The following is a 57,671-nucleotide window of genomic DNA, read 5'->3' on the forward strand; positions in this document are numbered from 1 at the left end:
GAACGTCTCCTTCGCCAATGTCAGGAACTGCTCGTTGTTGGACCGCAGCGCCCTGGCGCCGGCGGCTTCAAAGGCCTCGGCCAGTTTCTTCTCGGCCTCGATGAGCAGACGCCGCTGCTCCTCCAGTTGCTGCTCGCGATTTCGCAATCTCTCCTCGGCCAGCGCGGCCTGCTTCTCCGCCTGCTCGCGGGCGTGGTGGGCTTCCTCGGCGGCGGCGCGGTGCCGACCGGCTTCCGTCTCGCGCTGGCGGACCTGCTCCTCCAGCATCGCGGCGCGGGACCGGACGTGGATGATCTCCTCGCCCCCGGCACGCTGGCGCAGCAGGAAGACCACAGCGGCAACCGCCCCGCCCAATGCCGCACCGATGAGCACCCACAGGATCGGTTCCATGACGCCATGATACCGGACGCTGGTGAGCGCGTCGGCGTGCCGCGAGGCCGAGGGGCACGCCCCGTGCGCCAGCCCCTGACCAGGATCCGGTCATGCAGACGAACCGCGCGAACGCCGGCGGCGCTCAACGACGGGGAACCGTAGAATCCTTCACGCATGACTTCGACGCCCCATGCCGCCATGCCCGTCCGGATGCGGCCGCACCAGAAGGTGCTGCTCGTGGTCTTTCTGCTCGCGGCGGTCGGCATCTGGGTTCCGGGCGGCGACGTGGCCCGTCTCGTCGCCGATCAGGAACACGTGCTGCTGGGGCGATACTCGGTCGATCACTTCTCCCTGCTGTTCTTCATGACGCCCATCCTGCTCTTCGCGGCGTGGCTGCAGGTGCGGCGGCCATCGACCGACCGCACCCGCGCGTTCAAGGTCGCGGCGCTGATCTTCGCCGTGCTGCTGGGGCTGGCCTTCGTTGAAGTGGCCGGACGGCTCGCCGCCGACCCGCGCTACCAGCAGAAGTACGTGGTGGCCAGCGACGCCCTCGAGGGCGAAGATCGAACCGCCGCGCTCCCCGTGCGGCATCGTCCGCCCAACGTGCGCTACCGCGTTCACTACCACGATGTGCCGCCCACGAAGCGGTCGTACCCCGTCACGCCGCCCGGTTTCGCCACCGAGGAGATCGTGCTGACCAGCGACGCCAACGGCTTTCGGAATCAGCGCGTACCGGATACGTGCGAGATTCTCGCGGTGGGCGACTCGTTCGCCGAGGGCTCGCGCGTGGGCGACGATGAGTGCTGGCCCGCGCTGGTCGCCGCGGCGACGGGTCGGTCGGTCTACAACCTGGGCATGTCCGGCTCTTCGCCCGCGCAGTACCGGGCCAACTTCGAGCACGTCGGCCGGGCGCTGAAGCCGAAGGTGGTGCTGCTGATGCTCTACGAGGGCAACGACCTGCGGGGCGGCGACGAGGAAGGCGAGGAAGCCCCCGCCCGCGACCTGGGAAGGCAGGTCGGACGCGAGATCAAGAACTCGCCCATCGTCCGCGCCGTCAAGGCCACGTTCATCGGCGTGTTCGGCGGGCTGAACGCGGGCGGGTCGTTCGCCGGGCAGGAGACCGTGGACTGGATGCCGCTCGCCATTCCCGCGATGGACGGCTCGACGCATCACGTGGCCTTCAAGCCCAAGCGAATGCTCTACCTCGACAAAACCGAGGACGAAGTCCGCGCCATGGAGGACTGGATCACGGCTCAGGAGGCGATCCGCGCCGTCCACGCGGCGTGCCGGCAGGATGGAGCGCGGTTGATCGTGGTCTACGCCCCCAGCACGCCTCACGTGGTGCTGCCGATCGTGCGCGACCATCTCGACGTCGCAAGACTGCACGCCTTCGCCTCGCTGGAGGAGGATGACCTGCCCCCGCCCGAAGCGTTCTTCAAGCGATTCTTCGAGCGACTGGGCAACACCGAGCGCGTGGTGCAGTCGTTCTGTGCCGATGAGGGCATCGAGTTTCTCTCCACGACCGAGGCGCTTCGCGAAGCCACACGCCGGGGCCGACAGGTCTACTACACCTACGACCAGCACTGGACGCGACTGGGGCACGAAGTGGTGGGGAATCTGGTGTCGCGGCATCTCGCGGAGTGAACCGGATTCCGTTGAAAGTCAGCGACTGGTGAGCGACGAAGTGCGCCGCGTTGTGCGTCTCCGTTGCGACTCCTGGTGCGGATCACCCATCAACGAAAAGCCCGCGTCCGGGTGGACGCGGGCTCGTGATGGCGCGACGCAGATCAGCCGAGCGTGATCAGCCGAGGGAGATCTTGTCGGTGCCGAGGGCGCCGTGGTCGTCCATGCCGCCGCGCTTGGGCTTGAGCGGCTTGACGCGCGGCTTGGCGGGTGCGGCGCCGGGCTCCTCGCCCCGTTCTTCGCCGGTGTCGGTCCACTGGGCGCGCTTGAGCGAAAGACCAATCTTGCGCTCGTCGGTATCGACGCGGAGAATCTTGACGTCCACCACGTCGCCCGGCTTGACGATGTCCTGCGGGTTCTCGACCTTGTGGTCGGCCAGCTCGGAGATGTGCAGCAGACCCTCGAGATCGTTCTCCAACTCGACGAACACCCCGAAGTTGGTGATCTTGGTGATCTTGCCGCGCACGATCATGCCGGGGCGGTAGGCCTCGGGGATCGCGTGATGCCACGGATCCTCGGTAAGCTGCTTCAGCCCCAGGCCGATGCGCTGCTTCTCCTGGTCCACCTCGATGATGACGCAGCGGACCACGTCGCCCTTCTTGAAGACTTCGTTGGGATGGGCGATCTTCTTGGTCCACGACACGTCGGAGACGTGGAGCAGGCCGTCGATGCCCGGCTCGATCTCGATGAAGGCGCCGTAGTTGGCCAGGTTGCGCACCTTGCCCTCGATGATGGTGCCCACCGGGTACTTCTCGCTGACCAGATCCCAGGGGTTGACCTCGGTCTGCTTCATGCCCAGCGAGATCTCCTGCTTGTCCTTGTCGATGGCGAGCACCACCACGTCCACCTCGTCGCCGGCGTTGACCAGCTCGGAGGGGTGGTTGATGCGCCGCGTCCACGACATCTCGGAGATGTGGACCAGGCCCTCGACGCCGTCCTCGAGCTTCACGAAGGCGCCGTAGGACACCAGATTCACCACCGTGCCGCGCACGCGGCTGCCCACCGGGTAGCGCTGCTCGATCGCCTCCCACGGGCTGGTTTCGAGCTGCTTGAGGCCCAGGGCGATCTTCTCCTTCTCGAAGTCGATGTTGAGAATCTTGACCTGGATCGAATCGCCGATCTTGACCAGTTCGGAGGGATGATTGATGCGGCTCCACGACATGTCGGTGATGTGCAGAAGCCCGTCCAGACCGCCCAGATCGACGAAGGCGCCGAAGTCGGCGATGTTCGTCACTGTGCCGCGCACCGTGTCGCCTTCCTTCACCGTCTCCAGCAGCTTCTTCTTGGCGGCCTCGCGCTCCAGTTCCACCAGGCGGCGCCGGGAGATGACGATGTTGCGCCGCTCGATGTCGATCTTGAGCACGCTGGCCCGGATGGTCTTGCCGATGTACTCGCCGATGTCGGCCGGGCGGCGGATGTCCACCTGGCTGGCGGGCAGGAACACCGGCACGCCGATATCCACCAGCAGCCCGCCCTTGATCTTGCGCATCACGGTGCCTTCGACCGTGTCGCCCTCGGCCTTGCTCTCCAGCAGCCGCTCCCAGCCGCGGATGCGGTCGGCCTTCTGCTTGGAGATGGAGATGGCCCCGGTCTCGTCCTCGATGCGCTCCAGCAGCACCTCCACGGTGTCGCCGATCTCGATGTCGCCGGGGTTTTCAAACTCGGTCTTGGCGACCAGCCCCTCGGACTTGAGCCCCACGTCGATGACCACGTCATCGCCCGCGATGCCAACGATCCTGCCCTTGAGGATGCTGCCGGGAGACAGATCGCTGATCTGCTCCTGCAGCAGCGAATCCATGTTGCCGGCGGCCACGTCCTTGCCCAGACCCTCGCGCACCAGCGTTTCGACCTCCGCGTCATCCAGCCGGAGGCCTCCGATCAGGTTGTAATCGACCATGTTGTGATGAATCTCGTCCGACCCGAAGGTCGGGTGCCGTCGCGCTCGTGACGGCCGGGGGTTGGAGACACGACCGCCGCCGGATACGCACCGGCTGCTCGCGGCCTGATCGAGCGCACCCACACTCACGAAGGATGCGGGAGGGAAGTGTAGCCCGACAAGAGCCCAATGGAAACATCGGAGGCGCGTGCTCCATGATCGATGGGCGTGCTCCAACCTCGTGGCACTCAGGCGAAGTTGTCGCCTCGCTGTTCAACCTGCCCGTCCCCACCTTCTCTCCCACCACGTGACCACCCGAAGACACGCAGGCCGCTCCGACAACGCACCCTTGGACCGGCGAAGGAGCGCGGGTACAATGGCTCGACAACACCGCTTGGGGCTGTAGCTCAATTGGGAGAGCGCTTGCATGGCATGCAAGAGGTCGCCGGTTCGACCCCGGTCAGCTCCACTTCCGTAAACGACGCCGAGTCCGCCAGTTGCGGACACCCGCCGAAGGTCGGCGGTGCGGCCAGAACGCATTGACGCGCGGTGTACACCGCGCAGCGCGTTCAGGAGCCCCGCACCATGTCCGACCTCCCTCACCAAACACGACACTCGACACGATCCGATCAGGCGGTCTTGCCGCGCGGTCCCAAGGTGCCCGCGTATCGCCAGCGCGCTGGATACGACCAGGCGATCGTGACGCTCACGGATGCACTGACGAAGAAGCGCCGCGACTTCTGGCTCGGCCCGTACGGCAGCCCCGAAAGCCGCGAGTGCTATCACCGCGTGATCGCGGAATGGGAAGGGCGCGGCCGACGACTGCCGCCAAGGTCCATGCCGGGCGCGAGTGCTTCCGCCAATCCCGCCGGACACCGCCTCACGATCAACGAGCTCATCCTGGAGTACTGGGCGTGGGCGACGCCGTACTACTCGGCATCGGAGCTCGCGATCATCCGCTCGGGCCTGCGCATCCTGCGCGAGCACTTCGGATCGACCCCCGCCGAGGCGTTCGGACCCAATCGTCTGCGCGTGGTGCGCGAGGCCATGATCCGCGGCAAGCCCGAGGGTCCGCATCCGAGGGAGCCGTGGGTGCGCACGACCATCAACGGGCAGATACACCGGGTCTGCCGCCTCTTCAAGTGGGCGGCCTCGCACGAGATGCTCCCCGCCACCGTGTACCAGCAACTCAAGACGGTGCCGGCCCTGCGTCGCGGCCGCAGTCCCGCCCCGGAGCCCAGACCGGTCGGCCCGGTCTCCACAGACTTCATCGAACGAACCCGGCCATTCCTCAGCCGCCAGGTCGATGCATTGGTGCAACTGCAGCTCCTCACCGGAGCGCGCGGCGGCGAGTTGTTTACACTGCGTGCCATCGACATCCTGATCGATGACCGCTCCGGCATCTGGACCATCGAGCCCTCCGACCACAAGACCTCGCATCATGGCCACGCACGAACGATCTTCCTCGGCCCCCGGTCCCAGGACATCATCCGGCCCTTCCTGACCGGCCGGCCGCTGGATGCCTGCCTCTTCAGCCCGGCCGAGGCGGAAGCGGAGCGCCTGCAAGCACGGGCGGCGGCGCGGCGCACCCCGCTCTCCTGCGGCAACGTTCCGGGCTCCAATCGGGTGGCCACGCCACGCAAAGCGCCGGGCGAGCACTACACCGCGAGCAGTTACCGCCGCGCCATCCAGCGGGCCACTGAGCAGGCCTTTCCACCGCCCGAGCACCTGCGGCCGCGCATCCTTCCGAATGGGAGGATGGAGTCGCTGCGCACCTTGCGTGCCCGGCTTACGGCTGCGGAGAAGCTGGAACTGGCAGCGTGGCATCGCCACCACAACTGGCACCCCCACCAGTTGCGCCACACCGCCGCCACCATCATCCGGCGCGAGTTCGGTCTGGAGGCCGCCCGCATCGCGCTGGGCCACTCCAGCGCCCTGGTGACCGACGCGGTATACGCCGAGCGGGATCGCGAGCGCGTGGTCGAGGTCATGCGAAAGATCGGCTGACTCAGACTTGAAGCGGCGGCGCGTTGAAACAATCATGACGAACCGAGAGGGAGCCACATGGGTCTTTGGGGCCAAGGCAGGTGAAGCATGGATCGGCACCGTCTCCGGAAGATCGGCTTCCAATTCAGCGGCCTCTGCGAGCGATTCGACTCAGCGGCCGATCGTGCGACCAAGTCGAGTCAGTTGGCAAGGCACGTTGACGACTATCGCACCCAGGCAGGCCGATTGCTGATCGAGGCCATCGACCTCGGCGGGTTCCCGCGCGAACGTCGTGTGGAGAACCGCGGCTGGTGGGATCGCCGCCAGGCACGGTTTCCGGGATTGATCCCCGCTCTGTATGGCGAGTTCCCCCAGTGGGCGCTCAAGAATGTCACCGTCAACGGTGTCGAGTTCGTCAACCAACCTGATCCAGAGGCGAACGCTCGGATTCTCGCCGATGCAGTGAAGCCGCTTGAGGACTGGCAGTGTCTGAACAGTTGGTACTTCGCCGTGGGCTCTTGGTTGGCGGGGAAGTTCCCCGAGAGATTCCGACCCGGCGCGAACCAATGGGACTGGAACCAGGCCGTGGTCAACGCCAAGGGCCAACCGTTGGATCGTGATCTGAAGCCGCTCGTGGGTCGATGGTATCGAAACGGGAAGAGACTGCCCAAGAGCTTCGTCTGGTCGCCCAAGAAGACGGATGCCGCGTATCAATGGAAGCGCGATGGCATCATCGCCAACAAGACGGACTTCTACGACGAGAGCGACTGGCTCAACCTCAGGAGGATCCAGGCCGAGATCAGCTCCGACGCATGTCGCCTGCTCGCCGAGTTGATCGAAGCGACCGTTGTCGCCGCCGGCATTCCGCCGGGACTGATCGAAGCGGCTGCACAGCATTGGTCACTTGAAGGGGCGCTTTTGTGGTTGGCTGGACGCGACGACATGCGCCCCGCCAACAAAGCAGAGTTAGCAAACCATCCCTACGCGCACGCGACCGTGGACGGCGAAGTGTTCGCCGAAGCGATTCTGTGGGTTCACTCGCGGGCGACGTGGAACACGAGGCGCAACGGTGCGGAGCTGTACGACTACTTCGGGCAACTGGCACGGGGAATCGTGGTCGATGCGGAGATTCGAGAGCTCGTCGTTCCGCAATTGCGGGCGCTGGACACGATTGAGAACCGGCGGGCGCTTTGGACCGAGCTCATCACGCGTTTTCCTCGCGTGGTGGATGATGTTCACGTCGCCTGTTACCGCGACGCTGCCCATGAGGGACATAGGCTCGCCCAAGTTGGCCCCGTGACGCCAACCGACCTCATGACTCTCACCAAGGCCGCCGAGTTGGTCGCGCACCTCACTGGCAACACCTGCAGCGACGACACCATTCGTCGGCGAACCCGAGGGGCCGAGCCGTTGCTGATGGGATTTCAGACTGAGAACGGCATCAGAGTCAGCGAGGCCGAAGTGCGTGAGAAGGCCTGGCGGGTCAAGGTGGCCACGAATCGCAGGGGGATCCGGAAACGCAAACCCACCGCAGAGTAGCCGCAGCAATTGCAATGGTGACGCAGGCGGTGCGCCGTTCGTTGCCATCGCCAAGGACCGCGGCACGATGCGGTCATGAGCCAAGCAACTCAATCCAACGTGGCGCGAGCCGCCGCACCCGATGCACACCTGACGCTGGCCCAGGCCTCCCGAATCGCGCCGGGTCGACCCTCCACCAACTGCCTGTGGCGATGGTGCCGTCGAGGCGTCCTGGCCCGCAACGGCGAACGGGTGCGCCTTGAGCACATTCGAGCCGGCGGCAAGATCTTCACCACGGCGGCGTGGGTGGATGAGTTCGGCCGCCGGCTGGCGGATGCGGACGCCGAGTACTTCGCCGCCGACGAGCCATCACTCGATTCACGCGACACAGTGGCTCCCTCCGCTGAGCGAACTTGTCGGCGCGCCCACGACGGAGACGCGCACGCTGCCGTCGTGCGCGCCCTCGACGCCGCTGGGCTGTGACCTGGAAAGGAGTCGCGACGTGATGCCCTCTGACGAGGACATTTCGGTAGTCCGTTCCACCGTGCCGGAGGCACTGCGCAACCGCGCACAGTGGGTCTGCTGGCGATACATCACGCGCGGCGGCAAGCGGACGAAGTGTCCTGTGAACGCTCGGGACGGCGGCCGGGCCGACTCGACAGACCCGACCACATGGGCGACGTTCGATGAGGCGGTGGCGGCGTGGAAGTCGGGCGGCTACGCCGGCATCGGATTCGTTTTCGCGGAGGACGACCCCTACTGCGGCATCGACCTGGACGAGTGCATCGATGAGGCTGGGGCCATTGTCCCGTCAGCGCGAGAGATCATCGAGTCTTTGAATTCGTACACCGAGATATCGCCGAGCGGGCGCGGCGTGAAGGTCTTCATAGCGGGACGCAAGCCCCAAGGCGTCGGCTGCAAGTCGAAGGCCATCGCCGGGTTCAAGGAGACGGAAGTCTACGACCAGGAGCGGTTCTTTACCGCCACAGGGCAGCACCTGGCCGGTACGCCTGAGGGCGTCGAGGAGCGGCAGGACGCGCTCGATGTGCTGTGCGCTCGGCTGTGGCCCAAGAAGCGCAAACCGCACCTGAACGGTACCGTCGCAGCGGGCGGGTTCGACGGCGATGACGAAACCCTCATCGAGCGCGCCAGCGCCGCGAAGAACGGCGGCCGCTTCGCCAAGCTCTGGGCGGGCGACATGTCGTTGCACGCTGACGATCACAGCGCGGCTGACCAGGCGCTCTGCAACCTGCTGGCATTCTGGACCGTCAAGGACGCTGTGCGCATGGATCGCCTGTTCCGGCGGTCTGGGTTGTTCCGCGAGAAGTGGGACCAGAAACGTGGTGCCCGCACGTACGGGCAGATGACCATTGCGAAGGCCATCGAGAACTGCCCGGCGACGTACTCGCCGCGCCGCCGTACCGCACCGTCGTCATCGGCATCTGGCGATCCCTCGCAGTCGGAATGCGGCGAGGGCGATGGCCTGCTCGTCGCTCTCGGTCAGAAAGACCCAGTGACGGGCCGTCTCGTGCTTTCGCCTCGGCGCACGCTGCCGACTGCCGAGGCGTATGTGCGCGAGTTCAACCAGCACGCCGAGGGCCGGACGCTTCAAGGATACGGTGGCCTGCTCATGGAGTGGCGCGGGAATCGCTATTGCCAAGTCGAGGAGGAGTGGATCAAGCAGCGGCTCCTGCCGTGGCTGCACAAGGCACTGCGGTATGTGCTCAACAAGAGTACTGGCGAGATGGAGCTGTTGGACTTCGAATCCAACCCGACGACCGTCAAGCAGGCGCTCGACACCATTCGGTCGCTCGTTCACCTGCCTGCATCGACGGTAACGCCAACTTGGCTCGACGGCGGCAAGGATCGTCCGCCCGCGCTCGAACTGCTCCCGTGCAAGTCGATGAACTTGCACATTCCGACCGGGCGCATCCTCGCGCCGACACCGGCGTTGTTCACCACCAACTCGCTCGACTTCGACTACCACCCCGATCCCGAGTCGCCGGAGCGGTGGATCAAGTTCCTCGAGCAGTTGTTCGGGGATGACCTGGAATCCGTGGAGCTGCTCCAGGAATGGATCGGTTACTGCCTCACCGCCGACACGAGCCAGCAGAAGATGCTACTTCTCGTAGGGCCGAGGCGGTCGGGCAAGGGCACGATCGGGCGCGTCATCATTCGCCTCGTCGGCGCGGGCAACGTGGTGGGGCCGACCACGAGCAGCTTGGCCGGGCCTTTCGGCCTCCAGCCGCTGATTGACAAGTCGCTGGCGATCGTCAGCGACGCCCGATTCAAGGGCGACAACGTCGGTACCGTGGTCGAGCGTTTGCTGTGCGTTTCCGGCGAGGACACGCTGACCATCGACCGCAAGTTCTTGGGGGCAGTCAGCATGAAGCTGACAACCAGGTTCATGTTCCTCACGAACGAACTGCCCCGCCTCAACGACGCCAGCACGGCGCTGGCCGGGCGATTCCTCGTGCTCCGCCTGACGCAGAGCTTCTATGGGCAGGAAGATCCCACCCTCACCGACCAGCTACTGGTCGAGCTGCCCGGCATCCTCCAATGGGCCATCGAGGGGTGGAAGCGCCTGCGGGCGCGCGGCCGGTTCGTCCAGCCCAGGAGCGGGGAGGACGCCATCCGCGATATGGAAGACCTGGCCTCGCCGGTCGGCGCCTTCATTCGCGACCGCTGCGTCGTCGGCGTCGGGCATCGGGTTTGGGTGGACGACCTGTACAACGCCTGGAAAGCGTGGTGCGAGGCGGACGGGCGCAACGCCGTCAGTACGAAGCAGGCCTTCGGACGTGACCTCATGGCCGCCGCGCCGGGAGTGTCGCGCCGTCGCGGAACGGGGATGGTGGCGTTCTACGAGGGGATCGGCCTCCGAACGGAGGTGCCCGTATGAGCGCCGCTGCCCCGCACTGTCACGCACTGTCGCGTCAGTCGCCATCGCGGCGGACCCCACGCCGCGCGCGTGCGCCGGCGCGCCCGCATGCATGGGTATCAATCGGAACTGTCGCGTCAGTGCGCGGCAGTGCGCTCCAGTCATCCCCGCTTGCGGGCTCCTGCCCGTGGGCCACGACGTTGCCCCGTGTTGCGGGCGGACCGACGGCTCGGGTCGGTCGTCCGCCGTGCGGTCTCGCGGCCCACTGGCCAACGTCGGCGAACATGGGGGTGCCCCGTCTGGACTGCCGGTGTGCGTTCGATCGAGTGAGTACGCAGCCACCTCGTGGGCTCGGTCGGTATCTCGACAGCCACGGCACATCTGCCAACAAACGATTCACCACAGTGCCCACCGTGGGCCACGTCCCTCACCTGCCAAGACTGCACGGAGGCGAACGCCATGTCCAACGAACTCACAGTCCACCAACGCTCTATCACAGAGATCAAGCCGTACGAGCGGAACCCGCGCAAGAACGATGCGGCGGTGGACGCCGTCGCCCGTTCCATCAAGGAATTCGGTTTTCGCCAGCCCGTCGTGGTGGACGAGCATGGCGTCATCGTCGTCGGTCACACGCGCTTCAAGGCCGCGCAGCAGTTGGGGCTGGCCGAGGTGCCCGTCCACGTGGCCGTCGGACTCACCGAAGAGCAGGCGAAGGCGTATCGAATCGCGGATAACCAGACCGCCGCGCTCTCCACATTCGATCCCGACCTCTTGCCGCTGGAACTGCACGACCTTCAAGCGATGGGCGTCGACCTCGCGCTGACCGGCTTCAGCGAGGCCGAGATCGAACGGCTGCTGCACTCGGGCGCGAACCCGGGGCTGGTCGATCCCGATGACATTCCCGAGCCGCCCGCCGAGGCCGTCACCCAGCCGGGCGACATGTGGGTGCTGGGGAACCATCGCTTGTTGTGCGGTGACTCGTCAAAGCCAGAGGACCTCGATCGACTGCTGGACGGCCAGCCCATTCATCTGGCCCACGTCGACCCGCCATACAACGTGAACGTCGAGCCGCGCTCGAACAACGCCCGGGCGGCGGGCTCGACGGCGCTGCCGGCGGTCGCCAAGGCCAAGGCGCATCTGCAGGGATTCGATGACGCCCGGCAGGGCAAACCCAAGGCGACGCACAAGCAGATGCGCGCCAAGGACCGGCCGCTCCAGAACGACTTCATGTCCGCCGCCGACTTCGACGCCGTGCTGCTCGCCTGGTTCGGGAACATGGCCCGCGTACTGCTGCCGGGTCGGTGCTTCTACGTGTGGGGCGGCTACGCCAACTGGGCCAACTACTGCAGCGCGCTGGCCACGTGCGGCCTGTACTTCTCGCAGGGCATCACTTGGGTGAAGAGCCACCCCGTCCTCGGTCGCAAGGATTTCATGAATGACTGCGAGCACGCGTGGTATGGATGGCGCGAAGGCGCTGGCCACCGGTTCTTCGGGCCGAACAACATCTCGAACGTGTGGAACGTCAAGAAGGTCAACCCGCAGGCGATGGTGCATTTGACCGAGAAGCCCGTCGAACTCGCGGCCCGCGCCATCGTCTACTCATCGCAACCCGGTGAGAACGTGCTGGACCTCTTCGGCGGCTCGGGCTCGACCCTCATCGCGTGTGAACAACAGGGGCGGCGCGCGTTCCTCTTGGAACTCGACCCGCTCTACTGCGACGTGATCGTCCAGCGGTGGGAGCAGTTCACAGGACTGAAGGCCCAGCGGCAGTCTGCAAGGCCACAACCATGACATCACGAGCCAACGTCTTCATCGGCGATCGTGACTCCTGGCGGCGGCACCTCGGTCAGGCCGAGGAGCAGCCACTCCAGGGCCGCTGCTTCGTAGGTTTCCACAGGGATGTCGAGCGGCTCATTGTCCCGGTGTGCGTTCACATGTCGCACGAATTGGGGGCAGATCTCTGGGTTGGTCCTGACAACGTCCGCACCCCATCGCAGGATTGCCAGGTAGGTGTGAAGGTCGCACGCGCCCTTGGGGTACGTGGCACCGGCCCGACCAATGCTCGAAGCGATTCTCGCATGGGTTCTCTTGATCGGTCGCCTCAGCCACCCGTGGGCGAGTACCCATCTCCACATCACGGCGTCGTCCACCACGATGAAAAGCCGCGGGTTCCAGAAGTGCAGCACCTTGGAGATCGCTACGACCGAAGGCCCGTGCCGGTTGGGCTTGATGAGCCGCATCGAATCCAGAATACGGCTGCATGCGGGAACATCAGCGTCCTCCAGCGAACTGAGCCGTCGGCTCCGGTACGCCGTGTCCAGCGAACTCAGTTCATCAAACGTGCGGCGAGCATCCCACGGCCGGCCTGTAAATCCCCGAAAGACCTGCCAGTACCCGCGCAGCGCCTTGTGGAGCTTCGCATACTCATCGAATCGCTTCTGCTCGAAGGCGACCGCACCCTGCCGCCACCATCGTATGTGGTCGGGAATCTTCCAGCCCTTCACGTCGTGGTAGATGCGGCCGTGCTCCTTGAAGCCGCTTCTGATCGCCTCTTCGGTGAATCGCATCAACAGACCTTCCGGCGTCAAGGGTGCGGTCTTTGCATGGGCCGCGCCCAGGTGACCAGTTTGCGTTCACTGCATCGTCCGCATGTGCCCCTGTCCCGGGCGAAGTCTGTGGTCAGCCCGAGCGCGGTCGCGATCGGATTGACGGCCACACGGTTCTTGATGCCCGCAAGCAGCGCGATGCAGTCGTCGCACAGGGGTCGACCTGGCGAGGAACGCAAAGCAGCCACGACGCGTTCTGGATTCGATCCAGTCATGCCGCAAGCCATCGTACCGCAGCGCGTGGTAGGCCGAAAGGAGATCGAACCATGCACCGCCTGACCACCCGCATCCACCGCCTCGAACGCTGCCAGCCGCCCTCGCTGGCGACGGTGTCGCTGCCGCCGGAGTGCCACGCGCGGGTGGAGGCGCTGCTGGCGCTGTACGAGTCGCGCTGGCCCGACCTGGCGGCTATCGCCGACCCGGTGGTGCGGTTCGAGGAGGCGGCCCGGCGGCTGGATGACCCGGAGGAGGCGTGGTGATGCGGCACCGGCCCGATGATCATCCTGCCGGTCGTGGCGATGATCGTGCACCAGCGCGCGGTGATGATGCTCGGGTGATCATGCACGATCCTGCCGGGCGGCTGCGCGATCATCAACGGCTGCTCGTGGATGATCGTCCACTATCACCGCGTGATGATCCCCGCGCGCTGCTCACCGATCATCGACCATCACCGCGTGATGATCCCGCGCGCTCCTCGGATGCTCCTCGACGATCCTGCGGTGATGATCCTGCAGGAGCGCGCAGCGCGGCAGCAGGAGCACGAGGGTCTGGGGGCGCGGCTCATGGCGATGTTCAGCACCCCGCCAGTGTCGTTCCGTCCCCAAAGCGCCACTTGGCCCGTGGTCGCCTGCGGGTACGCCTGGCGGTCGCCGCGACGGTGGCGCAGGACGCCACGCTCCGGCCGCAGAAAACCCCACCTTCCGGGGCGGTCGGTGGGGTGAAAGGCGCCTTGGCGGCGAGGCGGTCAGAGAGGCGTCAGTGGCGGCGGCCCTTTCTCCCGCAGCGCATGCCACTCGGTCATGGCATCCAGGTGAATCGATTCGCTGGCCGCCACGCTCTTGCGCCGCAGCGTCTCGACCACGATGCCGCGCTCCCGCAGGAACGCCAGCGTGACGTTGATCTGCGTGAAGGGCAGGCCGGTGGCGGCCCGCAGCGTCTCGACGGTGAACGAGCCGCCGCCGAGGTCATCGATCGCGTGGACCACCGCCTCGTACACATCGAGGTCGCAGGTGTGGCGGTAGGGCGTGCCGCGCCGGGGCCGCACGTCGCGGACCATGATGCGTTCCAAGACCGCGAAGGTCTCGTCGAGGTCGTGCGGCATGGCTCACGCACCTCCTTCCGGTTGAGGCGCGGCCGCCCTTGCTCCCGCCCCCGTTCCGGCCCCCATTCCGGGGGTTCGGCGGCGCAGCCGCGCGGCCGAGCGGAAGGTGAGTTGGCGGCCGGTGCGCTCGTTGACCACATCGATGCGCTTCTGCCAACGCGTGCTGCCGGGCGTGTGCCAGGCGGGCGGCACCTCGCGGATGGCCAGCACCCTGACCGTGGTCATCTGGCCCGACACCTTGGCGATGTACCGCCCTCCGATTTCAACGTCGGTGATCTTCATGGGTCAGCCCTCCTTTCCCGGATTGGGGTTGTCGTCCTCGGGGTCGTACCGCAAGGTTGCGGTGCCGTCCTCGTGCAGCATGGGCTGCGCGCCTTCCCAGGGGCGCGGCTGTTCGTAGCAGCAGATATAGAGCGCGGCCGCCTCGCCGATGAGTTCCTGCCGATCGGGTCCAATCGACACGGCGTGGCCACACACCTGCTGCTCCGCGTAGGCCGCGTTGTACCGGGGGCCGTCGATGATGCCCACGACGACCTGGGCGTCGGGCGGCAACCCTTCGATGGCGTCGAGAAGTTTCTGAATGGTCAGCATGGCTCACGCACCTCCCTTCTGGTTGGCGGCGAACAGCCCACGGTCCTTCTTGGTGAAGCGTGCCTCGCGTCCCTTGGCCGCGATCTCGCGGATGATGGCGGCGTAGAGGGTGGCGTGCGGCGTGGCCCCGCTGGTCTTCCAGCCCGCCGCGATGGCGCGCTCGGCGATGGTCTTGGCGTTGAGCGGCTCGCCCGACTCGGCCAACACGGTGGCGGCCAGGTCCAGCCCGCTGAGGCGCTTGGGCTTGGGCTCCTTCGGCGTCTTGGGCGTCCGGGGTGCCTTCGGCGTCTTGGCCTTGGGGCCGCCGACGTTGCCCCCCGTGGCGTCCTTCGCGTCGGTGGCGTCCTTGGCCGCCTTCTTGCCCTTCTTCGCCCCGTTCGCCCCAAGGGCGACCATCGGCACGCGGTCGAGTTCCGCCGTGCCGTTGGCCTTGGCTGCCGCCTCGGACTCGGCCCACTTCTTCGTGATCTCAGCGCGGGCCTTGTCGATGGTGGCCCGGCTGGCGGGCTCGCTGCCCTTGGGCCGGTCGCTCTTGCGGAGGGTGGACTTCTTCGTGTTCTTCTTCGACATTGCGTTTCTCCTGGTAGGAGGGTGTGTGATCCCCGCCCGGCACGCGCCGGGTCGGGCGTGTTGGCTCGTGGATTCCGTGGGTCAGTGGCTGGCGACCTGGATGCGGGTGTCGCTGCTGCCGTTCCACTCGACCTTCAGGCCTGCCTGGCGCAGGGCCTCGCAGATCTCCGCGCCATCGCCGGACCAGCCGAGCATGCAGCAGCCGTCCTCGGCGAGTCGGCGGGCGTCCTGGCCGTGGTAGAACACCACCTTGCCCTCGCGGCCCTCGGGCACCTCGTACCAGGCGCAGGTCATGCAGCAGGTGAAGTTCATGCGGCAGAAGTAGCCGCGCTTGCGGAGGTGCTTGAAGGCGGCGCGGATCGCATCGCGCACCTGGTCGGGCGTCATGCGGGGCGTGCTTCGGGGCGTGGTGTTGGTGGTTGGCGTCGTCATGGTGGTGTGGTCCTCGTTCATCGCGTGGTAAGTGGGGGGGCGGAAAACAGCGAAGCCCGCATTCAGCGGGCTTCAGGGGGTCGGAGGGGTGGGGGGATTCGTGGCGTTGGGCCGTGGTTCCCCAACGGCCTTGAGGTAGTCGATCAGGTCGCTGGCGGTCCAGGTGTCATCGTCGATCGCGTGATGCTCCTCGGCGCTCTCGCGGTCATCGGGATCGATCTCGTAGAGGCGGAAGCCCATCGGCGAATCGATGTCGATGGCCCACTCGCGTCCGTCGGGCGTGTGGACGGTGACGCTGCTCACGGTGCAGCCGCGGTTGCCCAGGAGGCGGGTGATCGCGAGGGCGTTCTTTGTCGTGCTGTTCATGGTGCTTGTGCTCCGGTTGGTGGTGCGTGGGGGGGTGCGTGGGGTGGTACGTGGGGGGGCTCAGCAGTCGGCGAGTCGTTCGATCTCGCAGCGGACGTCGTAGACCAAGCTGCCGGTGCAGTTCGGGCCGCCGCCACCACCGAAGCGGCTGGGCCTGGCGATGCCGTAGATGCGCTTGGCGACCTCGATGGCCTTGAGGCGGCGCGTCTCGTCATCCTCATCCCGCCGCACGTCGCAGATGACCGCGTCGCCCTTGGTGACCAGCGCGCCGTTGTCGGTGCGCGTGATCTTCAGGTCGGTGCCGTCGAAGGTCTCGATGGTGATGGCCTTGATGGTCATGGTCGTCGTGCTCCGGTGGATGGTGCGTGGGTGGGTGCGTCGAGCGCGTCAGGCGATCATCTCGTCGAGGATGGCGTAGTGGAACCAGTGGGCCTCGGCCCAGCCCTCGATCATGTCCTGCCCGTCGCTGACGCGCTCGCCGTCGCGGTCGATGCGGTCGAGCAGCGCGGCGTGGATGTACGAGATGGCCTCGGGGCTCAAGCACTCCCGCAGGGCCTCGATCAGGTTGTCGCGGTCGCGCTGCGTGGTGGCGTTGTTCGTCGTCATGGTCGTGCTCCTTCGCGTGGTGGCTGGTATGGGCTTCGTTCGGTACGCCACACACATCTACCTCGACCCCCGTGGACATCAAGGCCAATCCCCCGGAATCCGCCGGAAACCACCGGATTCCGGGGGTTTGGCCACATTCCGGAGTTCCCCACATGTGCCCCACTCGACCCCCCACGTCGCCCCCTTCCACATCGCCGCCGCAGCCCGTTGATGCGACCGCCCACGATGCCGCCCGCGACGCCGCCGACGTGGCCGCCCGTGGCGACGCCGGTGCGACCTCGCCGCCCAACGCCGCTCCAGCGTCGAGCCGCCCACGTCTGCCGCTGGTGGCCCTCACGCGGCCCCGCTGCCCGCGCTGCGGCGGCGCGCGGCTGAAGCGATATCGCTCGCTCACCGACCAGGGCGATGGCACCACGCTCTCGTGGGTGAGGTGCCGCGACGAGGCGTGCGGCCACCGCTTCCGCCTGCTGCTGGAATGACCACCACACGCGCCATCGTTCGCCGGTTCAGCACGCCTGCTTCCACGTTGTGGAACATGCGCCACCGCGACGGGGTACGCTCATCCATCGAGGTCCATGCCATGCAGCACACCAACGGCTACCACGAGCCCTTGCCCCCGGATGATGAAGGCGATGGTGACGGTGCCGACGGTAGTGAGGGAGATGGACTGGCATCTCTCTCACCGCGTCAGCAGAAGGCCATCATCGCCCTGCTGCAGGAACCGACCATCACCAAGGCCGCCGAGTCATCCGGCATCCCGGTGCGCACGCTGCACTTCTGGCTCGACCAGGAGGTCTTCAGCCGGGCGTATCGCAAGGCGCGGCGCGAGGCGTACGGCCAGGCCATCGCGCTGGCCCAGCGATACACCCCGCTGGCGGTGCAGACGCTGGCCAACATGCTCAACGACCACGGAGCCAGCACCAGCGGACGCGTGAGCGCCTGCGCCACCATGCTCAAGTTCGCCCGCGCGTCGATTGAACTGGATGACCTGGCGGCGCGCGTGGAGGCGCTGGAGCGGGCCGAGAAGGAGCGCGGCAGCGAGCCCTCCTGGAGGCGAAACTGATGCCCGGTGCGTTCATCCACCATGCGAGCGGCGGCGGCACGCTGCTTGGCCGCATCCACCGGCTGGAGCGCGCCCGGCACATGCACGGCTGCCCTCGCTGCGGCGGCGAGGGGCTGTGGGTGGTGCGGTACGAGGGCGCTGAAGCCCTGCCGCTCGGACTCATCGATGCACCGTCTCACCCAGCGCAGGGCTGCCCCGTCTGCGGGCGGATGCGGGAACTGCGCGTGTGCTTCATCAGCGAGAACGCCCAGGGTCGGCCGCTGGCGGCACCGTGAGCCACCGTGTTTCGCCGTCGAATGGGAACGGACCATGCACCTGGCCCAGCGCATCAATCGGTTGGAGCATCGCGGGCGAATTATCGCGTTCGGCCCGCACAGCGGCTGCGCGGCGTGCGGACGCCACGGCGGTCGCCTGGCTATCGAGTTCGGCGTGTGGGGCGAAGCCGCCCCTGCCGCATCCACGCGGCCCACGCACTGCCCGCGCTGCGGGAGGCGGCTGGTGCTGGAGTTGACATTCGACCCGAGGGACTGACGCGACCGTGCCGCCCCAACGCCCCACGCCCCACCATGCCGCATCTTCCACGGCGTGGAAGTTGGCGGGTCATGTGGGGGTCGGACAGGCGGGTCAAAGGCTTGAAAATCCCGCTGGGAGTGCAATGGCGGGCAGGGACGGGCAGCACCAGGGGCTACGTGGGGGGCGAGTGTCGCTTTGCGGTGGAAGCGCAACTTGGCCATGTTGCCGCGATCATCGCAATGTACTATTGTGCGTGATGCTCAGTTGCGTTTACTGCACGAATAAGTTTCAAGAGTCGCGCGTTGGCGACCACGTTATTCCTGCGTCTTGGGGTGAGTTCGATGGAGCCGAGCAGTTTCACCGCTTGTGTCCGCGATGCCATGCAGAGATCGACAAGGGCGTCGAACAACTGGTGAGGTGTGGGCCGGAGGCATGGGTGGCAAAGCAGCTGGGGCTGCAGTTTCTGCGAAAGCGACGCTCGGGGTCAAAGGCGAGTTTGGCTGCGCATGGGGCCAAGCCGCCGAAGTTAACCGCTCTGATGCGCGGTGCTCATCTTCCGGTGCGGCACTCGGACGTCGCACAGGCAGTTGAGCCGGTTGATTGCGTCATCCTTACAGACGCGGCCGATGCAGAACACACTGTCGAGTTGCGCCCGGAGATGTCGGCGAGAAGTATTCTCAAGGTCTTGCGCACCACAGGCGCACAGCCGATCACGAAGGCGCGCTTGAGTTGCCAACACGATCAATACTCAGCATACATCGAGAAGATGCGAGCCTACTGGCCAAGTCTTCGATCCGTGGAACTGCCCTCGATCGAAGCAGGACAACGGCGAGTCCGTGTGAGCATTCTATTCAACGTCACAGACCTCTACTTTCGAGTGATCGCCAAGATCGCGTTCCACTACTTCCTCACCACCCGCCCAACGCCGGTGTCTGGCGACGAACCGGAGTTTGACGCGGTGCGTTCCTTCATTCGCGATGGAGGCGCGGTGGACAGATTCGTTCACTCTGGACCGCAAATCGACCAGTGTTTCTCCGCTCCGACGCCCCCCACAGATTGGGGACACGTTGTCGCAGTCAATGAACGGGCAGACGGCATCGGTGTGATGCTGCACCTGTTTGATGGGCCTGGGACGTTGACTCGTCCCTACCTCGTGGATCTCAGCAGGGAGCACCGAATCCAGTTACCGGGCGGACAGGTCTGGGGAGATCGGTTCACATACAGGCGCACTCGCGGGCAGGCGCGTCGGTTCTTGGGAGTGAGGCTCCCAATAGATGTTTCGGCAATCCCCGCGGGATTCGTGACAGTGCTGCCGCGCTTGCTCGTGCCTCGGCCCAGATCGTCTCGCATTGTGCAGGTCAAGACCCGCATCATCCGGCCGAGGTTCGAATGGCCCGAGTGACTTCAGGCGTCGCACTCGGGTTCCACCGTGGGCTTGTGGCTTCGGTCGTTGCATTGCGTCACCCTCACCACTCCCGCCCCCGCATCGCCGCGACCACGTCCCACGGGGCGATGTGGTCCAGGTACCGCGCCGTCGTCGCGATCGAGCGGTGGCCCAACTGCTTCGAGATCAGCCCGATGTCCACGCCCTCCTGCCGCAACTCGGCGGCGTGGGTGTGCCGCAGCCCGTGGGCGTGCACGCGCCGCACCAGCCCCGCCCGGCGCGCAATACGCGGCAGGAACACGCGCACGTAGGACGATGCCATCGGCCGCCCGTTGATGAGGCAGAACACGGGGTCGGCATCGGTGACGGGCAGGCCGCGCCGCACGCTGAGCCACTGCTCGACGATCTCGAAGCCGGCGCGGTCCATGCCGACCATGCGCGACCGGCCGCCCTTGGCGTGCAGCACGCGGATGGCACCACTGCGGGGGTCGAGGTCGATGGGACGCAGCGCCAGCGTCTCGGTGATGCGCAGCCCGGCGCGGTAGAGCACGGTGAGCAGGGCCCGGTTGCGGATGCCCGCAGGCGAGTCCTCGCGGCAGGCGGCCAGCAGGGCGGCCACCTCGGCGTCGGTCAGCACCTCGGGCGGGTAGCGGCGGACGGGCTTGGGTCGCGCCCGTGGGCCACCGTCGTGGCCGTGGGGCGGCGTGGGGGTGACCGTCACCGGCGGGCCGCCAGGACGCGGCAGGTGGTCGTCGTCGCGCACCGCATTGGCGTGGCGGTGGCGTGCGGCCCGCGCCTGTGTGGTCGTCGTCGTCGTCATGCGTGCCTCCTGGTCCCCCGGCCCCAACGCCCCCGGCGACGCTGGGGTACCTCAGGAGGCCGCATGGAGGCAAGGCCTGTTTGGCACGGGCAGTGACGAATCCGGCGGAAAGCGCGACTGGGGCGGAATCCCTCGCTGTAGGCACCACTTCAGAGTGTGATGCCGAGTTCTTCACGCATGATGCGCTGCCACTCTCCGACCGCTGTTTCCTGCAGCGAGTGCATGTCGCCGATGAGGTTCCCGTCAGAATCAACCACATCGGCAGTCGTCACTGCCGTGACGTTGCCATCGCCCGCGATCGACACGCGTCCATCCATCCCGCCGCGCATGACGACCCGACGGCCAAACCCACCACCGACTCGAATCACGGCCTGGCGATGAATGTTGCGCAATGTTGGCCCCAGTCGGGACCACCCTCCCGCCCTGTCCTCTCCGCCGTGTTTGTCTCGGTTCGTCAGGTCGATGATGATCGGGATCGCGCGGCACTCTCTCACGCGCGCGTCGATGCATTCCGCGCCAACACCGCGGCGTCGAGCCCATGCCTTGACGTGATCGCGCAGATGAGCCAGATGAAAGTTCGTCAGGTGCAGTTCGTTCTCAAGGTCGGCAGGCGTCTTGCCGCCCGTGAAATCGAAGTCGACTCCGACGAATCGATCCGTGCGCCACGTCCTGCCACGAAGCGTGGTGACATCCTTCGTGACGGTGGCATGGACCGCCGCCCAGAGCCGCTCGACGCGCTGTTGAATGCCAGATTCGATCATGGCTGGTGACACTCCGTGTCTGCGGCATGCGCCGTCCGTGGCTCCTTCGCCGCCGCTGCCGAAAATGGTAGCCGTCCATCTTCCACAACGTGGAAACACACCGCGCGACCCCCGCTACGCTCCGGCCATGACGGTGACTCGCTTCGACAATCCAGGTCTTCTCGTCCCCGGCCGCGCCGCCTTCACCGTCCGGCGCGGTCGGGGCTTTTCCTCGTCCTGCGGGCTTCGGGTCCGTTCATCCCGCTGCAACAAGAACGGTTACGGAACGCTCCCGGCGGGTAGCCAGACCCGCTTCAGCGGCCTGACGGGACCGCTGACGCCGCGTGGCCTGATGAGCCACCATGAGAACCGCGGCGATTCCAGGGTGGATGCCGCTCCCCCGGCATCATGGGCGTCCGGTCGATTCCGCACTCGGGCTGCGCACCAAACAAACCCGGGCAACGCTGCCGAGCGACCCGGCGCTGGAGCCCCGCATCCACGGCGATGCGGCCAACCCAGGCGCGCGGCGACGCATGCGAGTCACGTCTGAAGGGACGCGACTTGTGGTGCCCGGGTGAACTGTCGACCGGCTGGACGGGGTTGGATGCGTTGGCGCTCATCGGGCTGGCAGGACCAGTCCCGAGCGGGTTCCAGCGATAAACGGGGGGTGTCGAAGCGGCCAGTTGCGGCGTGGCACCGGATTCGCATCGGCGCACGACGAGAGTCACTTCACCGCCTCACATCCACTCCGCCGTCAGCACGCGCAGTTCGATCTCGCTGAGCATGCCGTTGTCGCAGCGGATGACGATGCGCGTGAACTCGCCGTCCGGGGTGAAGGCGGCGCGCGGGTCGAGGTCATAGAACATCTCGTGGCCGACGCCCTCGCGCTGCCGCACGACGAGGCGAATCTCGACCAGGTGCTCCAACCCGCGCTGAACTTCGCTCAGTTCCAGCCCGACCAACGCCGCCAGCGTGTCGGCGGTGGCTGAACCCAGCGAGAGGCGCATGAGCAGGCGGCGGTGAACGGGGTCGCTCAGGGCCAGCATCTCGGGGATTACATGGTCGCCGTCGGGACGGTCGGGAGCATCGTCGGTCTCGCGATCGATGGTCATGGTGAGAGCCCTCGTTCCACCGGATACCGCCCGGACGCGAGGCCGGGCTGCCGAACGATACCCGTCAGGGGGCACGGGCAGCGCCTTGGGCAGGACCATGCGGTTCAACCCGCCGCCGGCCCTCGCACCGCCCGCAGAAAAAAAACTTCACGAGTTTGTCACGCTGACCCTTCGGCGAGCGCCTTCCTCTATAGAACCTCTCCGGGGCCACGGACGGCCACGGTCGCCATGACTGCGACATGGAAGTCATCCCCGGAGAGGTGTTGCTCCATCGAGAACGCGGCGGTGACGCCGTGCGTTGTGTGTTTGTCCCGTGAAGGGGAGAAACACGTCCGTATGCGTGTGTATCGAGTGGACATTTTTCTGCACTTCGCAGCATCCTGCCTCTTGACAGCAGGAACGCCGATCCGCAAGATGCCCGCCATTGGGATGCCGGTGATCCGTTCCCCACCGCCGACATCCGGTACGTCTTCAGTCGGAGGTCAGAACCGCGCGGTGGCTCCAAGCGGAAGGGAACGGCATGCATTCGATTTCGGTTTCCGGGTGCGGCAACCCCGTCACGAATCGGGAGGTTGTCTGCGAGGCACCCTCGCACTCACCCCCTCGTTCGAGGCGGGCGGCCTTCGGCATTCTCTTCGTGATCTTGACGCTGGGGGCCGCCTTCGTCGCGTTCTCCGTGACGAGCGCCGTGGCCCGCCGCGCCGGCCAGGACATGTCAACGCCGGGGTTGGGTCTGACCTCGATGGCTCCGCTGCGCATCGAGCCGGAGCGCGTTGATCTTGGGCTGGTGGCAGCGGGTTCGACGAACCGGCAGTCGGTCACGCTGCGCAACACCAGCCGCCGACCGATCCGGATCACCTCCGTGAGTTCCACCTGCACGTGTACGGCGGCGGAAGTCCCATCGGAGCTGATTCCTCCGGGGGCGACAACAGAAATCGAAGTGCGGATGCGGGCGCATCGCAAGGCGGGGCGCATCAACGAGCGCACGCTCAGTTTCTTCGTGGATGGGTGGAAGGAGCCGGTGCGCGTGGTGGTTCGCTGCGAGTCGGCCAAGGCATCGGATGCGTGATGGTTGTCGTGTTGATGGGGTAGACCATCAGGGGTAGCGGGTTTCTCAGGGCGTCGGCGGGCACAAGTGCGTGAACGCTGGCGGGAACGCGGGGTGTTGAATGACGCTGGGAATCAGGGGACTGGCGGGCTCGATGGTGGCGGCGGCGGGAGTGGGTGTGGTGGCGGCGACCTTTGTCGCGCCCAGAGAACCTGCGGCCAACGGAACGAATGGGACAGCCGCGGCGCGATCCGGCGAGATGCGCGAGGTCAATGGTCTGGAGTACTGGGCGCCGGATGACTGGTGCGACCTGCTGTGGGCCGATGTACTCATCGCCTCGGAGACCGGCTATTACGCGGTCGAGGAAGAGTTCTACACGCCCGAGCAGATCCTCCTCGTCTACAACGAGTGGCGATTCGATGCCACGGACCACTGCATCCATCGCAAGTCCACCACGGGCGGGACCAACTACAAGACCCTCTTCGACATCGACTTCGACTGGTTCGATGAGGGCAACTCGGACTCGGGCGACTTCCTCTGCGACCGCGATGGTGACGGCGTGGACAGCGACGACATCCTCTGGTATTGCGGTTTGTCCATGCATGCCAACAGCGCGCGGACGTGGACTGTTGAGGATGTGCTGGGACTTCTGAAGATCTTCGCGGTCGAGTGGCTTGATTCACCGGACTGTCTGGACGGCGATCCCCCCACGATGGACCCCGAGGGTCTTCTGCTGTGCGATGCCGGACATCGGGCGATCCAGTCGCGTTTCGGCCGACGGATGCGGTACTGGGAGTTGGCGGATCTCCTGGAGGCGTCGGAGATCTCGGGTCGCGTGTGCGACATGCTCCCTGGCGACGTGCCCTATTCCAAGGGCGGCGACACCTTCCTAGTTGATCGCGACGAAGACGCCGACCGTGATCTTGATGATCTCCTGCTGTTCATGGCCGAGTCTGAACTGTGCGCCCGCGAAGAAGACCCGCCGTACGAGTTTGATGATGAGGATCGTCTGGCGCTGATTCTCTATTGGCTCAGTCAGCCGTGGATCACCGGCTCGGAAGTCATGTGCTGGGAGTACGTCAACTGGGCCGAGCATGTCTTTGCGCGCGTGCTCACACCCGATGAGGTCGATGAGATCCTCGGCGAGGTGGACTGCGATGGCGACTACCGCGATCCGCGATCGGGCGGATGGCGTCCGCCGGGTGAGGGATGGTGGAGCGAGCGGCTTCCGACGTGCGAACCGTGCATCGGCGAGTTCCCCCCGATCGCGCCCGGTGGCGGTGATGGTGGGAGTGACGGCGGCAGCGGCGGCTGGCCTCCCGACTTCAACAACGACATCCGGCAGTTCATCCCGCCGCCCGCGCCCCCGGGCCAAGACCCGGATGCGGGTGGTCTCGAAGGTCCATTGATGATCGGCCTCGGGGGCGGAGTCGGCCAGCGGCAGTTGCCGCCGGGCTGGAACTTGCCGCCGCAGAACCCACCCACCGAGACGGGCGAGGGCGGATTGGGCATGATCCAGGAAGCGCCGGGATGGCGTGAGTGGGGAGATGGCCAGACGCCTCCCGGCGACATGTGCGATGGCCCGCTGATGGTTCCGGTCGATCCGGTCTACGGCCACAAGATGGAAGCCATCACTGACCTGCGCGTGCAGGTGCCAGGCCCGGATTTCTATCTCACGCGCTCGTACTCCAGTCATCCGGGCAACAGCCAGGCCTCACCGGATGGCGGCGGTGGCATGGTGGGCGAGAACTGGTCGCTCAACCTCTTCTATGCCCTCCGCCGCGTCGGCGCGGGCGATCCGCAGGATCTGGAACTCGATGCGGGCCACGGGCGGCGCATCCGGTTCTCCTGGAACCAGACCAGCAGCAAGTGGCTGCCCAGCGGCACATCGACGCAGTCTATCACGGCCAGCGGCGGCCTCTTCACGCTCACGGAGCCGGGGTCGTGGGAGATCGACTTCTATGACGATGACCAGAGTCCCTTCGACCTGCTCATCAAGGAACGCCGGGACGCGTACGGCAACAAGCAGGTCTACGACTGGCGGGCCGACTCCAACGACAAAGAGTACCTGCAGGCCATTTACCTCAACGGGACCGGCCCCGCCAATGCGGATGCGACAGTCCAGATCACCTACGACGCCCAGGCGGACATGCGCGTCAAGAGCGTGCGGGTCATTCGCCGCAACGCGGGCGGCCAGTACTTCGAGACCCAGCGAGTCGCCTACACCTACATCACGGACACGAGCAGCTACCACGACGCCGTGGGCACCGAGGGCGACCTCGTGCAGGTGGTCCACCGCCAACTGGTGGATCGATCCGAGACCAACGCACCCGCCTACCGCGAGTGGGTGACGCAGTACCGCTATCACGGCGGCTTGGCCAACGAGACCAGCGATGATCCCGGCTCCGGGGGCGATGGCGATGGGTTCCTGGAGAAGGGCAGCGCCCATCAACTCAAGGCGGTCATCCTGCCCGAGCAGATCGAGTGGTTCGTCCAGCAGCGCTACAAGGACAACCCCGCCGAGATCGGGGTTCTCTCGGTCGAGGCGCTGGATCTGCTGGCGATGAGTGATGCGCAGCAGGTCTTCAGCACCATCCGCGAGGAGACGCTGCTGAACCTGGCGTCCAAGGTCATCGCGGAGTACGAGACCTCCGGCGACAAGCGCGTCAAGGTGCAGCACCTGCAGGCGGCCTGCGGCTGCGCCGGGTCGGGCGCGGAGTCGGTCAAGTACGAGTACACCTACCTCAGCGGCACGGTCGGCCTGGCGGGATGGAAGACCACGCGCATCGATCACCTGGTGTACGACGAGGGGCAGAGCACGCATGTGCTGCATCGCCGCTCCTACTTCGATGCCGAGGAGGTGTCGAGCGGGGCGTACTACATCATCAATCGGGTGATCGAGCAGCCGGGCACGACGCCCCTGCGCTGGGTACGGCACTTCGAGTTCACCGGCTCCTCGCGGCACCTGACCAAGATCATGATGCCCTCGGCGACCTCGTCCTACACGCCATCTTCCGCGGGTTCGCCCGACACCAAGTGGACCTACGCCGCCAGCACCACGGCCGGGCTGGTGTACGAGTACACCATCAACAGCGCCCACCGCGTGGAGAGTTTTGGGGTCCGCAAGGGCAATGGCTCCAACACGCTGGAGACCATCTGGGAACTGACCTGGGGCACGGGCAGCGAGGATCACCTCGTCACCAGCGCCAAGTTCTACCGGGTGGCGGGCTCCTCCGCGGCCGATGACATCGAACTCATCTCACTCGACTACGGCTTCCACTCTGGGCGCACGCTGGCCTGGACCGAAATGACGATCGAGGCGGGCCTCGTCGGCGAGAACGGGCCGGGCGGATCGCTGACGATCTACCGGCTCTTCGACACCGAGGGCAACCTGGTGTGGCGCAAGTCCGCCGATGACCGGATGGACGGCTTCACCTTTGATGCGATGACCGGCCTGATCGCCACGGCGGAGTACAACGCCGACAAGGCCGGCAAACCGTCGGGCAGCGCGTACACCAACATCCCCAACTACAGTTCGTGGAATGATCGCCACGCCGATGGCGATTCGCTGGCGTACGCCATCACCTACGACCTGCTCGGTCGCCCCCGGAAGGTCACCACGCCAAGCGGCGTGAACAAGTACTTCGTGCGTGAACTGCGGCGTGATGCCTCCGGTGAGCGCGCCGGCATCCTCTACCCCGTCGAAATGGGTCTGCCGCACATCCTCAGCGGCGGCTCCACGCCCAGCGCCGATGGCCCCATCGTGGCCCGTTGGCGCACCGGCTCGGGCGGCATCTTCCGCGAGAGCGAGTTCGCGGTGGGCGCGGACCCAGACTACCACACCCAGAACGGCGCGATCACGGCGTTCACGCTGGACAGCGAGTTCGCCCGGGCCACGGTCCAGCAGGACCGCCACGGCAACGTCGAGTCGCAGCGCGTGTGGCATGACCTGGCGCGTGACGCCTTCCACGAGACCAACTTCACCTATGACACGCTCGGCCGGCCGCAGGACACGATCGCCGTCACCGGCACCATCACCCGCCGCGTGTACGATGCGCTCGACCGGCTGACGGCCATCCGCACGGGCACCTCGGACGCCAACCTGGAGACCGTGGTCGAGTTCTTCTACGACCACCAGATCGAGTCGAGCCAGCCGGTCTCCAAGGTCGGCGACGGCAACCTGACGTACATCCGCGAGCACTCCGGCGAGATGAGCGGGCAGGATGAGATCGTGCGCGACACGATCATCACCTACGACTCCCGCAACCGCGCCTTCAAGGTGGAGCGGCCCGAGAAGCCGCACATCTACGTCGAGTACGACAACCTGGACCGGGCGATCAAATCGGCGCTCAACTCCAACGCCGGGGGCACGGGCGTGGGCAGCAACCTCTCCACGCGCGGGCTTTACACCGAAACCAGCTACAGCCAGCGCGGGCTGCCTTACCGCACGCGCGTGGCCATCGACCCGACGCAGTCATCACCGACGTTCCTCGAAAGCCACCGCTGGTTCGATGAGGCCGCCCGCGTGGTCGGCGCCTGGGCTCCCAACTCGCCCGGCACGAAGGTGACCTACGACGGGCTGGGACGCGTGACCAGCACCTATGTCACCGACCGCCGGGGCGATGCCGCCCCCGGCGCGGCGGGCAACTACGCCGATGTGCATGCCTCGCACGCCTCGGTCCTGACCAGCGACGTGGTGCTGGAGCAGAGCACCACGCGCTACATCACCAGCGGCACCGATCGCCGCGGCCTGCCCGACCTCGACACCACTTGGGTGCGCACCCACGACGCCTCCACGAGCGTCACCGGCGCGCTCAGCGCGCTGGCCGGAGGCGATGCCAAGTACGCCATCGCCACCTTCCACGCCCTGTACTACGACGCGGCGGACCGCCTCATCCGCACCGCCGAGTTCGGCACCAACCAGACGGGCTTCAAGTCGGGCGGCACCGCGCCCACGGTCAACCAGGCCAGCCCGCCGGTGTGGAATACGGGCGACCAACTGGTCACCGCCCTGTCGTACAACGCGCGAGGGCTGGTGGACACCGTCACCGATCCGCAGAACACCATCTCGAAGTCCCTCTACGACGACCTGGCCCGCACCGTCGCCACCATCGATGGGTACGTCAACGCCACGGTGACGTGGAGCGCCACGCTGGGGCGCTGGGAAGCCGCCAATCTCAACGACGACGTTGATCGCGTCATCAGCACCATCTACGACCTTGAGAACAAGGTCATCAAGCAACTGGCCCACCAGCCCGACGGCGAGGGCGACACGGTGCAAGTGACCGAGTACCACTTCGGCGTCACCAAGGGCACGGGGAGCAGCGATTCGCTGGTCGCCTCCAACGACCTGCTTCGGAAGATCGTGTTCCCGGATCACGAGACGGGCGAGACCGAGCCGGACTACGCGGTGTTCTTCTCCTACAACCGCCTGGGCGAGCCGCGCTACCGCAAGGACCAGAACAAGACCGAGCACTTCCTCACCCGCGACAAACTCGGGCGTCTGACCCTCGACAAGGTGACCATCCCCGGCGGCAGCCCGGTGGACACGACCATCAATGCGCTGGCGTACACCTTCGACGACTTCGGGCGTCTGGACCTCGCCCGCTCCTACACCGACCACGGCGGGGGGAGCCAGGCGGTCATCAACGCCGTCAAGTTCACCTACACCACGCTGTGGCAGATCGACAAGTTCTGGCAGGAGCCGGTGGGCGACGTGGTGACTTCCGGGGGCAGCGCCTCGAAGAACGTGATCCCCACCTACACCACCGCCGTCGCCGGCTCCGGCAACTACAGCCGCGTCTCAGACATCAAGTACCCCGACGGCAACAAGATCGGCTACACCTACGGCGACACCGGCTCGGTCAACGACGTGATCAGCCGCCTGCACCGCATTCGCCGGGGCGCGACGGGCACGCCGCCGGTCATCGCCGTGTACGACTATGTCGGGCTCTCGGGCCACGCCCAGGTCACCTACGACTGGATCGACGTGGTCCAGTCGTACAAACTCAAGCACAACGGCACGAACCCCGAGGGCGAGTACGGCGGCCTGGACCGCTTTGGCCGCATCACGCGCCACGCCTGGACGGATGCCGCCTTCGGCGCGCATGGCAGTTCCGGGTCGGTCCCCAACATCCCGCCCATCGTGGAGTACGCCTACGCCTACGACCGCGTGGGCAACGTGCTGAGCGCCTACGACGCCCGGCCGGGGGCCGCGCAGGAGCGCAGCCACGAGTACGACTACGACCCGCTCTACCGGCTGAAGGAGGCGGAGCGCGGGCTGTGGGACGGCTCGACGTTCACCAAGAAGGTGGATTCCCAGCGCTTCACCCAGGACATCCTGAACAACTTCCGCCGCATCGAGACGGATGCGGACGGGGCGGATGGGTACGAGGCGGACGAGATCGAGGACCGCGACAACTTCTCGGATGCCAACGAACTGCTGGGCCGCGACACGGACAACGATGGGACTGATGAGATCGAGATCGAGTACGACCTCAACGGCAACACCACGTGCACGGATGACACGCCCGGCGGCGGTTCCCGCCTTGTGAAGTACCGCTACGACGCCTGGAATCGGCTCATCGCCATCGACCACGAGGAGGGTGAGAGCACCTACCCCGTGGCCCAGTACCAGTACAACGCCCTGCACCACCGGGTGCTGGTGCGGGTGGACCTCGACCCCGAGGACTCAACCCACACCCTCAATCAGCAGCGGGTGCTGTACTACAGCCCGGCGTGGCAGGTGCTGGAGGAGCGGATTGATGATGACTGGTCGGCCCAGTCCTCAACCGTGGATCGCCACGTCCAGCACGTGTGGGGCGCGCTGTACATCGATGACATCCTCCTCCACCGCGAGGATGGCAACGCCGATGGCGACTACAACGACTCGTTCGACTCGACCTGGTACCACCTGACCGACCCGCAGTTCAGCACCGTGGCGATCCTCGATCTGTCGGGCGCGGTGATCGAGCGGGTGTCGTATGACGCCTGGGGCGAGCCGCGGCACCACCCCAAGCACGACTTCGACGGTGATGGTGACTTCGATCAGGACGATGCCGATGCGCTGGATGACCTGATCGCATCCGGCAGCGTGCCCATCACCGGCTCGACCTACCGCTCCGAGTTGGACATCGACCGGGACGGCGATGTGGACTCGACGGACCAGACGCTGCGGGGGACGACGTTTATCGCGGCCCTGCCCAAGGGCCACCTCTCCACCCCCGGCCCGGGTTCCGGCGGGGGCGTCGATAGCACGGTGGGCTGGTCCGGCTACCGCTACGACCAGCCGACGCGGCTGTACGCGGTGCGTTTCCGGTTCTACGACGCGGTCACCTTCCGCTGGCTCAACCGCGACCCGGCGGGGTACGTGGACTCGATGAACCTGTACGGGTATGGGATCGGCAGCGGGATCGGATGGACTGATCCCTCTGGGCTCGGGTTCCTGGACGAGATTTGGGGCGGGATCAAGGGGTTCGCGGGGAGTCTGTGGGATACCGGTCGATCGATCGTCAACACGTACGGAACCATCGCCGAAAGCGCATGGAACTGGGACTGGCGGTGGGAGAAGTTCGGTCGCAACTACGACTATGGGGCGATCGGGCAGGCTTATGACATCAGCCCGTCACTTGGGGTCACGGTCGAGGCACTGATCTGGACGGCAGCGTTCATGATGCTGTTGGCAGGTGGTGTCGCGATTGCCCCGCATGCCCTCTCGATCGGAGCCAGAGTCTTCGGGCCGACCAGTCGCTTCTTTGCTACGAAGGGAGGATGGCTCAATTCGAACAACTACCTCCGGTTCGGATGGAGTTGGTATGGTCGCGGCGCTGGGTTCTTTCCAGCACAGGTGGTTTTTCGCGCAGTGATGGGCAACTCGCGCTCTTGGCTCCACTGGCACTTTCTGCTCCTGTACCCACTCGGAACAAAATCAGGATTGTTCCTTGGAGGTGGCATTCTTGCGTACCTGGCCTGGCTGCTCGGATTCTTCGAAATGGAGGGCGACCAACCGCAGCCGGCGACGGGGGTCGATGTCGATGTCTCAAATGAGCATCCGCGATCAAGTGTTCCGGATGCATCCCTCCAACACGACTGGGCTCGTTCCGGGATGCGACAGATCAGCGGCGCTTGTCCTTTCTGACGCGGAGGCGTACTATCCAACATCCGTAGAGTCGCGTGCAACAATGATGAGCCCCGTTGACTGACGAGACTTCCATGTGGAGACGCCCGTGTGGACTTGGATCGCGGTAGGCGCAATGACGGTCGGGATTGCACTCCTGTTGTTCGCGCTCGCGACACGCTTGAGTCGGCGTCGCAACGTCATGACTTACGAAGAGGTGGCGGCCATTATCGAGCGATTCCTCGATGGCGCTGGCGATGTATGGGACTGGGATGACTTTATTACACGCCCTCTTGCGGACGACTTGCTAGACACGATTCGAGAACGCTGTGCGACTCTCAGAGAACAGTATCCACCGACGGAAGAGAATCGCTATACCAATGAACGCGGGGAGGAGATCCTTCGCGGATATGTGCGGCAACTGCGCGGATTGACGGCAGAGCGCGATCGGCGCGATAGCGCAGTACTCGGCGAACGATCCGATTGACCTACGCTCCCTGTACAATACTCCGCACACCACTTCCATCGGCGATTCCCAACTGGAACCTCACGCCGCCTCCCGCCACCCATAGTGCCTCAGCAGCCCACCCAGCCGCTCGCGGCAGGCCAGTTCCCCGGCTTGCCGTGTCGACCCGAGTGCTTCTGCCACAGTGCGCCTACGTGGCACCGCCTGCCCCGAGCCCGCGTGCACTGTGCCCGCCAGTCTTGCCGGTTGGCCCGTCTGCTGGTGCCCCACCAACCCCAGCGGTACATTCCCCACCCCCTGATGCGGCCGCTCGGTGTGGTAGCGGACGAGGTACTCCCGCACCAGGTGATCCATGTGCCGCCTGCCGAACACGATGAAGTGATCGAGGCATTCCTGCTGGAGCGTCTGGACCCTAAGAGGAAGGGCAGAGGAGTCGGTGCGTGGCGTGCCGCCAACGCTTGACACGACCACTACCGCCGCGCTCTCGGTTCGTTTCCCATCTCGGGGACGCGAGCCGAACTGTGGGAGTTGGGTTCGGCCCCCCGAGCCGAACCCTCTTCGAACTCTCCGTCGGCTGGTTAACGGGTGGGGTGGGTTGACAGGTCATGTGGCAATCGCTCGTCAAGCGATGTGGCTTGGTGGTCGGGGTGGTCGGGGTGGTCCTTGTTGACGAACGCCCCGAAGGTCAAGGCGATCTCGTCGTCCTCTAGTGTCCTGACTTGGAAGTGCTCGACTGAGTCACCATCCCCTAAAGCATTGAGTGGCAATGTGTTGCAGCCATCGAAACGTGCGAGATTTTTGAGGACCGGACACTAGGTTCCGCACCCAGGAGCCGTAGTCGAGAAGTTGGGCCACCACCTCGCGCGGCGTCCGGTTCTTCTTCAGCTCGATCACGATCAGTTGACCCTCGGCGTCGATCGCCAGCAGGTCAATGAACTTGCCGAACGCCGTAGGCACCTGACGCCCGATGAGCAGCCAGCCGGGGTCCACCACGGTGATGTCAGCGGCCAGCACCGTCTCCAGCCGGCTCTCGCTGGCCATGCCAGTAAACGAGGTCGGCTCCAACTGTGCCCCGAGTTTCAACATTCCAACCTCGATGGGCATGCCTGCCTCCTCGGTCTACGCCCACTCCTTGCACAACGCTTCCGTCTGCTCCAAGACCAGTTCCGTCGCGCGTTGCTCCATGTCGGGCGGGTATCCGTACTTCCGCAAGACTCGCTTCACGAGCACCCGGATCTGCGCGCGGGCGTTCTCTCGCACCTGCCAGTCGATCGTCACGCTCTGCCGCACGCGGTCGACGAGTTCTTGGGCGAGAAGCCGGAGCTTCTCGTCGCCCATGACCTCCCGAGCGCTCGGGTTGTCGGCAAGGGCGTCGTAGAAGGCGACCTCATCATCCGACAGGCCCAGTTCGTCTCCACGGGACTGCGCAGCCCGCATTTCCTTGGCGATCCCGATCAGTTCCTCGATCACCTGTGCGGCCTCGATCGCCCGGTTCTGATACTTCCGCACCGCCGCCTCGATCATGTCCGCGAACGACCTTGCCTGCACGACGTTCTTGCGCAGCCTGGTCTTGATCTCGTCGTTCAAGAGCCGCTTCAGGAGTTCGAGAGCGAGGTTCCGCTGCGGAAGCTGTCGCACATCCGCGAGAAACTCGTCCGAGAGAATCGAGATGTCCGGCTTCTCCAGTCCGGCCGCCGCGAAAATGTCCACCACTTCCGTTGGGTAGACGGCACGCGACACCAATTGACGAATGGCCGACTCGATATCCTCCGGTGACCGCTCCGCCTCGGAAGCGGCCACCTTCACGAGGGCCGCGCGGATCTCCTGGAACAGGCCCACTTCATCCCGGATCGCCATCGCCCGCTCGTGCGGCACTGCGAGCGCGAACGCCTTCGAGAGCGCCGCGACCGCCTGAAGATACCGCTTCTTCCCATCCGCCAGCCCCAGCACGAACTCCATCGCCTGGGCGATCCCCGACATCCGTCGTGCTGGCTCCGCCCGAAGGACTGCCGAGTAGTCGAAGCCGTGGAGAATCGCTTTGACTACCTCGTACTTCTCCAGAAGAACGGCCACGGCTTGTTCAAGATCGACCGTTGCCTGTCCCTTCCCACCGCTCGCCGTGTACGTGCGCAGCGCCCGCTTGAGCGCATCCGCGAGGCCCAGGTAGTCCACGACCAGGCCACCTGGCTTGTCCCTGAACACACGGTTGACGCGGGCGATGGCCTGCATCAGATTGTGCCCGGTCATTGGCTTGTCCACGTACATCGTGTGCATACTCGGGCAGTCGAATCCCGTCAGCCACATGTCGCGGACGATGACGACCCGCAACGAGTCCTTCGGGTCTTTGAAGCGCTTGGCGATGGACTCGCTCTCCGCTTTGGTGCGGATGTGCGGCTGCCATGCCTGTTCGTCCGATGCGGACCCGCTCATCACGACCTTGAGTGCGCCCTTGGAATCCTCCTCGCTATGCCATTGCGGACGCAACCGCCGAATGGCTTCGTACATCTCGACGCAAATCCGTCGAGACATGCACACGATCATGGCCTTCCCATCCATCGCACCAAGCCGCTTCTCGAAATGATCGACGATGTCCTGGGCGACAAGTCCGATCCTCTTCTCCGTTCCCACCATCGCCTCGAGGGCGGCCCACTTCGTCTTCAGCTTCTGCTTCTCGGTCTCCACTTCGCCCTCGGTGATCTCCTCGAACTCCGGATCAAGCCGCGGCTTTTCCTCCTCGTCCAATTCGAGTTTGGCGAGCCGCGACTCGTAGTAGATCGGCACGGTCGCGCCGTCCTCAACCGCGCGGAGAATGTCGTACTTGTCGATGTAGTCGCCGAACACCGCTGGTGTGCTCTTGTCGTCCAGCTCCAGCGGCGTGCCGGTGAACCCGATGAACGAGGCGTTGGGGAGCGCATCGCGCAGGTACTTCGCCATCCCGTACTTGATGTCGCCCGATTTCTGGTCGATCTTCGCCTTGAACCCGTAGTGACTCCTGTGCGCCTCGTCGGCGATCACCACGATGTTCCGGCGATCGCTCAGCGCGTCGCCCCCCTCGAACTTCTGCATTGTCGTGAACACGACCCCGCCGGCGGCCACCCGCAGCAGTGTCTTCAGATGCTCGCGGCTCTCGGCCTGGATCGGCTTCTGCCGCAGCAGGTCGCCGTTCAGTGTGAACGTGCCGAAAAGCTGATCGTCGAGATCGTTGCGGTCAGTGATGACGACGATCGTCGGGTTCTCCATCGCCGAGTGTGCGATGATCTTCCCGGCGTAGAAGACCATCGACAGACTCTTGCCCGACCCTTGCGTGTGCCACACAATGCCCGCACGCTTGTCCCCCTCGGGCCGGGTCGCGGCCACAGTGCACCCGACCGCCTTGTTGACGGCCCAGTACTGGTGGTAAGCCGCAGCCTTCTTCACCACCTCTCGACCATCATCCTCAAACGTGATGAAGTGCAGCAGATAGTCCAGCAGCCTGCGCTTCTCGAACACGCCCCTGGTAAGGACCTCCAGTTGCACCGTGCCGGCAGACGGAATGGCATCGCCATCGACCGTCCGCCACGGCGAGAAACGGTCCCACCCCGCCGTCAGCGTCCCCAACTTCGCCGCAAAGCCATCCGAGATGGCCACGATCTCATTGAACGTGAACAGGCTCGGGATGTCCGTCTTGTAGGTCTGAATCTGGTTGAAGGCGTGCCGGATAGTCGTGGTCTCGTCGGCGGGGTTCTTCAGCTCGATCACCGACACGGGCAGGCCGTTCAGGAAGACCACAACGTCCGGCCTGCGGTTCCTCCGATCCTCGATGACTGTGAACTGATTGACGACGAGGAACTCGTTGTCGTCGAGTCGGGCAGGGTCTCGCTGCACCAGCCATACCTTCCCGTGCCTCTCGCGCCCGTCCTCCATCCAAGAGACGTCCACCCCTTCGACCAGCAGCCGATGGAACGCGCGGTTGTTGGCGACCAGAGACGGGCTCTCGGGGCGCGTGACCTTGCGGATAGCGTCTTCGATTGCCTCCCCCGGCACGTCAGGGTTGATCCGCCGCAACGCGGCCCGCAGCCGCCCAAGCAGCACGACCTGTGCGTAGTCGGCCCTCTCGGGGCGCTCGCCGTCCGGCGCAATATCCGGGCCAAAGGCGTAGTCGTACCCCAGATCCCGGAAGTACCCCACCGCGACGATCTCGGCCTGGGATTCGTCGAGGTAGCTCATGCGGTGCCCTTCAGTTCAATGCCGGCGGCCACAGCCTCGCGCCGTACGAGCCAGACCTGGAGGCGGTTGCGCATCCAGCCGTGCAAACCGGCGACCGTCGCACCGAACACCAGGTTCAGAATGGTTCCAACGAGCAGCGCTCCCGTACCGCATATCAGAATCCAGCTCCACCATCCCGATCTGGCGCGCAAACCGATGCCAGCAACCAAGCCAGCCACTAGGAGCAGGACGACGGCGACGGACACTACCCATGCCCCCAACTTGGCGTAATGCACACACCGCCAGTACAACCGTTCCTGAATCCGTGCTCGTTCGTCACGGGCCGCCTGGAGTTCCTGCTGCGTGGTCCGGTGGGCCGTTGCTTCAGCATCGAGGCGGCTCAACTCTTCCTTCTTGAGCTCTCCCGTGACACGACGCAGCGTCTCGGTGACAGTCTCCGACGTGAGCGCCTCATCGTCCCCGAGCGTCAGCCGCACCAGTTCGTCTTGCGCGAGCGTGCTGCTACGGAGCAGTTGGTGGTCGCGAGCACTGATCGTGCCCTGCCGCTCGAGCTTGTCGATCTCGGACAGGAACTTCGTGAGCAGTTCCTTCGACGGTTGGAGCGCCGCATAGGAGAACGCGAGAATCTCCGCCGCCGGGATGGCCGGCGCGCCCATCGGCGCCTTCAGCCATGCCATGTTTGCGAGGCTGAAGTCCGTTATCACGCTCGATACCTCGCGCGTTTCTTGGTGCTTCTGCCCATACTCGAACGCAGCCCTCGCGAACCCTGCGTTGCTGGAGACGAGGACAGCTCGGGCACCTTCCACGGTGAAGGGCGAAGTGCCGCTGCGAAGCACATAAATGCTTCGTACTTGCTCTGTAGAAAACCTCCCCGATGACGTTTGATGATCATGATATTGTGCGTAAGCACTTTCAGGGTCAGCGCACGGGCCTGGGCGTGGCGATGGATGGCGTTCACGGCGTCGCCCTGCCGCCGCTTGATCATGCTGAAGACCGTCTCCGCCTGCCAACGCTGTCCGTAGAGTGCCGTCGGGAACGAGTGATGCATCAACGCCCGGAAGTGACCGGTCGGGGCACGAGTGGTCGGTCGCCCGATCTTCGGGGGGATGATCGACCGCACCCCCAGATCAAGCCGCAGGTATCGATGCATCCATTCCGCGTCGTACCCGGCGTCGAGGACCGCGGCCCGCAGCGTGCGGCGACGACAGGCCTCATGAATCAGGTCGGCGAAGCGGACCAGATCCGACGATGGTCCCTGCGTCACCGTCCAAGCCAGAATGAGATGCGAATCGGCATCGACGACGATGCTCGCCTTGGGGAAGCGGCGGTACGTCGTGGTCTGATACAGCGGGTTGGTGCGGGTCTTCTCGCCCCGCTCGCGCCGCCGGATGAAGTAGCGGCTGGTGTGCCTGGCCTCGAAACCACTGGAGTCGATGGCGGCCAGTCGGATGGTGCGTTTCAGGATTCGTCGGCGCTCGGCGAGGTGAATCGTCTCGTCGTGAAGTCGCCGGGCGAAGGGCTGACGCAGCAGGCGATCGGCGGCCTTCTGCAGGGTCGTGAAGTGCGGCGGGCGGTCGAGATCAATCGAGCGGCACAGATCGCCGCAGTCCTGGAGGAGTGCGGCGACGCTCCGGTAGTCGAGATCAAGCATCGACTTGAGCACGAGACACGCGAAGAGCTGGTGCTGGGTGAACTTCTTCGGGCTGAACCGATGCGCGTACGCCGGCAGCGACGCCTTCGCCACGGCGTACGCAGCCACCATCACCATCCGTGGCGATCGACTGGTCTGCATCCCTGAGCATGAAACACATTCTGCGCCATGGCGCAACCGAACACGCGCCGAACATCCGAGGGTTTTCTACAGAGCACTTCGTACTGAGTTGATGTCGTCCTCGCGAGCACGCGTGTTGTAGTATGACACTTCGTCCTGGAGCGCGGCCTCGAATGCGGCTTCGTCGATTTGAAACTGCTGAATGTACTGCGGCGAGCGTTTCACTTCGATCTTGGCGACTCTCAGTTCTTCGTCGAGTCGCTCGGCAAACAGAAGCAGGTCTGATTTTGTCCTTCCTTCGCGTCGGGCCTCCATGACAATGTCACCACGGCCACTGACCGAGTCGATGTGCGCAGCAGCTCCGCGGAGCACCCGCTCAAGCTCCACTCGAGAGTGCGAGAATGTGGCGACGCTCGCGCCGAGCCGGAGAAGAAGATCAATCAGGGCTTCGGCAGCCGCCTTTTTCGGCAATCCCTCAAGTCCGAGTCGTCGAACGAGGAGGGGCGTGTCGAGGTAAAACGTCACTCCCTTGTACGTCTTCGGCACGCTCTGGAGGTCTGGGCACAGCAGTGCATTCGCAAGCATGTGCCCCTGGACGAGGACCAAGAAGCTCTCGAACCGCTCAGGCGACGTCCTCTGCAGGTGAACGACATACTCGCTGACAAGTACGATGTCAGCACCGTGACTCCCGGTGGTCGGAGGAATCGCTGTTCCGCGCAAGTAAGCGCGGAGACATGGAATGTCGAACTCGGAAAGAAAGGCACAGACTGCGGTTACGGCCTCGTCGTCGCTGCCGAAGGGCCTTGGGGTCTGCTTCGAGAAGTCGACGAGGTCCGAGACAACCGCCTGAATGTGGCGGACAGCATTGGCCTTCTGTAAAGCGATGCCCGGGTCAGGAATCGTGCCCGTGATGTGGTAGATCCCTGTGTCGCGGCGGATGTGACCATTCCGGGTCAGTCGGCGCAAGATGATCTGGACGGCGCGGTCGGGAATCTCAAGACCAAACTGGTCTCTGAGATGATCACGGACACTCGCGTCGGTCACTGGCTCGGCCGGATGGTCCACCAGCACCTGAAGAACGAACGGCCGCAAGTAGTCGAGGTAGTCCTTCCCCTGGTCGATGTTCACCTTGAGCATCGCTAGGCTGGTGAGTGTCGCGGTTGACATCACGACACCTCCCTAATCGCCGCTTCGGCCTCTGACACCTCGACCTCGCCGCTCAAGAGTTTCGGCAGCAGCGTGTCACGCAGCCGTGCAAGCGTCCGAGCCTGCCGCAAGGCGTTAATGCGGCGACCGATGGCGGTCCCGAGAATCTCGGTCGCAGCCAGCATGAGCTTCTCGGGAGGCACCGCGAGCTTGGCGTTGGTGAGATGGTGCCGCTGGATGTGCCCCATCGTCGTGGCCTTATCCGCCGCGATGCGCTGGAACTCTTCGAGGTGGTGCTTGGTCGCGTGGTAGTAGTACCACTTCGGGTACTTTGCCGACGTCACCTTGAAGACGTGCTGGTTCAGCACGCCTCGCCCGTTGCACCAGATCGTGACGAGCAGGCTGCCAGACCACGAAAAGAGAATGTCGCCGTCGTTGATGATGTACTTGGCAGCCACCTCCGCCGTTGCGCGATCGGAGTTCTCGGTGATCCCTTGCCGCAGCTCGCGGATCTTGATCACCGGTAGCGACGTCTTGCCCTCTACAGCCGGATACTTCTGGCAGGCAAGGCCGTTCAAATAGTCCGCGATCTCATCGAGAGATTGCACCGCCCACTCATCGGGGATCTCGCCAAGGTCGGACTCCACGAGGCGGTCGGGGAAGAGGGCAGCGAGCGGGGCGGGCAGGCCGCCGGCGGTGGGGTCGCCCGCGGCCTTGGTCCGGACGGGGTCGAAGTCGATGAACCACGACTTGAACAGCGCCTGCGCCATCCGCTCCAGCGTCCGGTTCATCCGCCGGTTCAACTCGATCTTGTCATCCAGCGAGCCGAGGATCGCTGCGATGCGACGTTGGATGCCGATCGGTGGAACGATAACCTCGAAGTGTGAGAGCGACTCTGCCGGCACGCGCTGTCTGCCGGAACTCCCGGTCATTTGCGAGATTGCATACTGCCGAAACGCGGGCCACTTCGTGAGGTAGTACGCGAAGTCATTGTCCGTTACGCCGCTGCGGCCACGGATCACGATGAATTCCGTCGATCCGAAGCCAGGACTGGTGGTGTCGATTGGGCGAAACCTCGCAATCTTGCCGTTCTCAAGGCACGGCGTGATCCTCGCCATGAGCGTGTCGCCTGCCGCGAATCGGGACCCGCCGCCATCAAGCACGCGGACTTCAGACTCATGGACTGATCGGGAGTCTGGATCGACGGCCGCCATTTCAACGAAGGGATATGTCGTGCCCTTCTTGAGGGGTACGTGTGGATTGACGCTCACGGCGTCAGTGAACGACATGGGGCGCCAGCCATCATTCGGCATACCCAATCGCCTCCAGGTTTTGCCGAATCTTCTGGTCCAGGTCCTGCGCCTCGGCCATCTGCTCGAAGAGTTCCGCCGCGAGTTCCGCCATCTTCTCTTCGACCGGCGTGTCGTCGTCCTCGATCTCCTCGGCACCGACAAAGCGGCCGGGGGTCAGGACGTGCCCGTGCGCCTGGATCTCCTCGAGCGTGGCGGACTTGCAGAACCCCGGCACGTCCTCGTACTTGCCCGCTCCCTCTTCGCCGCGCCAGGCGTGGTACGTGCGGGCGATCCTGTCGATCTCCTCGGCGGTGAGTTCGCGGTGAGTGCGGTCGATGAGGCGGCCCATCTTGCGGGCGTCCATGAACAGCGTCTTGCCGGGGCGGGCGCGGAAGCCGCGCTGCTTGTCGGCGGCCTTGCTGCGTGTGAGGAACCACAGGCAGGCGGGGATCTGCGTGGTGTAGAACAACTGCCCGGGCAAGGCGATGATGCAATCCACCAAGTCGTGCTCGATGATGGCCCGGCGAATCTCGCCTTCTCCGGAGGTGTTGCTCGTGAGCGAGCCGTTGGCCAGAACGAAGCCCGCGGTGCCGTTGGTGGCGAGATGATGGAGGAAATGGAGAATCCAGGCGTAGTTAGCGTTGCCGCCATCGACGGTGAACGTCGAGCCGTCCTTGCGTTTGCGCTCACCACCCGGGGGGAGCGAGAACTGGGCGTTGCCAGCGGACTGGTCGAAACGCCGCCAGCGGGCGTCGTTCTTCACTTTGGAGTAGCCCCAGTCCTCCATGTTGAAGGGCGGGTTGGCGATGATGTAGTCGGCGCGGAGGTCCGGGTGCGCGTCCTGAAGAAATGAGCCGCCCTCGTTCCACCGAACATCACCATCGATGCCGCGAATGGCAAGGTTCATCTGGCAGAGTCGCCAGGTGGTGTAGTTGGACTCCTGGCCGTAGATGGCGATATCGCGCTTGGCCTTCGTGCCGTTACCGTTGCCGGAGGCGTGGGCGGCGACGAACTTCAGAGCCTGAACGAACATGCCGCCGGAGCCGCAGCAAGGGTCGAAGACGCGGCCCGTGTACGGCTCGAGCATCTCGACAAGCAGCCGGACCACGCACGAGGGCGTGTAGAACTCGCCGCCGCCCTTGCCCTCCTTCTCGGCGAACTTGCTCAGGAAGTACTCGTAGACGCGGCCGAGCACATCGCGCTGGCGACTGGCCTTGTCGCCCAAGCCGATCGTGGCGATCAGGTCGATGACCTCGCCGAGGCGACGCTTGTCGAGGGCGGGGCGGGCGTAGTCCTTCGGAAGAACACCCTTGAAGGCATTGTTCTCACGTTCAAGGGCAGCCATCGCGTTGTCGATGAGCGTGCCGATCTCGGGGCGCTTCGCGTTCTTCTGCAGGTAGTCCCAGCGAGCTTCTGGCGGCACCCACGGGATGTTCTCGGCGAGGTACTCGTCCTTGTCCTCGGCGTCGGCGTGCTTGTCGGCCGTGAGGGCAGCGTGCTTCTCGAGGAAGGCGTCGGAGATGTACTTGAGGAAGATCAGACCGAGGACGACGTGCTTGTACTCGGCGGCGTCCATGTTGCCGCGGAGTTTCTCGGCGGCCTGCCAGAGGCGGTCTTCGAAGCCGAGGTTCGCGGAAGGGGTGTCGTTCTTGGCCATGCGGTGAGTCCAATCAATGGCGGCGGGCGCGCGGCGCCGGGCGATCCTGTGAGAGCCAGTTGTCGATGGTCTGACGCCGGAACCGCCAGTGCTTGCCGACCTTCTGGCCGGGCACCTTGCCGTCCTGCGCGAGTTTGTAGAGCGAGGACTTCGACACCTGGAGGTGGGCGGCGAGGTCGTCGATGGTCATGACGGCGGACCGAGCGGCCACAGGCTTGCCAAGTCGAGTCCGGGGCATGCGTGCCATGATAGAGGATTCTGGCCCGCCTGGGGGAGGTCGGTCTGGGGGTGGCGATCCCGGCGGTGACGGCCCCTCTGGTTTCACCCGATGAATTGCTCGGGTCTTGGCACCTGAACGGACACCAAACGGATGGGGGCGGACAACCTGCCAGACCCACTGAGCTGCTGTCGCATATGGTACCCTGCACTCGCTTGAGCACCGGAGCGGACGACGGACCGTCCCCTGTGGGTCACCAGCACGGAGGCAACGCCATGTCCCTGAATGAACTCGCCGCAGCGGCTTGTGAACTCCGCGATGTGCTCAGACGGCATGAGATGTCCAACCTGACGATCGCAAGCCACGACCACCCCGCTCTCCAACTGGCGAACGCCCTCGCCGACCTCGACCTCTCGGCACGGAATCGACGTTTTCTTCCATGCGATGGAGCCCGCCGCCCGGCGCGGTGTACACCGCGCAATCCGCCGAAATCGAGCCAAAACCGCGCCAAGGAGTAAAACCCTTGCAATCCACAAACCCACACGTTATAGTGGTTTGCGCGTTCTGGACGTCGGCCTGGACGGAATGGCATGCAAGAGGTCGCCGGTTCGACCCCGGTCAGCTCCACTTCCATCATCGATACCGGGTACGACCAGGCGATCGTGACGATCACCGATGCACTGACGAAGAAGCGCCGCGACTTCCGGCTCGGCTCCCGCATCGACCCCGAGATGAACATCGACCGGGACGGCGATGTGGACTCGATGATCACCGACGATGGGGCAGGTGCTTCCCGCGACACGCCTGTCCCGTTGGTCACCCCCCGCTCTCCCCTTCCGCGATCGCCAGCGGCTTCTCCAGCGACGGCTTCCTGCGGCTCATGCGGTACTGCACGCTCAGCATCAGCATGGCGCCGGTCACGGCCACGCACCCGCCCACCCATTGCCAGGGAGTGAGCACTTCGCTGAAGAGGGCCAGCGAGCCGATCGCTACCAGGAATGGCTGCAGTTGCAGCACGCCCGCCGTCACCGCCACGCCCAGCCGGGCGATGGCGATGTAGTAGAACACGTGCCCGATGGCGATGCCGATCAGCGCCGACACCAGCAGCACCAGGAATCCGTCCGCCCCCAGCGCGAAGACGCTCCACCCCGCCTCCACGCCCAGGAAGAGCATCAGCGCCACCAGGGCGGCGGCGGTGTACTGGCAGATCGCGGCGAAGGCGATCACGGGGTTGATGCCGTCCATGTACTTGCGCACGGCCAATCCATAGCAGGCGAAGAGCAGCCCGCTGAGAATCGCCAGCGTGACGCCTTCGAGGTGAGCCGCCCGCGTGCCGCGCTCGACCCCGGTGGCGGAGGCGGCTTCCACCGTTGCGGCAAGGGTCCGCACGGCGTCACCGTTCCCATCGTTCGCGCCGTCGAGCGCGATCACGGCGATCATTCCCGCCACGAGCAATCCCGCGCCCAGCAGGTAACTGCGGGTGCGGATGATCGCCCGTTCCTTCGGAAACAGCAGCCACGCGCCGATGGCCACGAACAGCAGCTGGCTGCGCAGGCCGAACGTCAGCAGACCGGGGTCGATGCGGTAGTGCGCCCAGGTGAAGCACACCTGTCCCGCCGCGTTGACCGCGCTGGGGATGAGCGCGGCCCGCCACAGACCGGGCGGCAGAGCCCGCTTGAATGCCACGACGATCAGAACGGGCAGCCACACCAGCGCGCTGAAGCCGTAGCGCCAGCCGTTGCTGGTCCAGAAGTCGATCGACTCGGCGAAATGCCGCAGGAACAGAGGCACGCTCGACCAGCCGACCAGCGTCAGCACCACGGTGATGACGCCGAGGGCGAGCGAGGGCGGCGCGTTGGCGGGACGTGACATGGGTCCGTGATGAAAGCCGGTCAGACGGGGAAGTCGATGGGGCCAGTGGGAGGCGTGGGTCTGAGGACTGAGGGTGGCAGGTGGGACGCCGGCCCCGCTGGCGCCGGCCTCACCGGAGTTTCCAAATGGCTCAGTCCCCGGTGCTCAGGGCCGGCGCCCAGTACCCAGGCCTGACGCCCCCACTCAACGAACAAGGCCCGCGTCATCCGACGCGGGCCTGTCGCCAATGGAGCAGATGAGGCTCGAACTCACAACCTCCGCATTGCGAACGCGGCGCTCTCCCAATTGAGCTACTGCCCCGCTGAAACCAGCATCATCGGCCCGTGGCGGCGGTTCCGATGAGTTCCTGATGCTAGGCGGGAGTGGTTCGAGGGGCTACCGCGCCCAAGGGCTGTGAGGGCGGGCTCCTTGACTTCCCCTCGTTTGACTGATTTACTGCCACCCTGTGAGGTCGCCCGAGTCGGCAGGCACGGGCGGTTGCTGTGTTTCGTTTCGTGAACAGTGAGGACAGTCGCGCATGGCCAGGTACTTGGGGCCGAAGGTCAAGCTTTCCCGTCGCGTCGGCGTGCCGATCATGGACGTGCCGAAGCACACCGCCAAGCGTCAGTTGACGCCTCCGGGGGTGCATGGTTTCCGCGGTCGAAGGCCCAAGGACTTCGGCATCCGCCTGACCGAGAAGCAGAAGCTCCGGTATCACTACAACGTGCTGGAGCGTCAGTTCCGCAAGTACATGGCCGCCGCCGCCCGCTCCAAGGGCAACACCGGCGAGCGTCTGCTGCAGCTGCTGGAGCGCCGTCTGGACAACGTCATCCGGCGCGCGGGTCTGACGCGCACGATCTGGGCCGCCCGTCAACTGGTGGTGCACGGCCACGTGCTGGTGAACGGACGCAAGGTCGATCGCCCCAGTTACAGCGTCGAGGTGGGCGACGTGGTGACGGTGAAGCCCAAGGTCGAGAAGCTGGTGCGTGAGAACATGGAGTCGATGGCTGGACACATCGTGCCCGGCTGGATCGACTTCAACCCCGCCGAGCTGACCACCCGGGTGATCGCCATGCCCACGTCGGACCAGATTCCGTTCGAGGTGAACACCAACCTCATCATCGAGTTCTACCGGTAATCCGCCCTGGTCTCCGCGGCGGGCTGGTCCCCGGCGGGGGTTGATGGCGGACTCCGGCGCCCGACACGCCGCCATGATTCGACTCTTCCGCAAGTACAAGAAGGTGATCATTCTGGTCGGCCTGCCGATCCTGCTGATCATCTTTCTGATTCCCGGCGCGATTCACGAGATCGGCAACTACACCGCCCGCCAGGGGCGTACGGTGGCTTCGTTCACCGCGCTGACGGGCGAACGGGTCACGGTCAACGCCGCCCGGTATGAGGAAGCCCAGCGCGATGTGGCGGTGCTGATGAAGGGGCTGCCGATCCCGCCCAGCTACCTGCTGCAGATCGGGCTGGTCGATCGTCCCGAGCACTGGCTGCTTCTGCTCCATGAGGCGCGGGCGCACGGGCTGCAGGGCGGTCCGGACGACGCCCGCATCGCCGCTGAGCAGCTTGCCGAGCAGATGGCCGGATTCACCAACGCCGAGAAGCCCGTGCCGTGGGAGGACATGGTGCGTCAGCTGGCCAACGGCGCGGGGGTCAACGGCGCCGCGGTGATGGAGGCGCTGACCAATGCCCGGGCGGTTCGACGCCTGCTCGAGTTGTACGTCGGCTCCAGCCGCCTGTCGGACCGTCGGATCAAGCAGACGGCGGAGCGCATCCTGCAGGGCATCGACGCCCGCATCGCGGTGGTCGCCGCCGACCCGTCCAGGGAGACGGACCTGCCGGAGCCGACCGAAGAGCATCTCCAGGCCCACTTCGAGAAGTACCGTGACGTGGAGCCCGGCTCCGGTGAACAGGGCTTCGGCTACCGGCTGCCCAATCGCGTGCGGCTGGAGTGGCTGACGATTTCGGCGGAGAAGATCCGGACCGCGCTCAACCGCGATGACCGCATCGACCGGCTCGAGCTGCGCAAGTTCTTTGTGCGCAACAAAGGTCAGTTCCTCGTGCCGGGCGCGCCCGCCGGGCATGAGCCGACGTTCGAGGAAGTGGAATCGCGCGTCCGCGACGCGTATGTGCGCCAGATGACGGAGGAGCGGATCACGGAGATTACGCGCTTCGTCGAGGCCGAGATCGTGCGGCGCCTGCGCGATCTGAAACGCGACGGCGTCTACTACGCGCTGCCCGAGGACTGGGCCGATCGACGGCTGAAACTGCACGAGATGGCGGATCAGATCGCGGCGCAGTTCAACGTGGGCACGCCGGACTACGACCGTCGCGGCGACGTATGGTTCGCCCCGCGCGAGTTGGCCGCCCTGCCTGGCATCGGCGGCGCGACGACCGACCGCTTCGGGCGCGCCCTCGGCCTGTCCGACCTGGTTCCGGCCCTCAAGGAGTTCGGCGGTTCGCTGGAGATCACGCTGCAGACGGGCGTCATCGGACCCGTGCTGCGGGGTCGCGATGGATCGGTGTACTTCTTCCGCATTCTCGAAGCCGACCCCGCCCGCGCCCCGGCGACGCTGGACGAGGTGCGCGACGTGGTCGTCGCCGACCTGAAGCGACTGGCCGCCTATGAGCGACTGGCCGGACGCGCCGAGGCGCTGCGGTCCGAGGCGGCGCGGGGCGGCATCGACCGCTTCGCCCGCACGCGCGACTCCGTCGCCATCCCCTACCGCAACATCGGGTACGCGCCCGGCGATTCCCAGCTGGTGCAACTGTACCGTCGCAACAACACCGAGCTGCTGCCCCCCGTGGGACGCGACGAGGCGGTGCTCAACGCCGTGGTCGAAAAGGGCCGCGCCCTGCTCAACCGCCTGCTGACCGATCGGCGGACGATGGAGGATCTGTCGCTCGACGACCTGACCTTCGTGATCCCGGCGCCGAACCGGCTGGCGATCGTGGTGGGTCAGTTCACCGACCTGCGCCCGCTGGTGCGCGAGGAACTGGCCCTGTATTCGATGCCGGTCATGGAGATCATCGTCCGCGATGAGATGGGCGAGCAGGGCGCGGACGTGTTCTCGTTCGACTCCATGCGCCGCCGCTACAAGCTCGACATGGGCGCCGACGGCCAGCCAGATGACGACCCGGACGCGGCCGATGCGACGACCGCATCGTGACGCCCGCCCCGCCAGAGGTCCGGCGCCGTCCCGTCAACCCGGTGAATCCGGTGTTCTTCGATCGTCGGGAAGTAAACGCCGCTTCCCTGTCTCACGCGCTCAACTGACCACCGAACCGGCGGGGAGCGGCTTCTCCAGCGTGAGGATCACCACGGTGCGACCCTCGTCAGGCGCGGCGCCGTCCTTGGGCGCGTCGCTTCCGGCCAGAATCATGCCCTGGCTGATCTCGCCGCGAATCTTGCGCGGCTCCAGATTCGCCACGATGATGACCTGCCGCCCGATCAGTGACTCGGGCGTGTACCACCCGCGAATCCCCGCGCACACCTGACGCCCCGTCGGGGAACCGTCATCCAGTTGAATCTTGAGCAGTTTGTCGGCGTTGGGGTGCGGCTCGGCGTGCTTCACCGTCGCCACCCGAAGGTCCAGCTTCATGAACTCCTCGAAGGAGATCGTGGGCTTGGCGGGCGGGGCGACCGGGGCGGGAGTGGCGGTCACTTCAGACATGGGGCTTCCGTTCGGATCGAGGATGTGAGAACGTGAAATCGCGTGGTCCGAGCCAACAATAGGTGGTCGGTGCGTTCGATTCACGCCCGGATCGATGCAGGTGATCTCTGACCTGGCGAATCGTGGGCAGCAAATCGCCTGGATTCTCCATTTTTGCCATTTTCATGGCATGGGCAGGGTTCCTCATTGACTGTTTTCTTCTTGGTGGAATCACCCATTTCTGATATGCTGAACAGGATGAGTGGCCGTTCGGGGGTCGAGGGATTCCGGGCAATCGATCCGCACTGTCCACCCATGCTTCCGGGGTGGCGGCCGTGCGCTGTCACGGCGTGATCGAGGTTCCCATCGAGGAGGAAGCAATGAAGCGTGCGACAATCTGTGCAACCGTACTTGGGCTTGTGCTGGCGCCGGCGGCGATGGCGGACATTCTGCTCGCCAACCCCGGCCCCGCGAATAACGGCGGCTCACCCAACTGGGCGATCTTCTTCGACCTGGAAGCGGCGGGCAGCTCGCTCTTCGTCACTCACATGAAGACGGCGAGCACCGCTGCCGCCAACTCCAACTTCAACGTCGAAGTCTTCACCCGCGTCGGCACCGCGCTGGGCGGCGGCGTGGGAGGCGGCGCGGGCAGTTCGTCCGCCGGGTGGACCTCGCTTGGCACCGTCCCGGCGACGCAGGGTGGAACCAGCAGCGGCATCTCGCTGCTGATCGACATCCCCGACATCCTGGTGCCCGCCAACTCGATCGTCGGCGTGGCGGTGCGATTCACCGTCGCCGGGCCGCGCTACTTCGGCACCGGCACCCCGCCCTACAGCATCTACCAGGATGCGAACCTGAAGCTGACGACGGGCGATGCCCGCTCGGCGCCGTTCACCACCACGGGCAGCTTCTTCGCGTCACGCGCCCTGGTGGGCGAGCTGCACTACGAGTTCGTGCCCGCGCCGGGCGCCATGGCGCTGCTGGGCGCGGCTGCGTTCATCGGTCGCCGCCGGCGCCGCTGAACCGCGCATAACCGGATCGTTCCCGATCTCTCCCCGCCGCGGGCCTCATCGGCTCGCGGCGGTCTTTCATGGGCGGGTTCGCGCCTCGCTCCGGACCGCCGCGCCGAGGCAGTTGCCGGGCCACGGGCCGGGTACACTGCACGCTCACGCCCCGTTCACGCGCACCCATCCACGCCTCGTCCACCCGGAGACGCCCATGCCCGCACCGTCGATTCCGCTCAAGGAATACGCCGCCCGTCGTCAGCAACTGCTTCGACGGCTGGATGGCGCGGTCGGGCTGGTGTTCGCCGGCGACGTCTCTTCGCACCTGCCCGGGCCGTGGCGCCCGCACCCCAACTTCGAGTACCTGACGGGCATCGCCGATGAACCCGGCGCCGCCCTGCTGCTGGAGCCGAGGAATCCCAACCCCGCGCGACGAGCCGTGCTGCTGCTGCGGCCGCTCAACCCGGAAGTCGAGAAGTGGGACGGCTACCGGGGTGAGATTTCCGCCGCGCTCAAGAAGAAGTACGGCTTCGAGACCATCCACCGCATGGACTCGCTGCCTCGCTGGCTACGACTGGCCGCGATCCGGTCGAAGCGACTGGCCCTGCTCCACCCGCCGGCGATGCACACGCAGCCGATCACGCCCGACCTGGAGGTCTTCCGCAAGGTCGTCGAGCGCATCCCCGGTGCGAGCATCGTCGATCAATCCGATCTGCTCGCCTCGATGCGGGCGAAGAAAAGCCCGGCGGAAATCGGCATGATCCGACACGCCGCGTCGATCACCGCCAGAGGGTTCGAGGCCGCCCTGAATACGCTGCGGCCCGGCATCACCGAGTTCGACGTGCAGGAAGCCATCGAACACGCCTACAAGTCGCACGGGTCGCGCGGCGTGGGCTACGGCACCATCGCCGGCGCCGGGCTCAACAGCACCGTGCTGCACTATCACGCGAACAATCAGCCCCTGGCCGACGGCGACCTGATCTGCATCGACTCGGCGGCGTCCTACGGCGGGTACACGGCGGATGTGACGCGAACCTACCCGGTGAACGGGCGTTTCACCAAGCGGCAGCGCGCCATTTACGACATCGTGCTCAAGGCCAACCTCGCCGCCATCGCCCGCACCAAGGCCGGCGCCACGATCGCCCAGATCGACAAGGCGGCGCGCGATGTCATCACCAAGGCGGGCTACGGCGACTTCTTCATCCACGGCATCGGCCATCACGTCGGATTGGAAGTCCACGACCTCACCCCGGTGCTGGATGAGCGCCTGCCGGAGGGCGCGGTCATCACCATCGAGCCGGGCATCTACATCCCCGACGAGAAGATCGGCGTGCGCATCGAGGACGACGTGGTCGCCACCCGTCGCGGCCCGAAGGTGCTGACCAGCGGAATCGTCAAGCGCGCAGATGACATCGAGCAGGCGATGGCGAGGACTCGTTCGCGGCGGTAATGGATGATGAATCAAGCGAGCCGCGACCGTGAGGGAGCGGTTGCACCGTGCCCCGCGTTGGCTGACTTGGATCGAGATTGCGCCACGCTTCCCGGACGGCAGGGAGTGAATCCCGCGGCCTTCCGGCCCGTACGATTGCCTGCACGCCCGACGTTTTGCGAGAATCCCCTTGCCGCACCACAGCACCACTCGGATCGGGTTCGGACTTCTCTGCCTCGCCGCCGCCACGCTCGCCGGAACCGCCATGCCCCACCTGTCGGGCACATCCGCCTCGGCCCGCCAGGATGCCCCGATGACTCCACGTTCACCTGCCCAGGGCGGAGAGACCAGCCCCATGCCCGACGCGATGAAACGACTCGACCCCTTCATGGGTGAGTGGACGGGAACCATCACCTCCCCAGGCGCCCCCGGAGCAGATGGCGCCCCCGAACGCGTCCTCCCCATCCGCTGGACGACCCGCCGAGTGTTCGACGGCCGCTTCGTGCAGTTCGAGTTCCGCAGCGTGGAGCCCAACCCGCAGGGACGATACGTCGAGTGGATCGGGCTCTTCACCTTCAACCCCGAGACGAAGCAGTACGAAACGATCTGGATGAACAGCGCCATCCGCCGCGCGCCCGATCGCTTCATGGACGGGCGGCTGATCTTCTTCGAAACGGGCACGTTTGACGAGACGGGCAGGGTGCTCACGCTCATCTCCAGGCAGCAGCGCGGGCACGACCAGCCGGAGACCACGGTCAGGTCGATCTTTGAGATGCTCGGTCCGGACGCGTTTCGCGTCACCGATCAGGAACTCATCGCCGAGACAGGCGAATACCGCACATTCGGCGTGTTTGAGTTGAAGAGGCAGGCGGCGACGGGCGCGCGGGCTGGTTGACGGCGAAGGACGGTCGGGAGCGGACCGCCCGATCGCGGAAATCCCCCCGATTGGAGCGGCCCGCGCGGCGGTCTACGATGCCGTCCCTCAGACCGTGGAGACCCAGCACATGACCGAGATCAAGAGCATCGCCGTGATCGGCGCCGGAACGATGGGCTCCGGCATCGCCCTCACCGCCGCCCTGAGTGGGCTGAAGGCGTACCAGATCGACGTCAGCCCGCCGCAACTGGAGAAGGCCCGCGGCTACCACGACAAGACGCTCGCCCGCATGGTCGAGAAGTCCAAACTCACCGCGCCGGAGGCGGAGCAGACGCGCGGACGTATCACGTACCACAACCAGATGAAGGACGCGGCGGCGGCGGACTTCGCCATCGAGGCCGCCAGCGAGAACGTGGACCTGAAGAAGAAGATCTTCTGGGACATGCTGCAGACCTTCCGCAGCGAGGTGGTGCTGGCCACGAACACCTCGTCGATCTCGATCACCGATCTCGCCGCCAGCGTGGACGTGGCGGCCCCGCGGGTGATCGGCATGCACTTCTTCAACCCCGTGCCGGTGATGAAGCTGGTGGAGGTGATCCGCGGGCTGGAGACCAACGACGTCGTGATGCACATCACCACCGAACTGGCCAAGAAACTGGGCAAGACCCCCGTCCCCGCCAACGACCGGGCGGGCTTCGTCTCCAACCGCGTGCTGATGCCGATGATCAACGAGGCCTTCTACGCCTGGATGGAAGGCGTCGCCGAGCCGGCGGACATCGACCAGATCATGATGCTCGGCTGCAACCACCCCATGGGCCCGCTGCGGCTGGCCGACTACATCGGGCTGGATGTGTGCCACGACATCATGATGGTGCTGCACCGTGAACTGGGCAGCCCGAAGTACTTCCCCTGCCCCAAACTGCGCCAGCTGGTGCGGGCGGGGCGGCTGGGGGACAAGACGGGGGCGGGGGTGTACGAGTATCCCAAGAAGTAGTAGGCGTTTTCTGGTTGTCCACCACATCTGGGTCGCAGCTCAAGAAGATTGACAGCGTAATCGAGTTGAGTATCATTCCTGACGAGCAATCGTTGGTTGAGTGACAATCGACTCAGGGGTATCCTGTGGCTCCAAGAACGAAGTCGCCTGGAGCGTTCGTGCCGATCAGCGAGAGCCCGCCGAACGCCTTGGCTCTGAGCGGTCGCCCCGGCACCCTTCGTGCCTTCGTTCCCGACCCGCTCCCGCCGGAGTTGGACGCAGCGTCCTTCGTGCGGCTCACCGATGCCCTCGTACGAGCAGAACGAGCGCTGGGGCTGCTGGAAGGGAGTGCGCGGCGATTGGCGAACCCGCACATTCTGATCGGACCGTTCGCGCGAAAAGAGGCGATTCGCTCCTCCGGCATCGAGGACACCTTTGCGGACATCGAGGAGGTCGTGCGTGTTGAAGCCGACCTCGATCGACACACGCGACGAAACGATGCGGTTGAAGTGCGAAACTACGTGCGCGCGCTGGAGCAGGGCCTGCGGTCGGACCTGCCGATCTCGCAGCGACTGATCCGCGAGTTGCACTGCACCCTGCTGACAGAAACGCGCGGCGCAAACCGTGATCCCGGCAACTACCGACGTTCACAAAACTTCATTGGCGGGGGCGGCGCTGTACGGTTTGTCCCACCTCCAGCCAATCGAGTGCCCGACCTGATGTCGGATCTGGAGAGGTTCGTCCATGACACGCGCATCGAACTCCCCCAACTCATCCGGATCGCATTGACGCACTATCAGTTCGAAACGATTCACCCATTTCAGGACGGAAACGGGCGCGTCGGACGGCTGCTCATCACCCTTCAACTTTGCGACGGAGCGCGACTGACCAAGCCCTTGGTCTACGTCAGCGGGCATTTCGAGAAGCATCGTGCGGAGTACTACGATCGGCTTCTCGCTGTCAGCATGGTGGGAGACTGGGTCGGGTGGATTCTGTTTTTTCTTGAGGCGATCGAATCAACTTGTCGCGATGCCCTCCGGCGGTCCGATGATCTGCTCCAACTCCAGCAGGAGTACCACGCACGCGTTCGAGTGCCACGCGCCTCAGCCCTTCTTCCAAAAATCATCGATCAGTTGTTCGTTCAACAGTGGCTGACCGTGTCCGTGGTGTCAAGGGAGTGCGGAATCACTCCACCCGCTGCGACTGGGCTCATCCGGAAACTCGAAGCGGTCGACATCATCCGGGAGGTGACGGGCGCGAGGTATGGCCAAACGTGGTTTGCTCCGGGGGTCATTGACATCATTCGCCGGGAATACGACGATGTGCCACCCGCCTGATCCTTTGCCTCTGTCGAACTCGCTCAAGGGACGCATGATCTTCCGCGCCATCGCCGCATTCCTGTCCATCCTCCCCCTTTCCGGTTGTACACGGTGGGCGGGTGATGACACCTTCATCCTCGACGGCCGCACCGGCGAGCGGCTGACGTGGGAGGCCGTGCTCGATCGTGCCGCCGACGCGGATGTCATCGTCCTCGGCGAACTGCACGATGACAACGCCGGCCACGCGCTGCAGCAGCGCTTCTACCGCGATGCGCTGACCCGCTGGCCCGGCGCCGCGCTCTCCATGGAAATGCTCGATCGGGCCGATCAGGCGGCGACCGATGATTACCTCGCCGGATACATCGACCGTGACCAGTTCATCGAGGCCACCACCAACACGCGCTGGCGGAAGATCGCCCAGGACTATCTCGCGGGCACGATCGACCGCACCCAGTTCGAGCAGCGCATCCTCCGCATCGGCTGGCCGGAGTGGGACACCAACTACCAGCCCATGATCGACGCGGCGAAGGAGGCCGGCGCGCCCGTCATCGCCGCCAACGCGCCGTGGGCGCGGTACACGCGGCTCATCAACGCCACGGACGAATACGCCGAACTGGCGGCGCTCTCACCCGCGCAGGCGGCCCTCATCGCCATTCCCACGCAGGTCCACACCGGCGCCTACCGGGCGCGATTCTGGCAGGTGATGGCAAATCGAGCGGAAGGCGAAGCCCCCCCACCCCCCCCGCCTCCGCCGCCCGCGCCGACACCGGCAACCGGCGACGCCGCCGCTCCTCCCGCCAACCCCCATGCCGCACCGCGCGGCATGACCGACCCCCAAGTGCTCGACGGCTACCTCAAGCAACTGCTCTACGACGCCACCATGGCGGACTCCATCGCCCGCGCGCTCGCGTCGGGGCGCATCACCAAGGTTGTTCACCTTGTCGGGCAGTTCCACTCCGACTTCGAGGGCGGCACAATCCTTGAACTCCGCGCCCGCCGACCGGGCGTGCGCGTGCTGAACATCTCGCTGGTGCGCGACGACTTCAACTCGCTGCGCGAGGACGACCGCGGCCGGGCGGACATCATCATCCGCACCAGCGCGGCCGCGGCGGATGCGAACTGACGGCTTCGCCCCATATGATCCGCCATGTCACGACGAGTCGCCGTCATCGCCGCGCTTCGCACGCCCGTGGGCCGCTACGGCGGCGCGCTCGCGTCCATTCGCCCGGATGACCTGGCCGCCCACGTGATCCGCGCCGTGGTGGCGCGGTCGGGCATCGCCCCTTCGCTCATTGATGATGTCTACCTCGGCGCCGCCAACCAGGCGGGCGAGGACAACCGCGATGTCGCCCGCATGGCCGTGCTGCTCGCCGGCCTGCCCGACAGCGTGCCCGGCTGCACCGTGAACCGGCTCTGCTCATCGGGTCTCGAAGCCATCAATATCGCCGCCCGTCTCATCGAAAGTGGCCACGGCGATGTGATGATCGCGGGCGGCGTCGAATCCATGACCCGCGCGCCCTTCGTCTTTCTCAAGCCGGAAAGCGCGTTCGACCGCACGCCCCCCGCGGTCTTCGACACCACCATCGGCTGGCGCTTCACCAACCCCCGGCTGGCCGCGATGCACCACCCGTATTCGATGGGCGAGACCGCCGAGAACGTCGCGCGGAAGTACGGCATCACGCGCGAGGAGCAGGACCGCTTCGCCTTCAACAGCCAGATGAAGTGGAAAGCCGCGCACGAGCAAGGGCTGTTCGGCGATGAGATCATGCCGGTGGAGATCACCCAGCGGAAGGGCCCTCCCATTGTGTTCGACACCGATGAACACCCACGGCCCGACACCACGATGGAGGCGCTGGCCAAACTCCGCCCCGCGTTCGCCAAGGACGCCGCCGGGGGCGGCACCGTCACCGCCGGCAACGCCTCCGGCGTGAACGACGGCGCGGCCGCGCTGCTCCTCGTCGAAGCCGACACCGCCCGACGGCTGGGGTTGAAGCCCATCGTCTTCGTCGGCCCGAGCGCCACGGCCGGCGTGGACCCGGCGATCATGGGCGTCGGCCCCGTGCCCGCCACGAAGAAGGCCCTCGCACGGGCGCGTCTGACCATGTCCGACATCGAGTTGTTCGAACTCAACGAGGCCTTCGCCGCCCAGTCGATCGCCTGCATCCGCGACCTGGGTCTTGATGAGTCTCGCGTGAACGTCAACGGCGGCGCCATCGCCATCGGCCACCCGCTGGGCGCGAGCGGCGCGCGCATCGCCACCACGCTCATCCACGAGATGCGGCGACGCAAGAGCAAGCACGGCGTCGCCGCCCTCTGCGTGGGCGTGGGCCAGGGCGTGGCGACGGTGTTTCATGGGGTGGAGTGAGGCGTTTCAACGCGGAGGTGCGGAGGGCGCGGAGGACAGTCGCAGGGTGCGTGCCAACGCACCGCGACGGCGTCGATCGTGCACGAGCGGCGGGTTGCGCTCGCCCCCGGATACTTCTGCCAACGGCAGATTGAGATGAACACGCGCGCGGCGGCCGAGTCGCGACGCACGTGACCGGCCTTCTCACCGGCGCCGTCCGCACCGCGCGAATCCCCGCTCGAGACGCGCCTTTCCTTTCTTCCCACGCGCGTTTGCCAGCGCCCCCGGAAACAATCCCAACGCCCCGGATCGGGCGGTTCACGGGACAGTGCGGGGATGCGACCGCCTCGACGCGCAGTCTTCCATCCTTCTCCGAGCCCTCCACACTCCCACCCCTGGGGCGAACCCTCGCGCCTGCTTCCCCTGGCACGGTCCGGGGGCTCGCACTGGGCGGGGTTTTCGTCTACACTGGTCGCCCCGATCCGCCGGCAAGTCGCCTTTCGGGCGACGCCGCTTGTCCTTCAGGGAGGCAGTTTCCGCGCATGGCTCAGGCATACACACCAGGATTGAAGGTCGCCCCCAAGACCACACACCGCTGCCGGCGGGTGCTGCCCATTCCGGGCGAGGTGCTGGTGAAGCAGGGGCAGACCGTCGGCCCGCGCGACGTGGTGGCGGAAACCTTCATGCCCGGCGACATCACGCCGGTGAACCTGGCCAATCTGCTTTCCGTCCCGCCCGAGGACGTGCGCGGCTGCATGATCAAGAAGGAAGGCGATACGGTCAAACTGGGCGAGCCGATCGCCCGCACCAAGGGCATTTTCGGGCTGTTCAAGAACGAGTGCAAAAGCCCGGCGGAAGGGACCATCGAGGCCATCTCGGACGTCACGGGGCAGATGATCATCCGCGGGGCGCCCATCCCCGTACAGGTCCTGGCCTACATGGCGGGAACCGTCGTGGAGGTGATCCCGAAGGAAGGGTGCATCATCGAGAACGACGTGTCCTACATCCAGGGCATCTTCGGCATCGGCGGCGAGACCTTCGGCGTGATCAGGCCCGCCTGCAAGGATCACACGCAGGAACTCACCGATGACCTCATCACCCCCGACATGAAGGGGTGCATCATCATCGGCGGGGCGCGGATGACCGACAAGGCCATCGCCAAGGCCCGGAGCATCGGGGCGGCGGGCGTGGTGTCGGGCGGCATCGACGATCAGGATCTCAAGGAGTTCCTCGGTTACGACCTGGGCGTGGCTATCACGGGCAGCGAACGGATGGGCGTGACGCTCATCATCACCGAGGGCTTCGGCGAGATCGCCATGGCCGAACGCACCTTCCAACTGCTTCACGCGCTGGCGGGCAAGGAGGCGTCGATCAACGGCGCCACGCAGATCCGCGCGGGCGTCATGCGCCCGGAGGTCATCGTGCCGTGGACGGCGGACGTGGCGGCCCCCAGGGGAGGACCGCAGTACGAGGAAGGGCAACTGGCGACGGGTCGGCCGGTTCGCATCATCCGGGACCCCTACTTCGGGCTGATTGGCAAGGTGGCGTCGCTGCCGCCCGAGCCGGCGGTGCTGGGGTCGGGTTCGAAGGCCCGGGTGCTTGAAGTCAAGCTCGATTCCGGGGAAAGTGTGACCATTCCGCGGGCCAACGTGGAACTGATCGAAGGGTAACCCATGCGGATCAAACGCCGGAACGTGTCACGGAGGCGGCTTCTCGCCGGGCTGCTGGCGGCGGGCTTGGGAGCCGTCCCGACCCTCGCCCAGGGCGAAGCGCCCCGTCCGCCCTCGAACGTGGCCGCCGTCGACGCCCCGTGGGACAATGGCACGAAGATCAACCTGACATGGTCGGCCTCGCCGGACGAG

The 57,671-nt window shown here is 65.7% G+C and carries 49 protein-coding genes and 2 tRNA genes (2 of these 51 running past the window's edge); 26 read left to right on the top strand and 25 right to left on the bottom strand.

Features of this window, described 5'->3' with window-relative positions:
* On the bottom strand, positions 1 to 390 hold the 5' end (the start) of the coding sequence (gene rmuC, locus HRU76_03905) for a DNA recombination protein RmuC (protein ID QOJ16779.1). The gene continues 1,017 nt to the left of window position 1, outside the view; only the first 390 of its 1,407 coding nucleotides appear in the window; its start codon is at positions 388 to 390; the stop codon falls past the left edge of the window.
* A 156-nt stretch (positions 391 to 546) separates the two neighbouring features.
* Between rmuC and HRU76_03910 the strand changes: the two genes are divergently transcribed.
* The gene (locus HRU76_03910) at positions 547 to 2,016 is read left to right on the top strand and encodes a hypothetical protein (GenBank protein ID QOJ16780.1); all 1,470 of its coding nucleotides are present in this window, start codon (positions 547 to 549) and stop codon (positions 2,014 to 2,016) included.
* A gap of 157 nt (positions 2,017 to 2,173) precedes the next feature.
* On the opposite strand, the gene HRU76_03915 is transcribed toward HRU76_03910, so the two are convergent.
* Entirely contained in the window at positions 2,174 to 3,952 is a 1,779-nt protein-coding gene (locus HRU76_03915) for a 30S ribosomal protein S1 (protein QOJ16781.1), read from the bottom strand.
* A 375-nt stretch (positions 3,953 to 4,327) separates the two neighbouring features.
* On the opposite strand from HRU76_03915, the gene HRU76_03920 reads away from it, so the two are divergent.
* The 6 genes from HRU76_03920 (at position 4,328) to HRU76_03945 (ending at position 12,104) form a co-directional block, all read left to right on the top strand.
* Positions 4,328 to 4,400 (top strand) — tRNA-Ala (locus HRU76_03920).
* Between the two features lie 116 nt (positions 4,401 to 4,516).
* On the top strand, positions 4,517 to 5,938 hold the full coding sequence (locus tag HRU76_03925; GenBank protein ID QOJ16782.1) for a site-specific integrase: 1,422 nt from the start codon (positions 4,517 to 4,519) through the stop codon (positions 5,936 to 5,938).
* 87 nt (positions 5,939 to 6,025) lie between these two features.
* Positions 6,026 to 7,456 (top strand): hypothetical protein, encoded by a 1,431-nt coding sequence (locus HRU76_03930; GenBank protein QOJ16783.1) that lies wholly within the window; start codon positions 6,026 to 6,028, stop codon positions 7,454 to 7,456.
* A 75-nt stretch (positions 7,457 to 7,531) separates the two neighbouring features.
* Positions 7,532 to 7,918, top strand: a complete 387-nt coding sequence (locus HRU76_03935) for a DUF1580 domain-containing protein (protein QOJ16784.1) — start codon at positions 7,532 to 7,534, stop codon at positions 7,916 to 7,918.
* Positions 7,919 to 7,940: 22 nt separating this feature from the next.
* Complete coding sequence (locus tag HRU76_03940) at positions 7,941 to 10,334, top strand: hypothetical protein (GenBank protein ID QOJ16785.1); 2,394 nt, start codon at positions 7,941 to 7,943, stop codon at positions 10,332 to 10,334.
* Between the two features lie 438 nt (positions 10,335 to 10,772).
* Positions 10,773 to 12,104: a ParB N-terminal domain-containing protein gene (locus HRU76_03945; GenBank protein QOJ16786.1), complete on the top strand. Its 1,332-nt coding sequence runs from the start codon at positions 10,773 to 10,775 to the stop codon at positions 12,102 to 12,104.
* Between the two features lie 2 nt (positions 12,105 to 12,106).
* Here HRU76_03945 and HRU76_03950 read toward each other — a convergent pair whose 3' ends face one another.
* The gene (locus HRU76_03950) at positions 12,107 to 12,880 is read right to left on the bottom strand and encodes a hypothetical protein (protein QOJ16787.1); all 774 of its coding nucleotides are present in this window, start codon (positions 12,878 to 12,880) and stop codon (positions 12,107 to 12,109) included.
* 305 nt (positions 12,881 to 13,185) lie between these two features.
* On the opposite strand from HRU76_03950, the gene HRU76_03955 reads away from it, so the two are divergent.
* Positions 13,186 to 13,398, top strand: coding sequence for a hypothetical protein (locus HRU76_03955; protein ID QOJ16788.1), 213 nt, complete (start codon positions 13,186 to 13,188; stop codon positions 13,396 to 13,398).
* A 485-nt stretch (positions 13,399 to 13,883) separates the two neighbouring features.
* Here HRU76_03955 and HRU76_03960 read toward each other — a convergent pair whose 3' ends face one another.
* The 8 genes from HRU76_03960 to HRU76_03995 form a co-directional block, all read right to left on the bottom strand.
* Complete coding sequence (locus tag HRU76_03960; GenBank protein ID QOJ16789.1) at positions 13,884 to 14,240, bottom strand: hypothetical protein; 357 nt, start codon at positions 14,238 to 14,240, stop codon at positions 13,884 to 13,886.
* A 3-nt stretch (positions 14,241 to 14,243) separates the two neighbouring features.
* On the bottom strand, positions 14,244 to 14,522 hold the full coding sequence (locus HRU76_03965) for a hypothetical protein (GenBank protein QOJ16790.1): 279 nt from the start codon (positions 14,520 to 14,522) through the stop codon (positions 14,244 to 14,246).
* Between the two features lie 3 nt (positions 14,523 to 14,525).
* On the bottom strand, positions 14,526 to 14,831 hold the full coding sequence (locus HRU76_03970) for a hypothetical protein (GenBank protein QOJ16791.1): 306 nt from the start codon (positions 14,829 to 14,831) through the stop codon (positions 14,526 to 14,528).
* 3 nt (positions 14,832 to 14,834) lie between these two features.
* A complete protein-coding gene (locus HRU76_03975) occupies positions 14,835 to 15,401 on the bottom strand; it encodes a hypothetical protein (protein QOJ16792.1) in 567 nt (188 codons plus the stop codon).
* An 81-nt stretch (positions 15,402 to 15,482) separates the two neighbouring features.
* On the bottom strand, positions 15,483 to 15,833 hold the full coding sequence (locus HRU76_03980) for a hypothetical protein (GenBank protein ID QOJ16793.1): 351 nt from the start codon (positions 15,831 to 15,833) through the stop codon (positions 15,483 to 15,485).
* A gap of 72 nt (positions 15,834 to 15,905) precedes the next feature.
* Positions 15,906 to 16,199 (bottom strand): hypothetical protein, encoded by a 294-nt coding sequence (locus tag HRU76_03985; protein QOJ16794.1) that lies wholly within the window; start codon positions 16,197 to 16,199, stop codon positions 15,906 to 15,908.
* A gap of 60 nt (positions 16,200 to 16,259) precedes the next feature.
* Entirely contained in the window at positions 16,260 to 16,538 is a 279-nt protein-coding gene (locus HRU76_03990) for a hypothetical protein (protein ID QOJ16795.1), read from the bottom strand.
* 48 nt (positions 16,539 to 16,586) lie between these two features.
* Entirely contained in the window at positions 16,587 to 16,805 is a 219-nt protein-coding gene (locus tag HRU76_03995) for a hypothetical protein (protein QOJ16796.1), read from the bottom strand.
* Positions 16,806 to 16,957: 152 nt separating this feature from the next.
* On the opposite strand from HRU76_03995, the gene HRU76_04000 reads away from it, so the two are divergent.
* The 4 genes from HRU76_04000 to HRU76_04015 are packed head-to-tail and all read left to right on the top strand — an operon-like array spanning position 16,958 to position 18,399.
* On the top strand, positions 16,958 to 17,284 hold the full coding sequence (locus tag HRU76_04000; protein QOJ16797.1) for a hypothetical protein: 327 nt from the start codon (positions 16,958 to 16,960) through the stop codon (positions 17,282 to 17,284).
* Complete coding sequence (locus HRU76_04005; protein QOJ16798.1) at positions 17,281 to 17,868, top strand: hypothetical protein; 588 nt, start codon at positions 17,281 to 17,283, stop codon at positions 17,866 to 17,868. Before HRU76_04000 ends, HRU76_04005 begins: the two co-directional genes overlap by 4 nt.
* Complete coding sequence (locus HRU76_04010; protein QOJ16799.1) at positions 17,868 to 18,143, top strand: hypothetical protein; 276 nt, start codon at positions 17,868 to 17,870, stop codon at positions 18,141 to 18,143. Before HRU76_04005 ends, HRU76_04010 begins: the two co-directional genes overlap by 1 nt.
* A 34-nt stretch (positions 18,144 to 18,177) precedes the next feature.
* Complete coding sequence (locus HRU76_04015) at positions 18,178 to 18,399, top strand: hypothetical protein (protein ID QOJ16800.1); 222 nt, start codon at positions 18,178 to 18,180, stop codon at positions 18,397 to 18,399.
* A gap of 1,448 nt (positions 18,400 to 19,847) precedes the next feature.
* Here HRU76_04015 and HRU76_04020 read toward each other — a convergent pair.
* From HRU76_04020 to HRU76_04030, 3 genes are all read right to left on the bottom strand, one after another.
* On the bottom strand, positions 19,848 to 20,585 hold the full coding sequence (locus HRU76_04020; GenBank protein ID QOJ16801.1) for a tyrosine-type recombinase/integrase: 738 nt from the start codon (positions 20,583 to 20,585) through the stop codon (positions 19,848 to 19,850).
* 149 nt (positions 20,586 to 20,734) lie between these two features.
* Positions 20,735 to 21,346 (bottom strand): hypothetical protein, encoded by a 612-nt coding sequence (locus HRU76_04025; protein ID QOJ16802.1) that lies wholly within the window; start codon positions 21,344 to 21,346, stop codon positions 20,735 to 20,737.
* Between the two features lie 716 nt (positions 21,347 to 22,062).
* Positions 22,063 to 22,437, bottom strand: a complete 375-nt coding sequence (locus HRU76_04030) for a winged helix-turn-helix transcriptional regulator (protein QOJ16803.1) — start codon at positions 22,435 to 22,437, stop codon at positions 22,063 to 22,065.
* A gap of 520 nt (positions 22,438 to 22,957) precedes the next feature.
* Here HRU76_04030 and HRU76_04035 point away from each other — a divergent pair.
* From HRU76_04035 to HRU76_04045, 3 genes are all read left to right on the top strand, one after another.
* The gene (locus tag HRU76_04035; GenBank protein ID QOJ16804.1) at positions 22,958 to 23,506 is read left to right on the top strand and encodes a DUF1573 domain-containing protein; all 549 of its coding nucleotides are present in this window, start codon (positions 22,958 to 22,960) and stop codon (positions 23,504 to 23,506) included.
* Positions 23,507 to 23,606: 100 nt separating this feature from the next.
* Entirely contained in the window at positions 23,607 to 31,622 is an 8,016-nt protein-coding gene (locus tag HRU76_04040; protein QOJ16805.1) for a hypothetical protein, read from the top strand.
* Positions 31,623 to 31,710: 88 nt separating this feature from the next.
* Positions 31,711 to 32,088: a hypothetical protein gene (locus HRU76_04045; GenBank protein QOJ16806.1), complete on the top strand. Its 378-nt coding sequence runs from the start codon at positions 31,711 to 31,713 to the stop codon at positions 32,086 to 32,088.
* Positions 32,089 to 32,805: 717 nt separating this feature from the next.
* On the opposite strand, the gene HRU76_04050 is transcribed toward HRU76_04045, so the two are convergent.
* The 10 genes from HRU76_04050 to HRU76_04095 form a co-directional block, all read right to left on the bottom strand.
* Complete coding sequence (locus HRU76_04050; GenBank protein QOJ19088.1) at positions 32,806 to 33,153, bottom strand: DUF91 domain-containing protein; 348 nt, start codon at positions 33,151 to 33,153, stop codon at positions 32,806 to 32,808.
* Between the two features lie 33 nt (positions 33,154 to 33,186).
* Complete coding sequence (locus HRU76_04055; protein QOJ16807.1) at positions 33,187 to 36,273, bottom strand: type I restriction endonuclease subunit R; 3,087 nt, start codon at positions 36,271 to 36,273, stop codon at positions 33,187 to 33,189.
* Positions 36,270 to 36,950, bottom strand: coding sequence for a hypothetical protein (locus tag HRU76_04060; GenBank protein QOJ16808.1), 681 nt, complete (start codon positions 36,948 to 36,950; stop codon positions 36,270 to 36,272). The genes HRU76_04055 and HRU76_04060 overlap by 4 nt, the downstream gene beginning before the upstream one ends.
* Before the next feature lie 23 nt (positions 36,951 to 36,973).
* Positions 36,974 to 38,065: a transposase gene (locus HRU76_04065; protein QOJ16809.1), complete on the bottom strand. Its 1,092-nt coding sequence runs from the start codon at positions 38,063 to 38,065 to the stop codon at positions 36,974 to 36,976.
* Positions 38,066 to 38,131: 66 nt separating this feature from the next.
* The gene (locus tag HRU76_04070) at positions 38,132 to 39,211 is read right to left on the bottom strand and encodes a hypothetical protein (protein QOJ16810.1); all 1,080 of its coding nucleotides are present in this window, start codon (positions 39,209 to 39,211) and stop codon (positions 38,132 to 38,134) included.
* Positions 39,211 to 40,479 carry a restriction endonuclease subunit S gene (locus tag HRU76_04075; GenBank protein ID QOJ16811.1) on the bottom strand — a complete coding sequence of 423 codons (1,269 nt, stop codon included), beginning with the start codon at positions 40,477 to 40,479 and terminating at the stop codon, positions 39,211 to 39,213. The genes HRU76_04070 and HRU76_04075 overlap by 1 nt, the downstream gene beginning before the upstream one ends.
* 13 nt (positions 40,480 to 40,492) lie before the next feature.
* Positions 40,493 to 42,139 (bottom strand): SAM-dependent DNA methyltransferase, encoded by a 1,647-nt coding sequence (locus HRU76_04080; protein ID QOJ16812.1) that lies wholly within the window; start codon positions 42,137 to 42,139, stop codon positions 40,493 to 40,495.
* Between the two features lie 13 nt (positions 42,140 to 42,152).
* The gene (locus HRU76_04085) at positions 42,153 to 42,377 is read right to left on the bottom strand and encodes a helix-turn-helix domain-containing protein (GenBank protein QOJ16813.1); all 225 of its coding nucleotides are present in this window, start codon (positions 42,375 to 42,377) and stop codon (positions 42,153 to 42,155) included.
* A 795-nt stretch (positions 42,378 to 43,172) separates the two neighbouring features.
* Positions 43,173 to 44,228: a DMT family transporter gene (locus HRU76_04090; GenBank protein QOJ16814.1), complete on the bottom strand. Its 1,056-nt coding sequence runs from the start codon at positions 44,226 to 44,228 to the stop codon at positions 43,173 to 43,175.
* 227 nt (positions 44,229 to 44,455) lie between these two features.
* Positions 44,456 to 44,528: transfer RNA gene (locus tag HRU76_04095), tRNA-Ala, on the bottom strand.
* 217 nt (positions 44,529 to 44,745) lie between these two features.
* Here HRU76_04095 and rpsD point away from each other — a divergent pair.
* Together rpsD and HRU76_04105 are read left to right on the top strand one after the other, a co-directional pair.
* Positions 44,746 to 45,345 (top strand): 30S ribosomal protein S4, encoded by a 600-nt coding sequence (gene rpsD / locus HRU76_04100; GenBank protein QOJ16815.1) that lies wholly within the window; start codon positions 44,746 to 44,748, stop codon positions 45,343 to 45,345.
* 73 nt (positions 45,346 to 45,418) lie between these two features.
* Entirely contained in the window at positions 45,419 to 47,383 is a 1,965-nt protein-coding gene (locus tag HRU76_04105) for a hypothetical protein (GenBank protein ID QOJ16816.1), read from the top strand.
* 99 nt (positions 47,384 to 47,482) lie between these two features.
* Here the strand turns inward: HRU76_04105 and metG are convergent, their stop codons facing one another.
* Complete coding sequence (gene metG / locus HRU76_04110; protein ID QOJ16817.1) at positions 47,483 to 47,887, bottom strand: methionine--tRNA ligase subunit beta; 405 nt, start codon at positions 47,885 to 47,887, stop codon at positions 47,483 to 47,485.
* Positions 47,888 to 48,246: 359 nt separating this feature from the next.
* Here metG and HRU76_04115 point away from each other — a divergent pair, with 359 nt between their 5' ends.
* The 9 genes from HRU76_04115 to HRU76_04155 all read left to right on the top strand — a co-directional run.
* Positions 48,247 to 48,888 (top strand): hypothetical protein, encoded by a 642-nt coding sequence (locus HRU76_04115; GenBank protein ID QOJ16818.1) that lies wholly within the window; start codon positions 48,247 to 48,249, stop codon positions 48,886 to 48,888.
* A 196-nt stretch (positions 48,889 to 49,084) separates the two neighbouring features.
* A complete protein-coding gene (locus HRU76_04120; protein QOJ16819.1) occupies positions 49,085 to 50,320 on the top strand; it encodes an aminopeptidase P family protein in 1,236 nt (411 codons plus the stop codon).
* A 169-nt stretch (positions 50,321 to 50,489) separates the two neighbouring features.
* Positions 50,490 to 51,194, top strand: a complete 705-nt coding sequence (locus HRU76_04125) for a DUF1579 family protein (protein ID QOJ16820.1) — start codon at positions 50,490 to 50,492, stop codon at positions 51,192 to 51,194.
* 109 nt (positions 51,195 to 51,303) lie between these two features.
* A complete protein-coding gene (locus tag HRU76_04130) occupies positions 51,304 to 52,167 on the top strand; it encodes a 3-hydroxybutyryl-CoA dehydrogenase (GenBank protein QOJ16821.1) in 864 nt (287 codons plus the stop codon).
* A 158-nt stretch (positions 52,168 to 52,325) separates the two neighbouring features.
* The gene (locus tag HRU76_04135) at positions 52,326 to 53,483 is read left to right on the top strand and encodes a Fic family protein (GenBank protein ID QOJ16822.1); all 1,158 of its coding nucleotides are present in this window, start codon (positions 52,326 to 52,328) and stop codon (positions 53,481 to 53,483) included.
* A gap of 34 nt (positions 53,484 to 53,517) precedes the next feature.
* Positions 53,518 to 54,588, top strand: coding sequence for a ChaN family lipoprotein (locus tag HRU76_04140; protein QOJ16823.1), 1,071 nt, complete (start codon positions 53,518 to 53,520; stop codon positions 54,586 to 54,588).
* A 24-nt stretch (positions 54,589 to 54,612) separates the two neighbouring features.
* The gene (locus HRU76_04145; GenBank protein ID QOJ16824.1) at positions 54,613 to 55,830 is read left to right on the top strand and encodes a thiolase family protein; all 1,218 of its coding nucleotides are present in this window, start codon (positions 54,613 to 54,615) and stop codon (positions 55,828 to 55,830) included.
* A 521-nt stretch (positions 55,831 to 56,351) separates the two neighbouring features.
* A complete protein-coding gene (locus tag HRU76_04150; protein ID QOJ16825.1) occupies positions 56,352 to 57,479 on the top strand; it encodes a hypothetical protein in 1,128 nt (375 codons plus the stop codon).
* A 3-nt stretch (positions 57,480 to 57,482) separates the two neighbouring features.
* A protein-coding gene (locus HRU76_04155) for a fibronectin type III domain-containing protein (protein ID QOJ16826.1) crosses the window boundary here: on the top strand, positions 57,483 to 57,671 show its 5' portion. Its footprint extends 1,128 nt past the window's final position; the window shows 189 of its 1,317 coding nt (coding positions 1-189); its start codon is at positions 57,483 to 57,485; its stop codon lies off the right edge, out of view.

It is taken from the genome of Phycisphaeraceae bacterium (genome assembly GCA_015709595.1).
Lineage (GTDB): Bacteria > Planctomycetota > Phycisphaerae > Phycisphaerales > SM1A02 > CAADGA01.

Coding starts and splice junctions, on each gene's coding strand:
- HRU76_04050 (QOJ19088.1), bottom strand. CDS start 33,153: ATGTTGAAACTCGGGGCACAGTTGGAGCCGACCTCGTTTACTGGCATG.
- HRU76_03990 (QOJ16795.1), bottom strand. CDS start 16,538: ATGACCATCAAGGCCATCACCATCGAGACCTTCGACGGCACCGACCTG.
- HRU76_04070 (QOJ16810.1), bottom strand. CDS start 39,211: ATGTCAACCGCGACACTCACCAGCCTAGCGATGCTCAAGGTGAACATC.
- HRU76_03950 (QOJ16787.1), bottom strand. CDS start 12,880: ATGCGATTCACCGAAGAGGCGATCAGAAGCGGCTTCAAGGAGCACGGC.
- HRU76_03955 (QOJ16788.1), top strand. CDS start 13,186: ATGCACCGCCTGACCACCCGCATCCACCGCCTCGAACGCTGCCAGCCG.
- HRU76_04055 (QOJ16807.1), bottom strand. CDS start 36,273: ATGAGCTACCTCGACGAATCCCAGGCCGAGATCGTCGCGGTGGGGTAC.
- HRU76_04015 (QOJ16800.1), top strand. CDS start 18,178: ATGCACCTGGCCCAGCGCATCAATCGGTTGGAGCATCGCGGGCGAATT.
- HRU76_03960 (QOJ16789.1), bottom strand. CDS start 14,240: ATGCCGCACGACCTCGACGAGACCTTCGCGGTCTTGGAACGCATCATG.
- HRU76_03995 (QOJ16796.1), bottom strand. CDS start 16,805: ATGACGACGAACAACGCCACCACGCAGCGCGACCGCGACAACCTGATC.
- metG (QOJ16817.1), bottom strand. CDS start 47,887: ATGTCTGAAGTGACCGCCACTCCCGCCCCGGTCGCCCCGCCCGCCAAG.
- HRU76_04115 (QOJ16818.1), top strand. CDS start 48,247: ATGAAGCGTGCGACAATCTGTGCAACCGTACTTGGGCTTGTGCTGGCG.
- HRU76_03910 (QOJ16780.1), top strand. CDS start 547: ATGACTTCGACGCCCCATGCCGCCATGCCCGTCCGGATGCGGCCGCAC.
- HRU76_03965 (QOJ16790.1), bottom strand. CDS start 14,522: ATGAAGATCACCGACGTTGAAATCGGAGGGCGGTACATCGCCAAGGTG.
- HRU76_04030 (QOJ16803.1), bottom strand. CDS start 22,437: ATGACCATCGATCGCGAGACCGACGATGCTCCCGACCGTCCCGACGGC.
- HRU76_03935 (QOJ16784.1), top strand. CDS start 7,532: ATGAGCCAAGCAACTCAATCCAACGTGGCGCGAGCCGCCGCACCCGAT.
- HRU76_04080 (QOJ16812.1), bottom strand. CDS start 42,139: ATGGCCAAGAACGACACCCCTTCCGCGAACCTCGGCTTCGAAGACCGC.
- HRU76_04130 (QOJ16821.1), top strand. CDS start 51,304: ATGACCGAGATCAAGAGCATCGCCGTGATCGGCGCCGGAACGATGGGC.
- HRU76_04040 (QOJ16805.1), top strand. CDS start 23,607: ATGACGCTGGGAATCAGGGGACTGGCGGGCTCGATGGTGGCGGCGGCG.
- HRU76_04140 (QOJ16823.1), top strand. CDS start 53,518: ATGATCTTCCGCGCCATCGCCGCATTCCTGTCCATCCTCCCCCTTTCC.
- HRU76_03940 (QOJ16785.1), top strand. CDS start 7,941: ATGCCCTCTGACGAGGACATTTCGGTAGTCCGTTCCACCGTGCCGGAG.
- HRU76_04150 (QOJ16825.1), top strand. CDS start 56,352: ATGGCTCAGGCATACACACCAGGATTGAAGGTCGCCCCCAAGACCACA.
- rpsD (QOJ16815.1), top strand. CDS start 44,746: ATGGCCAGGTACTTGGGGCCGAAGGTCAAGCTTTCCCGTCGCGTCGGC.
- HRU76_04010 (QOJ16799.1), top strand. CDS start 17,868: ATGCCCGGTGCGTTCATCCACCATGCGAGCGGCGGCGGCACGCTGCTT.
- HRU76_04005 (QOJ16798.1), top strand. CDS start 17,281: ATGACCACCACACGCGCCATCGTTCGCCGGTTCAGCACGCCTGCTTCC.
- HRU76_03975 (QOJ16792.1), bottom strand. CDS start 15,401: ATGTCGAAGAAGAACACGAAGAAGTCCACCCTCCGCAAGAGCGACCGG.
- HRU76_04075 (QOJ16811.1), bottom strand. CDS start 40,479: ATGTCGTTCACTGACGCCGTGAGCGTCAATCCACACGTACCCCTCAAG.
- HRU76_03980 (QOJ16793.1), bottom strand. CDS start 15,833: ATGACGACGCCAACCACCAACACCACGCCCCGAAGCACGCCCCGCATG.
- HRU76_03945 (QOJ16786.1), top strand. CDS start 10,773: ATGTCCAACGAACTCACAGTCCACCAACGCTCTATCACAGAGATCAAG.
- HRU76_03970 (QOJ16791.1), bottom strand. CDS start 14,831: ATGCTGACCATTCAGAAACTTCTCGACGCCATCGAAGGGTTGCCGCCC.
- HRU76_04035 (QOJ16804.1), top strand. CDS start 22,958: ATGCATTCGATTTCGGTTTCCGGGTGCGGCAACCCCGTCACGAATCGG.
- HRU76_03930 (QOJ16783.1), top strand. CDS start 6,026: ATGGATCGGCACCGTCTCCGGAAGATCGGCTTCCAATTCAGCGGCCTC.
- HRU76_04065 (QOJ16809.1), bottom strand. CDS start 38,065: ATGCAGACCAGTCGATCGCCACGGATGGTGATGGTGGCTGCGTACGCC.
- HRU76_03915 (QOJ16781.1), bottom strand. CDS start 3,952: ATGGTCGATTACAACCTGATCGGAGGCCTCCGGCTGGATGACGCGGAG.
- HRU76_04085 (QOJ16813.1), bottom strand. CDS start 42,377: ATGCCCCGGACTCGACTTGGCAAGCCTGTGGCCGCTCGGTCCGCCGTC.
- HRU76_04025 (QOJ16802.1), bottom strand. CDS start 21,346: ATGATCGAATCTGGCATTCAACAGCGCGTCGAGCGGCTCTGGGCGGCG.
- HRU76_04000 (QOJ16797.1), top strand. CDS start 16,958: ATGTGCCCCACTCGACCCCCCACGTCGCCCCCTTCCACATCGCCGCCG.
- HRU76_04060 (QOJ16808.1), bottom strand. CDS start 36,950: ATGGCATGGCTGAAGGCGCCGATGGGCGCGCCGGCCATCCCGGCGGCG.
- HRU76_03925 (QOJ16782.1), top strand. CDS start 4,517: ATGTCCGACCTCCCTCACCAAACACGACACTCGACACGATCCGATCAG.
- HRU76_04090 (QOJ16814.1), bottom strand. CDS start 44,228: ATGTCACGTCCCGCCAACGCGCCGCCCTCGCTCGCCCTCGGCGTCATC.
- HRU76_04105 (QOJ16816.1), top strand. CDS start 45,419: ATGATTCGACTCTTCCGCAAGTACAAGAAGGTGATCATTCTGGTCGGC.
- HRU76_03985 (QOJ16794.1), bottom strand. CDS start 16,199: ATGAACAGCACGACAAAGAACGCCCTCGCGATCACCCGCCTCCTGGGC.
- HRU76_04120 (QOJ16819.1), top strand. CDS start 49,085: ATGCCCGCACCGTCGATTCCGCTCAAGGAATACGCCGCCCGTCGTCAG.
- HRU76_04020 (QOJ16801.1), bottom strand. CDS start 20,585: ATGACGACGACGACGACCACACAGGCGCGGGCCGCACGCCACCGCCAC.
- HRU76_04145 (QOJ16824.1), top strand. CDS start 54,613: ATGTCACGACGAGTCGCCGTCATCGCCGCGCTTCGCACGCCCGTGGGC.